This is a genomic window from Streptomyces sp. NPDC059256, from assembly GCF_042753785.1.
GTDB lineage: Bacteria > Actinomycetota > Actinomycetes > Streptomycetales > Streptomycetaceae > Streptomyces.
Map to the genome: position 1 here is coordinate 1 of NZ_JBHYZO010000031.1, position 57,671 is coordinate 57,671.

Annotated in this window: 40 protein-coding genes and 4 pseudogenes (1 of these 44 running past the window's edge); 21 read left to right on the forward strand and 23 right to left on the reverse strand. The window is 67.2% G+C overall.

The genetic code is table 11. The features are described 5' to 3' along the window. The 13 genes from ACFXJL_RS32710 to ACFXJL_RS32770 all read right to left on the reverse strand — a co-directional run. A partial coding sequence (locus tag ACFXJL_RS32710) for a type I polyketide synthase (RefSeq protein ID WP_384698638.1) occupies positions 1 to 8,355 on the reverse strand: 8,355 nt, incomplete at its 3' end. Positions 8,356 to 8,509: 154 nt separating this feature from the next. After that, positions 8,510 to 8,911 (reverse strand): hypothetical protein, encoded by a 402-nt coding sequence (locus ACFXJL_RS32715; RefSeq protein WP_384698641.1) that lies wholly within the window; start codon positions 8,909 to 8,911, stop codon positions 8,510 to 8,512. Positions 8,912 to 9,012: 101 nt separating this feature from the next. After that, on the reverse strand, positions 9,013 to 10,257 hold the full coding sequence (locus ACFXJL_RS32720) for a methyltransferase domain-containing protein (protein ID WP_384698644.1): 1,245 nt from the start codon (positions 10,255 to 10,257) through the stop codon (positions 9,013 to 9,015). A 73-nt stretch (positions 10,258 to 10,330) separates the two neighbouring features. Then, entirely contained in the window at positions 10,331 to 11,452 is a 1,122-nt protein-coding gene (locus tag ACFXJL_RS32725; protein WP_384698647.1) for a DegT/DnrJ/EryC1/StrS family aminotransferase, read from the reverse strand. A gap of 5 nt (positions 11,453 to 11,457) precedes the next feature. Further along, positions 11,458 to 12,777 (reverse strand): acyl-CoA dehydrogenase family protein, encoded by a 1,320-nt coding sequence (locus tag ACFXJL_RS32730; RefSeq protein ID WP_384698650.1) that lies wholly within the window; start codon positions 12,775 to 12,777, stop codon positions 11,458 to 11,460. A gap of 77 nt (positions 12,778 to 12,854) precedes the next feature. Beyond that, entirely contained in the window at positions 12,855 to 13,865 is a 1,011-nt protein-coding gene (rfbB, locus tag ACFXJL_RS32735; protein WP_384698653.1) for a dTDP-glucose 4,6-dehydratase, read from the reverse strand. Then, on the reverse strand, positions 13,852 to 14,748 hold the full coding sequence (gene rfbA, locus ACFXJL_RS32740) for a glucose-1-phosphate thymidylyltransferase RfbA (RefSeq protein ID WP_384698656.1): 897 nt from the start codon (positions 14,746 to 14,748) through the stop codon (positions 13,852 to 13,854). The genes rfbB and rfbA overlap by 14 nt, the downstream gene beginning before the upstream one ends. A 1,483-nt stretch (positions 14,749 to 16,231) precedes the next feature. Further along, positions 16,232 to 17,230, reverse strand: a complete 999-nt coding sequence (locus ACFXJL_RS32745; RefSeq protein ID WP_384698659.1) for a Gfo/Idh/MocA family protein — start codon at positions 17,228 to 17,230, stop codon at positions 16,232 to 16,234. An 87-nt stretch (positions 17,231 to 17,317) separates the two neighbouring features. Then, positions 17,318 to 18,091, reverse strand: a complete 774-nt coding sequence (locus ACFXJL_RS32750; protein WP_384698662.1) for a dTDP-4-dehydrorhamnose 3,5-epimerase family protein — start codon at positions 18,089 to 18,091, stop codon at positions 17,318 to 17,320. Beyond that, on the reverse strand, positions 18,036 to 18,764 hold the full coding sequence (locus ACFXJL_RS32755; RefSeq protein WP_384698665.1) for a BTAD domain-containing putative transcriptional regulator: 729 nt from the start codon (positions 18,762 to 18,764) through the stop codon (positions 18,036 to 18,038). Before ACFXJL_RS32755 ends, ACFXJL_RS32750 begins: the two co-directional genes overlap by 56 nt. 68 nt (positions 18,765 to 18,832) lie before the next feature. Beyond that, positions 18,833 to 18,982 carry a hypothetical protein gene (locus ACFXJL_RS32760; protein WP_384698668.1) on the reverse strand — a complete coding sequence of 50 codons (150 nt, stop codon included), beginning with the start codon at positions 18,980 to 18,982 and terminating at the stop codon, positions 18,833 to 18,835. A 1,852-nt stretch (positions 18,983 to 20,834) separates the two neighbouring features. Beyond that, positions 20,835 to 21,647: a hypothetical protein gene (locus ACFXJL_RS32765; protein WP_384698671.1), complete on the reverse strand. Its 813-nt coding sequence runs from the start codon at positions 21,645 to 21,647 to the stop codon at positions 20,835 to 20,837. Between the two features lie 124 nt (positions 21,648 to 21,771). Further along, positions 21,772 to 22,086, reverse strand: coding sequence for a hypothetical protein (locus ACFXJL_RS32770; RefSeq protein ID WP_384698673.1), 315 nt, complete (start codon positions 22,084 to 22,086; stop codon positions 21,772 to 21,774). Positions 22,087 to 22,544: 458 nt separating this feature from the next. On the opposite strand from ACFXJL_RS32770, the gene ACFXJL_RS32775 reads away from it, so the two are divergent. Both ACFXJL_RS32775 and ACFXJL_RS32780 read left to right on the forward strand, forming a co-directional pair. After that, a complete protein-coding gene (locus tag ACFXJL_RS32775; protein ID WP_384698772.1) occupies positions 22,545 to 22,871 on the forward strand; it encodes a WD40 repeat domain-containing protein in 327 nt (108 codons plus the stop codon). A 321-nt stretch (positions 22,872 to 23,192) separates the two neighbouring features. Further along, positions 23,193 to 23,633 (forward strand): hypothetical protein, encoded by a 441-nt coding sequence (locus tag ACFXJL_RS32780; protein WP_358880704.1) that lies wholly within the window; start codon positions 23,193 to 23,195, stop codon positions 23,631 to 23,633. Positions 23,634 to 24,270: 637 nt separating this feature from the next. Here the strand turns inward: ACFXJL_RS32780 and ACFXJL_RS32785 are convergent. Next, positions 24,271 to 25,038, reverse strand: a pseudogene (locus ACFXJL_RS32785) (AraC family transcriptional regulator); the annotation flags it as partial. A 162-nt stretch (positions 25,039 to 25,200) separates the two neighbouring features. Here ACFXJL_RS32785 and ACFXJL_RS32790 point away from each other — a divergent pair. Together ACFXJL_RS32790 and ACFXJL_RS32795 are read left to right on the forward strand one after the other, a co-directional pair. Then, complete coding sequence (locus tag ACFXJL_RS32790) at positions 25,201 to 26,673, forward strand: DHA2 family efflux MFS transporter permease subunit (protein WP_384698676.1); 1,473 nt, start codon at positions 25,201 to 25,203, stop codon at positions 26,671 to 26,673. A 680-nt stretch (positions 26,674 to 27,353) separates the two neighbouring features. After that, positions 27,354 to 27,833: a nuclear transport factor 2 family protein gene (locus tag ACFXJL_RS32795; RefSeq protein WP_384698679.1), complete on the forward strand. Its 480-nt coding sequence runs from the start codon at positions 27,354 to 27,356 to the stop codon at positions 27,831 to 27,833. Between the two features lie 451 nt (positions 27,834 to 28,284). On the opposite strand, the gene ACFXJL_RS32800 is transcribed toward ACFXJL_RS32795, so the two are convergent. After that, the gene (locus ACFXJL_RS32800) at positions 28,285 to 28,452 is read right to left on the reverse strand and encodes a hypothetical protein (protein WP_384698682.1); all 168 of its coding nucleotides are present in this window, start codon (positions 28,450 to 28,452) and stop codon (positions 28,285 to 28,287) included. A gap of 291 nt (positions 28,453 to 28,743) precedes the next feature. On the opposite strand from ACFXJL_RS32800, the gene ACFXJL_RS32805 reads away from it, so the two are divergent. The 3 genes from ACFXJL_RS32805 to tpg all read left to right on the forward strand — a co-directional run bounded on the left by ACFXJL_RS32805 (position 28,744) and on the right by tpg (position 32,615). After that, positions 28,744 to 28,968: a hypothetical protein gene (locus ACFXJL_RS32805; RefSeq protein ID WP_384698683.1), complete on the forward strand. Its 225-nt coding sequence runs from the start codon at positions 28,744 to 28,746 to the stop codon at positions 28,966 to 28,968. 819 nt (positions 28,969 to 29,787) lie between these two features. Further along, positions 29,788 to 32,049: a telomere-associated protein Tap gene (gene tap, locus ACFXJL_RS32810; protein ID WP_384698686.1), complete on the forward strand. Its 2,262-nt coding sequence runs from the start codon at positions 29,788 to 29,790 to the stop codon at positions 32,047 to 32,049. Between the two features lie 8 nt (positions 32,050 to 32,057). Continuing rightward, positions 32,058 to 32,615 (forward strand): telomere-protecting terminal protein Tpg, encoded by a 558-nt coding sequence (tpg, locus tag ACFXJL_RS32815; RefSeq protein ID WP_384698689.1) that lies wholly within the window; start codon positions 32,058 to 32,060, stop codon positions 32,613 to 32,615. A gap of 165 nt (positions 32,616 to 32,780) precedes the next feature. On the opposite strand, the pseudogene ltrA reads toward tpg, so the two are convergent. After that, positions 32,781 to 34,540, reverse strand: a pseudogene (gene ltrA, locus ACFXJL_RS32820) (group II intron reverse transcriptase/maturase). Between the two features lie 1,057 nt (positions 34,541 to 35,597). On the opposite strand from ltrA, the gene ACFXJL_RS32825 reads away from it, so the two are divergent. Continuing rightward, entirely contained in the window at positions 35,598 to 36,332 is a 735-nt protein-coding gene (locus tag ACFXJL_RS32825; protein WP_384698692.1) for a dienelactone hydrolase family protein, read from the forward strand. Between the two features lie 247 nt (positions 36,333 to 36,579). Here the strand turns inward: ACFXJL_RS32825 and ACFXJL_RS32830 are convergent, their stop codons facing one another. Continuing rightward, complete coding sequence (locus ACFXJL_RS32830; RefSeq protein WP_384698695.1) at positions 36,580 to 36,966, reverse strand: MerR family transcriptional regulator; 387 nt, start codon at positions 36,964 to 36,966, stop codon at positions 36,580 to 36,582. A gap of 59 nt (positions 36,967 to 37,025) precedes the next feature. On the opposite strand from ACFXJL_RS32830, the gene ACFXJL_RS32835 reads away from it, so the two are divergent. Next, entirely contained in the window at positions 37,026 to 37,823 is a 798-nt protein-coding gene (locus tag ACFXJL_RS32835; protein ID WP_384698698.1) for an SDR family oxidoreductase, read from the forward strand. Positions 37,824 to 37,993: 170 nt separating this feature from the next. Here ACFXJL_RS32835 and ACFXJL_RS32840 read toward each other — a convergent pair whose 3' ends face one another. Then, positions 37,994 to 38,416 carry a hypothetical protein gene (locus ACFXJL_RS32840; RefSeq protein ID WP_384698701.1) on the reverse strand — a complete coding sequence of 141 codons (423 nt, stop codon included), beginning with the start codon at positions 38,414 to 38,416 and terminating at the stop codon, positions 37,994 to 37,996. Between the two features lie 1,780 nt (positions 38,417 to 40,196). Between ACFXJL_RS32840 and ACFXJL_RS32845 the strand changes: the two genes are divergently transcribed. Next, entirely contained in the window at positions 40,197 to 40,796 is a 600-nt protein-coding gene (locus ACFXJL_RS32845; protein ID WP_384698704.1) for a hypothetical protein, read from the forward strand. Between the two features lie 46 nt (positions 40,797 to 40,842). On the opposite strand, the pseudogene ACFXJL_RS32850 reads toward ACFXJL_RS32845, so the two are convergent. Next, a pseudogene (locus ACFXJL_RS32850) lies at positions 40,843 to 41,253 on the reverse strand (transposase); the annotation flags it as partial. Between ACFXJL_RS32850 and ACFXJL_RS32855 the strand changes: the two are divergent. The 4 genes from ACFXJL_RS32855 to ACFXJL_RS32870 all read left to right on the forward strand — a co-directional run bounded on the left by ACFXJL_RS32855 (position 41,247) and on the right by ACFXJL_RS32870 (position 45,714). Next, complete coding sequence (locus ACFXJL_RS32855; RefSeq protein WP_384698707.1) at positions 41,247 to 41,576, forward strand: transposase; 330 nt, start codon at positions 41,247 to 41,249, stop codon at positions 41,574 to 41,576. The pseudogene ACFXJL_RS32850 and the gene ACFXJL_RS32855 overlap by 7 nt on opposite strands. Positions 41,577 to 41,934: 358 nt before the next feature. Beyond that, positions 41,935 to 43,071 (forward strand): methyltransferase, encoded by a 1,137-nt coding sequence (locus tag ACFXJL_RS32860; RefSeq protein ID WP_384698709.1) that lies wholly within the window; start codon positions 41,935 to 41,937, stop codon positions 43,069 to 43,071. A 564-nt stretch (positions 43,072 to 43,635) separates the two neighbouring features. Beyond that, a complete protein-coding gene (locus ACFXJL_RS32865; protein WP_384698712.1) occupies positions 43,636 to 43,794 on the forward strand; it encodes a hypothetical protein in 159 nt (52 codons plus the stop codon). 405 nt (positions 43,795 to 44,199) lie between these two features. After that, on the forward strand, positions 44,200 to 45,714 hold the full coding sequence (locus tag ACFXJL_RS32870; protein ID WP_384698716.1) for a S28 family serine protease: 1,515 nt from the start codon (positions 44,200 to 44,202) through the stop codon (positions 45,712 to 45,714). A gap of 265 nt (positions 45,715 to 45,979) precedes the next feature. Here the strand turns inward: ACFXJL_RS32870 and ACFXJL_RS32875 are convergent, their stop codons facing one another. Together ACFXJL_RS32875 and ACFXJL_RS32880 are read right to left on the reverse strand one after the other, a co-directional pair. Continuing rightward, positions 45,980 to 47,182 carry an IS110 family transposase gene (locus ACFXJL_RS32875; protein WP_384698719.1) on the reverse strand — a complete coding sequence of 401 codons (1,203 nt, stop codon included), beginning with the start codon at positions 47,180 to 47,182 and terminating at the stop codon, positions 45,980 to 45,982. A gap of 180 nt (positions 47,183 to 47,362) precedes the next feature. Beyond that, positions 47,363 to 48,297, reverse strand: a pseudogene (locus ACFXJL_RS32880) (ATP-binding protein); the annotation flags it as partial. A gap of 320 nt (positions 48,298 to 48,617) precedes the next feature. On the opposite strand from ACFXJL_RS32880, the gene ACFXJL_RS32885 reads away from it, so the two are divergent. Continuing rightward, positions 48,618 to 48,992 carry a hypothetical protein gene (locus ACFXJL_RS32885; protein WP_384698722.1) on the forward strand — a complete coding sequence of 125 codons (375 nt, stop codon included), beginning with the start codon at positions 48,618 to 48,620 and terminating at the stop codon, positions 48,990 to 48,992. A 20-nt stretch (positions 48,993 to 49,012) separates the two neighbouring features. Here ACFXJL_RS32885 and ACFXJL_RS32890 read toward each other — a convergent pair whose 3' ends face one another. Continuing rightward, positions 49,013 to 49,174, reverse strand: a complete 162-nt coding sequence (locus ACFXJL_RS32890) for a hypothetical protein (RefSeq protein ID WP_384698725.1) — start codon at positions 49,172 to 49,174, stop codon at positions 49,013 to 49,015. A gap of 831 nt (positions 49,175 to 50,005) precedes the next feature. Beyond that, a complete protein-coding gene (locus tag ACFXJL_RS32895) occupies positions 50,006 to 51,298 on the reverse strand; it encodes an alpha/beta hydrolase family protein (protein ID WP_384698728.1) in 1,293 nt (430 codons plus the stop codon). A gap of 359 nt (positions 51,299 to 51,657) precedes the next feature. Between ACFXJL_RS32895 and ACFXJL_RS32900 the strand changes: the two genes are divergently transcribed. The 6 genes from ACFXJL_RS32900 to ACFXJL_RS32925 all read left to right on the forward strand — a co-directional run. Next, positions 51,658 to 52,572, forward strand: a complete 915-nt coding sequence (locus ACFXJL_RS32900) for an ABC transporter ATP-binding protein (RefSeq protein ID WP_358938574.1) — start codon at positions 51,658 to 51,660, stop codon at positions 52,570 to 52,572. After that, positions 52,569 to 53,360, forward strand: coding sequence for an ABC transporter permease (locus ACFXJL_RS32905; protein ID WP_384698731.1), 792 nt, complete (start codon positions 52,569 to 52,571; stop codon positions 53,358 to 53,360). The genes ACFXJL_RS32900 and ACFXJL_RS32905 overlap by 4 nt, the downstream gene beginning before the upstream one ends. Further along, positions 53,360 to 54,580, forward strand: a complete 1,221-nt coding sequence (locus tag ACFXJL_RS32910) for a sensor histidine kinase (RefSeq protein WP_384698734.1) — start codon at positions 53,360 to 53,362, stop codon at positions 54,578 to 54,580. The genes ACFXJL_RS32905 and ACFXJL_RS32910 overlap by 1 nt, the downstream gene beginning before the upstream one ends. Next, complete coding sequence (locus ACFXJL_RS32915) at positions 54,577 to 55,239, forward strand: response regulator (protein WP_384698737.1); 663 nt, start codon at positions 54,577 to 54,579, stop codon at positions 55,237 to 55,239. The genes ACFXJL_RS32910 and ACFXJL_RS32915 overlap by 4 nt, the downstream gene beginning before the upstream one ends. Before the next feature lie 375 nt (positions 55,240 to 55,614). Continuing rightward, positions 55,615 to 56,091, forward strand: a complete 477-nt coding sequence (locus ACFXJL_RS32920; protein WP_384698739.1) for a DUF4262 domain-containing protein — start codon at positions 55,615 to 55,617, stop codon at positions 56,089 to 56,091. A 1,060-nt stretch (positions 56,092 to 57,151) separates the two neighbouring features. After that, positions 57,152 to 57,671, forward strand: the 5' portion of a protein-coding gene (locus tag ACFXJL_RS32925) for a hypothetical protein (protein WP_384698742.1). Its footprint extends 29 nt past the window's final position; the window shows 520 of its 549 coding nt (coding positions 1-520); the start codon lies at positions 57,152 to 57,154; the stop codon falls past the right edge of the window.

Sequence of the window (57,671 nt, forward strand, 5' to 3'; positions counted from 1 at the left end):
GCCTTCGGCGACCAGTCGCCAGAGGTCTTCGGGTGAACGCACGCCTCCGGGATAGCGGCAGGCCATGCCCACGACCACCACCGGATCCCCGTCCCGCACGTTGACCGCAGCGGTCCGCTCCGCGCCTGCCGCGCCACTGATCCTCTCCCCGATGTACCGGGTCAAAGCGGTGGCCGTCGGGTGCTCGAACACGACGGTGGTCGGCAGCCGGATTCCGGTCGCTGCGCCGAGCCTGTTGCGCAGCTCGACCGTCGTCAGTGAGTCCAGGCCCTGCTCCCGGAGCGCCCGGTCCGGTTCGAGCAGTCCAGGCTCGCCAAGGCCCAGCACACCGGCCACTTCGGCGCGGACGAGCTCCAGGAGAACCCTCTCCCGCTCGTCTGGGGACGCCCCGGCCAGCCGTCGGCTCAGCACGGCGGCGCCACTGACCGGGTTTCGCTTGGCCGTCCTGCCCGTGCGGGGCAGCAGTCGCCGGAACACTGCGGGAACAACCCCGTCGCTCTCCGTGCTCTCCGCTCGCAGTGCGGCCAGGTCGAGCTTGACGGGTACCACGGTGGGGCGGCCGGCGGCCAATGCGAAGTCCAACAGAGCGAGTGCCTCGTCGGATTCCATCGCGGCGATGCCGCCGCGCCGTAGCCGCGCCCGATCGGACTCGGTGAGACGGCTGGTCATACCGCTTGTCTCGGCCCACAGGCCCCAACCGAGGGAGACGGCGGGGAGGCCCTCCGCACGACGTCGCTCGGCCAGCGCGTCCAAGAACGCGTTGGCCGCCGCGTAGTTGGCCTGTCCAGGGCCGCCGACCGTGGCGATCACAGAGGAGAACAGGACGAACGCGGTGAGGGGAAGTCCGATGGTGAGGTCGTGTAGGTTCCAGGCGGCGTCCGCCTTCGGACGGAGCACCGCACTCATGCGCTCCGGGGTGAGCGCGGTGACTGTACCGTCGTCAAGCACACCCGCAAGATGCACAACGGCGCACAGCGGGTGTTCGGCCGGGACAGCCGCGATCACCTCGGCCAGTGCCGCCCGGTCGGCCGCGTCGGCGCTGGCGAACACGACCTGCGCACCCAGGGAGCGCAGCTCGGCTGCGAGTTCAGTGGCTCTAGAGGCCCCCTCGCCCCGGCGGCTGACCAGGAGCAGCCGCCGCGCTCCGTGCGCGGTCACCAGCCGCCGGGCGACCAGAGAGCCGAGGCGACCAGTGCCACCGGTGATCAACACGGTGCCGTCGAACGTCGGGACGTCCGTGTCCGGCTCTGCCCGCCCCACCACCACCGGAGCCAGCCGGGGTACGAATATCTCGCCCGCGCGGATGGCCAACTGGGGCTCATCACATGAGGCGATCGCCGCGACCACCCGCTCGGAGACGTCCTCGTCATCGAGGTCGAGCAGGACGAACCGTCCGGGGTGCTCGCTCTGCGCTGTCCGAACCAACCCCCACACCGTTGCGAACTCCGGAGAGGGGACGTCACCGACGGGATCGACCGTCATCGCACCGCGTGTCACGACGACCAGCCGAGCCCCGCCCAGCCGCTCGTCGGAGAGCCACTCCTGAACCAGAGCCAGGGTTCGGCCGGCGATCGAGTGCGCCGCCGTGTCGGGGGCGACACAGTCCCCGGCGACAACCGGAGTCGCGAGCACCAGCCCCGGTGTCGCGGCTCCGTTGGCGACCGCACCACGCAGCGTGGCAAGGTCCGGATGGGTGTCGGCGCTCAGACCGTCGACAGCGACGGTGTCGCCGAGCACGACACAGATTGCTGACTCCGGGACGCGGGGTGGCAGCGGCTCCCATGAGATGCCGTAGAGGTTTCGGACGCTGCGGGCCGCGCCGAGCTCGTCGACGGGCGTCGCGCGCAGCGCAAGGACACCCGACGCCACGAGTGCGAAGTCCGAGTCGTCGGTGAGGACGACCTCCACGGTGTCGCTTCCCGCCGGGGTGAGGCGCACGCGCACCGTCTCCGCACCGTTCGGCGCCGCGAAGGAGCCCGTCGCGGTGGAGAAGCCGGTCCAGGAGAAGGGCAGGAGCAACTCGCCCTCGTCCTCGCGCAGCAGCCCGACGGTCGCCAGCGAATGCAGGGCAGCGTCGAGCAGCGCAGGGTGAACGGCTCCGCGGCTCGTCCCACCGCGCAACTCCGCGGGCAGCGTGACCTCGGCGAACAAGGCGTTGCCGAGCCGCCAGGCGGCCTGGACGTTCCGGAACGCCGGTCCGTACCCGTAGCCGTGGTCCCGAAGGCCCTGATATAGATCGGCCACGTCGACCTCGGTCGCATCGCGCGGAGGCCAAGCCCCGGACCATGGCGGGCTCGGTACGGCCGGCTGCCCCTCCGAGACGAAGCCGGTGGCGTGACGCGTCCACTCGGCGTCGCCGACTCGGGAGAACAGCCTGGTCCGTCTGCTGCGTGACTCGTCGGCGGCGTCTACGACGACTTGGATATCGACATCGTCGTCCTCCGGCAACGGCAGCGGGGCTTCGAAGGTCAGCTCGTCGACCGAGCCGCAGCCCAGTTCCTCGCCGGCCCGAGCGACCATGTCGAGGAGCGCGGTACCCGGCAGTAGCACGACATCTCGGATGCGGTGGTCGGACAGCCATGGATGTGTCGAACGGGACACCTTGCCGGTGAACACGTGGCCGTCGCCGGCGGCGAGCTCCGTCGCTGTGTGCAGGAAGGGATGCCCTATTGCGTTCCCACCGCCAACGCCCCCTTCGAGCCAGTACCGCTGACGCTGGAACGGATAGGTGGGCAGGTCCACGTGCCGGGCCGGCCGACCGTCGAAGACGGAGGGCCAGTCCACGTCGACCCCGTACGAGTGGGCGAGACCGAGAGAGGTCATGAAACGGGTCAAGCCGCCGTCGTCCCGTCGCAGCGTCTCGACCACGGCGGCGTGCTCGACGTCCGCCGCCTCCAGCGTCTGCTCGATTGTCGTGGTCAGCACCGGGTGCGGGCTGATCTCGATGAATGTGTCGAACCCCGAGACGGCCAGGGCCCTGATAGCCGGTTCGAACGCCACTTGGTGGCGCAGATTGCGGTACCAGTACTCCCCGTCGACGCGGAACGGTTCGTCCCGGACGCCTTCCACGGTGGAGCGGAAGTCGAGGCGCGGTGCACGAGGAGCGACCGACGCGAGTCTCTGCGTCAGCTCCACTTCCAAAGCCGCCATGTGCGGGCAGTGGGACGCGTAGTCCACGGGTACCCGGCGGGCCCACAGGCTGTCGCTCGCACACTGCGCCTGCAGTTCGTCCAGCGCATCCACCTCACCGCCTACCACGGTCGAGGAGGGGCCGTTCACCGCGCAGACCCACAGCCTCCCCGCCCAGCGGCCGATCAGTTCCTCGACCACAGCGCGGGGGGCGGACACCGTCACCATCCCGCCGGTGTTCGCCAACGACAGCAGCGCAGTACTGCGCAGCGCCACCACGCGAGCGGCATCCGAGAGCGTCAGGGCGTCGGAGACATAGGCGGCGGCGATCTCCCCCTGCGAGTGGCCCATCACCGCGTCCGGCTCCACACCTACCGAACGCCACAGCGCCGCCAGGCCCGCCACCACGGCGAACGTCAGGCACTGCACCACATCCGACCGATCGAGGGCGGGAGCTCCGGCTGCTCCGTACAGCGCATCGCGTACGGACCATTCCACGTGTGGTTGGAGCGCGTCCGCGCAGGCGATGGCCTCGTCCCGGAACACCCGGGAGGTGCGCATCAGTTCGGCGGCCATACCCGCCCACTGCGATCCTTGCCCCGGGAAGACGAATACGATCTTGCCCCGGTCCCGCGCCGTACCCAGTGTGAGGCCCGGCGCGGACTCGCCGCCCGCGAGTGCGCTCAGACCGGCGCGCAGCGCGGCCCGGTCCGCGCCGGTGACGATCGCGCGACGGGTGAACGCCACACGGGTGGTTGCCAGCGCGCGGCCGATGTCGGCGACCGCGACGCTTGGCCCGTCGTCGACGAGCCGGAGCAGCTGAGCCGCCTGGTCACGCAACCCCCGATCGTTCGGAGCAGACAACAGCCAGGGCACGGTCACCTCGGCGTCCCCCGGGTCCCCCGTCTCGTCCTCGGGCGCCTGCTCGATCACCAGATGGGCGTTGGTGCCGCTGATGCCGAACGACGACACGGCCGCCCGCCGCACAGACGTGCCGGGCCAGGGCCGTGCGTCAGACAACAGTCGGACCGCGCCTGCCGACCAGTCGACGTGCCGGGTGGGGGCGTCCACATGCAGTGTCCGCGGCAGTGTGCGGTGACGCAGTGCCATCACCATTTTGATCAGGCCGCCGACCCCGGCCGCAGCCTGAGCATGGCCGATGTTCGACTTCAGCGAGCCCAGCCACAGTGGCGCGTCCTCTGGACGGTTCTGCCCGTATGCCTCGATGACGGCCTGCGCCTCGATCGGATCGCCGAGGCGGGTGCCGGTTCCGTGCGCCTCGACCACGTCCACGTCGGACGGCTCCAGACCGCCGGCGGACAGTGCCTCCCGGATCACCCGTACCTGGGACGGCCCGTTCGGCGCGGTCAGCCCGTTGCTGGCCCCGTCGGAGTTGATCGCGGACCCGCGGATCACGGCGAGCACTCGGTGGCCGTTGCGGCGCGCGTCCGCGAGTCGTTCGAGTACGACCATCCCGGCGCCCTCCGACCAGCCGGTGCCATCCGCTCCATCCGCGAACGCTTTGCACCTGCCGTCGGGGGAAAGTCCCTGCTGGCGACTGAACTCGACGAAGATTCCAGGTGCGGCCATCACGTTCACACCGCCCGCCACGGCGAGCGGGCACTCCCCGCGTTGCAGTGCCTGCACGGCCAGGTGCAGTGCCACCAGCGATGACGAGCAGGCGGTGTCCACGGTGAGCGTCGGGCCCTGCAGCCCCAGCGTGTAGGCGATTCGACCGGAGGCGACGCTCGCGGTCGTGCCGGTGAGCAGGAAGCCGTCGAGTTCGCCGCCCCCTTCGGTGAGGCGTGGCCCGTACTCCTGCGACATCGCTCCGACGAACACCCCCGTTGGACCTCCGCGCAGCGAAGACGGCGCGATGCCCGCGCGTTCCAACGCCTCCCAGGAGACCTCCAGCAGCAGCCGCTGCTGCGGGTCCATCGCCAGCGCCTCACGCGGGCTGATGCCGAAGAACGCCGGGTCGAACAGGTCGGCGTCCATCAGGAATCCGCCGCGTCGCACGGACGAGGTGCCCGAAGGCCCCGAGTCATGAGCGAAGAGGGCGTTCAGGTTCCACCCCCGATTGTTGGGGAAGTCGGAGACCGCATCCGTTCCGGTCTCCACCAACCGCCACAACTGCTCGGGGGACTGCACCCCGCCGGGGAAGCGGCAAGCCATGCCCACGATGGCGATCGGTTCGTCCGCTCCGTCGACACCCTTCGGCGCCGACGGGGCCTGTGGCACGTCGGGAACCGCGGTGAGCCGGGTGAGCAGGTGTTCGGTGAGGACGGTCGGTGTGGGGTGGTCGAACAGCAGGGAGGCCGGCAGATCGAGGCCGGTGGACACCGCCAGACCATCCCGCAGCTCCACCGCGAGCAGCGATGTGAGGCCGAGTTGCCGGAACGACCGCGTCATGTCCATGCCCGCGACGTCGTCGTGTTCGAGCACGGCGGCGGCATGGCTGCGCACCAGAGCCAGCAGCGTTCGCCTGAGCTCCGGCCTCGGTAGGGCGGCCAGCCGGTCCGCGGCCGACCGCGCCGCGGGTCCCGCTGCCGTCGGGCGATGGGACACGGGATCGTTGCTCTGCTCGGACCCGGATGACAGCCAGTGCCGACCGCGCTGGAAGCGGTACGTCGGCAGGGGCACCCGGCGCGGTTGAAGACCCGCGAAGAGCGGGGCCCAGTCGGCCTCCCCTCCGTGGACGTGCAGCCGGCCCAACGACCGGACGAACGCCGGCCACGCCGACCTGTCGCGCCGCAGCGTCCCGATCGCGACCGCGTTGACCTCGGCGGCGTCGATGACATGCTGGAGCGCCGTGGTCAGGACGGGGTGCGGGCCGGCCTCGATGAAGCGGGTGTGCCCCGAATCGAGCAGTTCGGTGACCGCGGCGTGGAACTGCACGGGGTTGCGGAGATTGTCGTACCAGTACCCGGCGTCGAACGTGGGGCTGGTACCGGGGCGCGCGGTGGAGTGGAAGGGGATGTCAGGCACTCCGGGGGTGACGTCGGCGAGGGCCTCCATGAGTTGTTCGCGCAGCGGCTCAATGTGGGACGAGTGCGAGGCGTAGCCGATCGGCACGAGGCGGGCGTCGACATTCTGCCCCCGGTAGTGGTTGAGGAGGCGGCGGACGGAGTCCGGATCGCCCGATACCACTGTGTGGTGGGGTGAGTTGATCCCGGCAATGCTCAGACCCGGGTAGGCGCTCAGGTCGTCGGTGACACGCTCGTGAGGGAGCGGGACGGCGGCCATGCCGCCGGTGTCGGCGATCGTCCTCGCGACGAGCCCGCGGTGGGTGATGACCCTGGCGGCGTCGTCGAGGGAGAGGGCGCCGGCGATGTGAGCGGCGGCGATCTCGCCCTGGGAGTGCCCGACGACGGCGTCGGGTGTCACCCCGTGGTGCTGCCACAGCCGCGCGAGCGAGACGGTGACGGCGAAGATGGCGGGCTGTACGACGTCGACGCGGTCGAGTTCGGGCGCGTGGGGATAGCCGCGCAGGACGTCGAGGAGGGACCAGCCGGTGTGTGGACGCAGGGCCTCGTCGCAGGCGTGCAGGTGCTGGGCGAAGACCGCGGAGGTCTCCAACAGCTCCAACCCCATGCCGGGCCACTGGGCGCCGTGCCCGGGGAAGACGAACACCGTCCGGCCGGGCTCGCCGACGCGTCCGGTGACCAGTGTGCCGACCGCGGTGTCTTCACCCGCTGCCGCGGCGAGCCCGCGCAGCAACTGCTCGCGGTTGTCGCCGAGAACCACGGCGCGGTGGTCGAAGGTCGAGCGGGTGGTGAGCAGCGACCAGCCGATATCGACCGCGTCGAGGTCGGCGCGCTCTTCCGCAACGGCCCGCAGGGCGGCGGCCTGCGCACGAAGTGCCGCCTCGTCCGCTCCGGAGAGCACCCAGGGCACCACGGACGGTGCGACAGCCGTCCCCGGAATCGGATGGGTGCCCCCCGAGGTCGTAGCGGGTCCGGCGGCTGGTGCGTCGGAGACCACCACATGACAGTTCGTGCCGCCCATGCCGAACGAGTTGACGCCCGCCACCAGCGGCGCGTCCGGCTTTGGCCAGGGACCGTACTCAGTGCGCACCTCGATGTTGAGCGCATTGGGCGAGATCCGAGGGTTGGGCGTCGAGTAGTTCAGGCTCGCCGGGATCGCTCGGTGCTTCACGCAGAGCGCGGTCTTGATGAGGCCGACAATTCCCGCGGCCCCTTCGAGATGCCCGACGTTCGTCTTGGCCGAGCCGACATGCACCGGCCCGTCCGAACGGCTCGCGCCCACCGAGGCCCCGACGGACGCGGCCTCGACGGGGTCGCCCACCTTGGTGCCGGTCCCGTGGAGTTCCACGTACTGGACGTCGCCAGGTGCCAGACGGGCCTTCTCATGGGCCAGCCGGATGACATCCCGTTGAGCCTCGACGCTCGGCACGGTGAGGCCGTCGGTGGCGCCGTCGTTGTTCATTCCGGTTCCGCGGATCACACAGTAGACCGGGTTCCCGTCGGCCAGGGCTCTGGAGAGCGGCTTGAGGAGGACGAGCCCGCCTCCCTCACCACGGACGTATCCGTTCGCACGGGCGTCGAAGGTGTGGCAGCGTCCGTCGGGAGAGAGCCCTCCGAACCGTTCGGTCGCCAGCGCTGCACTGAACGCCAGGTTGAGGTTCACGCCACCCGCCAGTGCCGTGGACGACTCGCCGGACGAGATGCTCTCGCAGGCCAGATGCACTGCCACCAGCGCCGACGACTGTGCGGTGTCCACGGTGAGACTTGGACCGCGCAGCCCGAGAGTGTAGGAGATCCGGTTGGCGATGATGCCTCGGCCGGTCCCGGTCAGGGAGAACCCGGTGCTGGCATCCGCACCGTGCCGGTGCGACAGGGACGCGTAGTCGTCCCCGATGGCCCCGACGAAGACACCTGTCCGGCTGCCCGTCAGGTCTCCGGGGACGATCATCGCGTCCTCCAGGGCTTCCCAGGCCAACTCCAGCATCAGGCGTTGCTGCGGGTCCATGCTGACGGCCTCGCGGGGCGAGATGCCGAAGAACGCTGGGTCGAAGCCCTCCACGTCGTCGAGGAACCCACCGTGCCGGAGCCCGGGTGGGCGCACCATACCGGTCCAGCGGTCGTCGGGCGTCTCGACGACGCCGGACCGGCCGTCTCGCAACAGCCGCCAGAAAGCGTCCGGGTTCGGTGCTTGGGGCAGCCGACAGGACAACCCGACGATGGCGATTGGGTCGTTCGACACTGGGCGCCCGCCCCCCGACTCAGTGAAATCCGTCATGACTTTCCGACAGCCTTCCTCGCACACCGGAACTCTTGAATGGCACGGACAAGGGCACTGAAGGACAGGCGTCCGAAGCCACCGATCGATTGCCTTCGGTCCACTCGATTGGTGCGGTTCAGTCCTCCATGTAGATGGTGGCCTCGGCGATCGTCGTGTTCGCGTCCGGTCGTTCCACGAATCTGAAGGTGCGTGTCCCGGTCTTTCCGGCGTAACGACCGCTGACACCGATCACGGGAAGCCGGTTGACGACGAACTCATTTCCGGCCGGGTCCTCCTGACGGACCGTTCCGGTCCAGCTGATGACGCCGTCCGTGAGCTTCTCGGTCGCCGTCATCAGCTGCATCAAGCTGCCGTCCTCGGGGTTACCGAACACCACCGCCATGCCTTCCGAAGTGGACACCAGATTGCCACTGGAGTCGTACAACTCCTCGGTGAATGTGACATGGTGCCCGACGCCGGGACTGCTCGACCTGTGCACTGTCGTGTGGCAGACTTCCCGGAGATTTTCCAGGTACATGAATCTCCTTTTAAATTGTCGGGATTTTGCTGGAGAGCCGTCAAAAAGCTGTACGTGCCGAAGTACAGTTGAGCGCAGGGATTCATGTGACGGTCTTTGTCTTAGGTCACATGTACTTGCGGGACGTACCGGATCCATCGTCCGCCGGACTGCTGGAACTCCCGCTCCTTGGCCATGATTTCCTCGGCGTGGTTCCAAGCGAAGAGCAGCGCGTAGTCCGGGTAGGGTGCACTGAACTCTGCCGCGCTCCGGACCGGAATGTGCTGCCCTGGGGTCAGCCGGTTCTGCTTGCCGGGCGTCGTGTCGCAGATGAACGAAACCAGCTCGGGTCCGATGTCGCAGAAGTTCGTCACCGTTGCGCTCTTGGCGGTCGCGCCGTAGCCGACCACGCGGCGTCCCTCTGCGCGCAGACGCTTCAAGAGCGCCACAAGATCTTCGCGGACCTTCCGAACGTTCGTCGCGAAGGCCCGGAGCGTCATGAGGTCGGTGAGCTTCTGGTCACGTTCCTCGGTGAGCAGCCGGTTGACGGCCTGGGTCGGAGTGCGCACACCGGGCCGCGCGAGCGTGTAGCGGACCTCGCCGCCGTGGACCGGTAGTCGTTCCACGTTCACCAGTTCAAAACCGAACCGCTCGGCTAGCGCCTGGACGGATCCGGCCGAGAAGAGGTAGAAGTGCTCGTCGTAGATCTGGTCGAACGATGTCTTGCCGACGATGTCACCGAGGTAGGGGTCCTCGAAGACAAACACTCCGTCCGGGGCGAGCAACACGTCGGCACCCCTCAGGACCGAATCCAGATACGGGATGTGGCACATGGTGTTGGCGGTGTAGATGACATCTGCCGGCCCCTCGGCGGCACGCACCTCCCTGGCAGTCGATTCCTCGAAGAAGTCGGTGCGCACCCGTACGCCCTTTGCCCGCGCCACCTCGGCCACGCCCGTCGAGGGCTCGAACCCTAGATGCCGGACACCCGCTTCCCTGATCGTCTCCAGCATGATCCCGTCGTTGCAGCCCATCTCCACGACGAACGGGTCCGCTCCGGTCAGTTCGCTGGCAAGGAGGGAGTGGGCGACACCGGCGAAATGCTCTCGCATGACGGAGGAGCCGGAGGAGTGGTACGGGTAGTCGTCGTGGAACATCAGGTGCCGCGGCACCTCCTCGGCCAGCTGGACCATCGTGCACGTGCTGCACTGCCCGACGGTGAGTCGGAAGAAGAATTCCTCGTCGACGTCGCCCGGCTCGAGGAACCGGTCGGACAGCGGCTGCTGGCCCAGATCGAGGAACTCCTCGACGTCGCCGCCGCAGATCCGGCAGGTACCCCGGGCGGGCACGTCGGTTACACCAGTCATGATCGAACTCCTTCTCGGGCACGGTTGCTGGGCGGAGAACCGCCCTCCTGACCGCCGGACGGGTACCGGGACGTCACAGCCCGACGAGGACCTCGCGCAGTGCTTCGATCACCTTGTCCTGGCGGTCCCGGGACAGCGAGGGGTACATGGGCAGCGAGAAGATCTCACCCGCGAGGCGTTCGGTGACCGGGAGCGATCCCTCGGCACAGCCGAGCTCGGCGAACCCTGTCATGGTGTGGACGGGCCACGGATAGCTGATGTTCAGTGAGATGTCGTACCGCTTGAGCCGTTCGTTGATCTCGTCCCGATGGGAATGCCGCACCACGTACAGGTAGTAGACGTGTTCGTTCCCCTCGGTCACCGACGGAAGGGTCAGCCCGCCGGGGCCAGTGAGGTCCGCCAGCCCCTCCTCGTATCGGCGAGCCACCTTCCGCCGACCCGTCAGGTAGGCGTCCAGGCGGCGCAGCTTGCGGCGCAGGATCTCGGCCTGCACCTCGTCGAGACGAGCGTTGTGCCCCGGGGACCGGACGACGTAGTAGACCTTCTCCATCCCGTAGTAGCGCAGCTGCCGCAGGTCGCGGTCGACCTCAGCGTCGTCCGTGATGACTGCGCCGGCATCGCCGTAGGCCCCGAGCACCTTCGTCGGATAGAACGAGAACGCCGCCGCGTTTCCCATCGTGCCCGCCACCTTGCCGTGCTGCCGTGCACCGTGTGCCTGCGCGCAGTCCTCCAGGATGACCAGACCGTGCTCGTCGGCCAGTCGCTGCAACGGAGCCATGTCGACACACTGCCCGTACAGGTGCACGGGCAGCAGAGCCTTCGTGCGCGGCGTAATGGCGTCCGCCACCTGGGTGGTGTCCATCAGGTAGTCATCCTCGCGTACGTCCACGAAGACCGGCGTCGCCCCGGCGCCGACGATGGCGACCACGGTCGGGGCCGCCGTGTTGGAGACCGTTATCACCTCATCGCCGGGACCGACGCCGAGTGCCTGTAGTCCCAGCTTGACGGCATTGGTGCCGTTGTCGACGCCGACGCAGTGCCGCACTCCATGGTAGGCCGCGTACTCTGCCTCGAAGCCCTGCACGCTCTTGCCGAGAATCAGCTGCCCGGACTCGAAGACCGCCTCGACGGCCCCCAACAGGTCCGCCCTTTCCTGTTCGTACTCCGGTAGGTAATCCCATACACGAGTCGTCATTTCCCTCACCGTGACATTGGCTTACAACGCGATGGATCCGCTGAATTTCCATTGCTCGTGGAGCGGGCCGCCCAGGTGCTCATGTAGTTGTTGTCCCGCTCGATCCCGAGCGCTTGCGCGCTCAGGAAGTCCACGCCGTCCGCGTAGGCGTACGGCTGCATGAACCCGCCCGCCCGGACGTCGCGGTAGAGTCGCGACAGCGGATGGGCTCCGGTGAACGACGCGCCACCGACCAGGGTCAGGCAGTCGTCGACGATGGCCGGAGCCATCTGGTTGACCGTCAGCTTGGCGCGCTGGAAGTGCCGCATCATCTGCCTGCCGCGCTCGTCGAGGTCTCCCGACAGGTCGGCGTTGAAGGCGTCGACCGCGGTCAGAGTGGTGCTGAGCGTGGCATGGAGCACGTAGAGACGGGCGTCCAGCTCCGCCACCAGAGTCAGCGTTGCGGCCTGCGGAGCAGAGGAACGGCGCGCGAGCGCCCCCACCGCGAGGTCATAGGCGGCCTGGGCAATGCCGACGTACAAACCCAGCATCGAGACGGAGCTGACCGTCTGACCGGCGAGGACCGCGTCCTTGCGAGCCCCCACGACATCGCGCACGATGACGTCCTGGGCCGGGATGGGACAGTTGTCGAAGACGATGTCCATCGTGCCCGACGCGCGCATTCCGAGGCCGTCCCAGTTGTCCAGGACGGTGAATCCCGGAGTGTTGCTGCTGACGACGGGAGACACCAGCCTCGGCGGTCCGTCTGTGCCGTCCGTGCGTGCGTTGATGAAGAAGTGCGTGCCGATGGGTGCCATGGACACCAGGGTCTTGCGACCGGACAGCACCCACCCACCCGACCCGTCCGGCGTCAGTGTCGTCACCGTGGAGTGATGGTCCTTGATGCCCGAGCACAGGACCGCGTCGCCCGCGACCATCATCCGCATCAGCCGCTCCGCCAGCGTGCGGGCGTTTGTGTCACCGTGCCGCCACTCGTAGCCGAGGGTGAGTCCCCGGCTGAGCTGGAGATGCAACGCCAGCGCTGTCGAGGCGTCAGCCTGTGCCACGGACCGGAGCGCGACCGCCACGTCGAACAGCCGGTCCACTCCCAGCCCACCCAGCTCGGTCGGTACCGTTGCGCCCATCAGACCTTCCTTGCGGAGCGCGTCGAAAGTCTCGGTGGGAAACACGGCGTTGCGGTCGTTCTCCGCCGCGGTGGCCCGGATGCGCGGCAGATGCTCGGCGAGCCGCTGGAGCAGGGCTCGACCGGCAGGAGTGACCGGTGCGTCGAACCCCGTCGCCGGGACCTGGGGTGTCGTGACTGAGGACTGGACGTGCTCGGTCATGCCATGCTCCGTATTCTCTCCATCGGTGGTCATCGGCCTACCCTCGGTCCTACCTCGGGCTGTCCGGGGTCAGCCGGTCATCCCTGCGGGGGATTGGGTGTCGGTGTGCGGCGAAGCGGTCGCCACCAGGACTGGTTCTCCATGTACCAATGGACCGTGTCGACGAGCCCGTCCGCGAAGTCGATGCGTGGCGTGTAGCCCAGCTCGTTCTTGATCTTCGTCCAGTCCACCGAGTACCGCCGGTCGTGGCCCAGGCGGTCGGCAACGTTCCGCACCGAGGACCAGTCCGCGCCCGTCTCCTTGAGCAGTTGTGCCGTGAGGTCGCGGTTGGTGAGCTCAGTCCCACCGCCGATGTTGTAGACGTCACCGGGCCGACCGCCCTCCACGACCAACTGGATGGCGCGGCAATGGTCATCCACGTGCAGCCAGTCGCGCACGTTGCTCCCTTCCCCGTACAGTGTGAGGTCCTCGCCCTCCAGCAGGTTTGTGATGAACAACGGAATGATCTTTTCGGGGTACTGATATCGCCCGTAGTTGTTCGAGCACCGCGTCACGCACACCGGAAGCCCGTAGGTCCGGTGGTAGGAGCGCGCGACAAGATCGGCGCTCGCTTTGGATGCCGAGTACGGCGAGTTCGGTTCGAGCGGATGGTCCTCGGTCCATGAACCCGCGTCGATGGAGCCATAGACCTCGTCGGTGGACACCTGGACGACCCGCCGCACACCCGCGTCCAGGCTGGCGTTGAGCACGGTGTGCGTGCCCTGCACGTTGGTGTGCATGAAATCGGCTGGGCCGGTGATCGAGCGGTCCACGTGGGACTCCGCCGCGAAGTGCACCACGACATCCACGCCTTGGAGTGCGTCGGCCAACAGGTCCGCGTCACAGACATCTCCGACCACCAGCTCGAACCGCCGGTCATCGGAGACCGGAGCCAGGTTCTCCTCATTGCCGGCGTAGGTCAGCTTGTCCAGAACGACGACCGAGGCGTCGGCGAACTCCGGATACGCGCCCGAGAGGATCTGCCGCACGTAGTGCGAACCGATGAATCCGGCACCGCCGGTGACGACCACACGACTATTGCGCGACATATGTCAGCCTGCCCCATCTGGTGTCACTGGCGATCTCCATGACGTACTGGCCGTATCCCGAGTTCTTGTGTTTCTTCCCGAGGGAGTAGCAACTCCCGGCGTCGATGTAGCCCCGACGAAGGGCTATCTCCTCCAGGCAGGCGATCCGGCCGCCCGAACGCTGCTGCTCCCGTACGAAGTGCGTCGCGTCCAACAGACCGTCGTAGGTACCCGCGTCCAGCCATGTGGTCTCCGCCCCGAAGGAGTGGAGCCGTGCTCGGCCCTGTTGCAGGTAGACCCGGTTCACATCGGTGATCTCAAGCTCCCCGCGCGCCGACGGCGTGATGCTGTGAGCTATCTCGACGACGTCGTTGGAGTAGATGTAGAGACCCGTCGCGATCTCCGAGCTGCGCGGCTTGGATGGCTTCTCCTCGATCCCGATCACTCGTCCGTCGGGAGCCTTCTCCACCACTCCGTACGGACGCGGGTCGGCGACCGAGTGGCCGAACAGCACGCATCCGTCGACGTCCTTCATGCTGCGTGCAAGGACGTCCGGCAACTCGGGGGAGTGGAAGATGTTGTCGCCCAGGACGAGGGAAACCGAATCGGAACCCACGAATTCGGCCCCTACCCGGAATGCGTCGGCGATTCCGGCGGCCTGCGGCTGCTCCGCGTAGGAGATGCGCAGGCCGAGTTCCGCGCCGTCCCCAAGCGCTTTCTGGAAAAGTGGTAGGTCCGTCGGCGTCGAAATGACGAGGAAGTCCCGTACACCGCCCAGCATGAGAGTGGACAGGGGATAATAGATCATGGGTTTGTCGTACACCGGAAGTAATTGCTTGGAGAGGGCGAAGGTCAGCGGATATAGGCGCGTTCCCGTTCCCCCCGCCAGGATTATTCCCTTCACGGGTGACACCTCTGTCGTCATTAGCTGAGTCGCGGAATGTAATCGCTGATCATGCGTGACTTCTTCGGGTGTTTCACTGCCCCTGCGCGAGGGGCCAGACAGGCTCGCCGTGAGGGCTGGGGCCGGTGGTCCCCGGTACGGACCGCCGGCAGGCGCGGAACGGGACGAGCGGACGGCGGGGCCTGACGCCGCGGCGGAAGCACACGACTCCGTCCTGCCGCTGCCCTCCCACGATGGCCCGGGCAGGGAGCGCGTCCCCAGATCGCGGCACGCGGGCCCCTGACACGCTGCGGGCCGGCGGCAGCGCGGGGTACGTGGCTGGCGGTCCGCTGAGGGTTCGTTGCGGGTCGGTATGTAGCTACCGACCCGCCAGAAGCCTGTTCACCGAGCGTCTGGCGTCCCACGGCGTGGACGGGGCTCCCCAGGCGTACCTGCCGCGCGAGCCGACTGCCCTCCTGGAGATGGGCCTGATTCGAGGGACCCGGACGTGGCAGTTGCCTGATGCGCCCGCCCACGCGACCTTGGTCACCAGCCGGAGAGTGATTTCCTGCTCTCGACAGACCATGGCCGACCCGCGGGATTCGGCGCGACTTCGCTCCTGTGTCTCTCACATACGCGAGCACTGCATCAACCCCCTCACCGCCCTCCGATGCCTGTTTGCCGGACGGCTTTGGATGGCGCTCCCGTCAACCGAAAACCCTCAACGGTTCAGATCACCCTATTCTTGCGACACAAAAGGCTTCTTAAATAGCTCTAAGAGCGTTCTGGAAAAAGCCTTGCCCAGACCTTGTGTCGCGTTGAGTCCGGTGTTCCGATGCTGGTCTTCCTCGCCGTCCTTCCGCGAAGAGCAGTCATCCCAGCGACAGATGAGGGTGTTTCGGACCGCCGCAATTGTCGGCCCGCGGGAGAAGGGGCACGCCGTCGAGCATGATGCGGACGGTCGCCACGAGCTTGGCTTCGACCGCACAAGCCGGCTGTGCTCGCTCGATCCTCGATCCTCGATCCTCGATCCTCGATCGATGGATCGGTGCCCTTTGCGCCAGGGTTCCGACCATGCCCGAGACCGAGCTCCCTGCCGGGCTGCCCGACTGACGGGGGTAGTCGTCGCCCGTCATTTCGCGCCGCGGTGCCCACATCCTGGACAACCGCAATGTCCCTGGGCGGAGCCTGGAAGGTGGACACAGTCAAGTCGGCCCGCGCGGTTGTCATGGTGACACGGAGTCGAGTTCGGCACCCTGGCTGCGTTCGCCGTGTGACAGGCGCAGCTGTCGGCTGCTGGAGAACTGTCGTACCCGGAAGGCTCGGCTGATTGCTCCGTACCCGCGCAGTGAGCCGGTCGTACGGGTGGCACGGGTGCCCCCTGGGCGACGCCCGTCACTCCACTCGTCGAAGGGGAGTCGACAGGGCTTCGCTCGGCGTCCTGTCGGCCGAGGGCCCGAAGAAGCTTCGGACCGATCCGGCTCGGAAACCAGCGTCGGAGGGCTCAGGGAAAGTAGATGTTGCGCGAGTTCATTCGAACGGCGTCCACGAGGGACGCCTGACGTACAGAGTTCCGCGACCACTCCTCAGGACGCTCTCCGCTGAGAACTGCCCGGGCGAAGGCGCGGATACTCATGGCGAATTGGTCCTCCGGGGGGAGGACGAACTGCTCGGCGTGATCCTGCCGTTCGACGTGGACCACCGGTTGGTAGGACGCCGGAGGAGTGAAGACGCGGTTCAGCCAGAGGCGGCCGGCGCTTCCCCTGAACTCGTAGCTGTTCGTGTAGGAGTGCTCCATGCCGAACGTGAGCTGTGCGGTCACACCTCGATCGGTGGTCATGAGCGCGTTCCCTCCGACCACGACACCGTGGGACCGTTCGTGTCGGAGTACGGAGCCCGCGACGTCGAGGTCCATGCCGAGAAAGAAGCCGGTCGCACGGATCGGGTACACACCGATGTCTAGCAGCGCTCCGCCGCCCACGTCTGCCTGGTACCGGATGTCGCCCTGCGGCTTGGGCGGGATGGTGAAGCTGGCTGCGAACGAGCGGATCTCTCCGATGACGCCCTCCGCGAGCATGGCCGCGACCCGCTGGTGCTGGGGATGGTGGAGAAACATGAAGTTCTCCATCAGCAGGAGTTGTCGATCCGCGGCCAGTGCGAACAAGCGCTCGGCCTGGTTCCGGTCAGTGGTGAGCGGCTTCTCCGCGAGGACGTGCTTGCCCGCGCACAACGCTCGGTCGATCCACTCGGCGTGGAGAACGGCCGGAAGCGGAACGTACACCGCGTCGACGTCGTCCCGTTCCAGTAGGGCGGCGTAGCCCTCCACCGGCTCTCCACCGAACCGTTCGGTGAACCGCTGCGCCCGGTCCCTTCTCCGACTGGCGATGGCTGTCACCTCGGTGCGTGGTTCGGCCTCCAACGCGGGCAGCCCGCGCCGCCACGCAATGTCGGCACATCCGATCACTCCGACCCGAACCGGGTTGACACTTCCCGTATGCCCCATCAGAACTCCCTGGACAAGAAGATTGTGGTGACTTGCCGACGGAGCGACGTGGTGTTCCAGGCCACGACGCACAGGGTCACGCGCCACCTAGCCAGGAGGAGGTGTGGCGGCTGCTAACGCCTGCTCGTAGGTGGGAAGTAGCCCGCGCTCCACCGCCTCGGCGAGAGTGGGTGCTGCCGCGTCCTTGTCCGATGTGATCGGCGGTCCGTCCAGTTCCCAGGGGATGCCGATTGCCGGGTCCAGGGCCTGGACGTCGATCATCGTGCCATGGACGTACTCTGCGCCGCAGAGGTAGTTCATGCACGTGTCATCGGTCAGGGCGAGAAAGGCGTGACCGATGCCGTCGGCGAGGTATACACCGATCCCGGACCGAGCCTCCTGCAAGGTCACGTCGTACTGGCCGAATGTGGGCGATCCGACCCGGAGGTCGACCGCCACGTCCATCGCCGCACCCCTCACGCACGTGACGAGTTTTGTCTGACCCGGCGGGATCGTGGTGCCATGAATCCCGCGAAGCGTGTTCTTCTTGGAGACCGAGTAGTTCACCTGTTGAATCAGGAAATGGTGGCCGGCCTGTTTGAGAAGTTCACTGAACTGCCATGCCTCATAAAAGTGGCCACGCCGGTCCCGTAGGTGATTCGTCTTGATTCGATACGCCCCGGGGATGGACGTCTCAGATACTTCAATACCGGGCACGTGGTTTCCTTCTTTACAGAGGGATGGGGGCAGGGGGAATTCCGTCGGAATCAACCGTGCGCCGAACCGAACGGAAGGCAGCGGGGTCGGGAGGTGAAGGTGCCGGCGGTCAACTGACGGCGCGCTGTGTCTTGCCGCCCGCTGCGCGTATGAACCGGAGTTCATCCAGCCGGTCGTTGAGAATGAACTCTTGCGTTTCCTGTAGGAAACGGCACGGTTCCAGGCCCAGCTCCTCGCGCATCGTCCTGCGTGCGGTCTGATAGACCATCAGGGCATCGGCCCGGCGTCCGGAACGACTGAGCGCCTCCATGAGCAGCGCGTAGAAGTCTTCTCGCAGGGGGTACTCGACGATGAGCGAGTAGAGGATGCGGATGGCCTCCCGGGCTTGGTCCGACGCTAGAAGTGAACGGGCAAGGAGCTCTTGGCACTCGACACGGAGCTCTTCGGTCTCGTTGGCGAACTCTTGGATGATCGGTCCCTCGAAGGACGATGCGTGTACCGGTTCGCGCCAGAGTGCCAGCGCCTGAGACAGGCTCTCGGCCGCAGCGGCGTGATCGCCCACGTCCATCTGTAGTCGGCCTTTTTCCGACAGGGCCATGAACACGTCGAGGTCGAGTTCGTCCCGCCCCAGGTTCAGGACGTATCCAGGGGAGCGAGTGGTGATGCACTCCCTGGTCAGGGACAACTTGTTGAGGAGCTTTCGCAATTGCGACACATAGACGTGCAGCGATGCACCCGCACGCACGGGTGGGGCGGCGCCCCACAGCTCCTGCGTCAGCTGGTCGAGCGACACGACCTGGCCATTGCGGACCAGCAGTGTTCTCAGTAGCACTTCCATCTTGTATGTTCCGACCGAGGACGTCCTGTCAGCGACCGAGACGTGAACAGGGCCCAGAAGCTCGTACCTCAATCCGTGACCTCCAGAATCAGGGTGCTACCGAAGCTCCGCGCAGCGACGACAAGGTTGTCGGTGGGCTTGTCGATGTGACAGGCGACCCCCGCGGTGTCCGCTTCCGGTTCGGCATCGCTGACCTGGTGGCAGTGTGGTGGTGCCATGTGCATCGGCCTGTGTCGCGTTCGTGTTGGGCGGCGCGAGTGCTTGCGGCCGGTCCGGAGGTCGTGGCGATCGGATGGACACGTCTTGCGATGCCGCTGCGGGGGGCGGCGCGCATGATCCTCACTTCGGTTCCCCCGTTAGGAATGAAAATCCGTGGCGGCGTGTGCGGGCCTGTGAGGCGCAGGTGCGAAACGTGTGAACGTATTCGCGTGAGGGCTCCTGATCCAGGGGCTCCTCATGATCCTGACAAGCGCTGCTAGCGAGTCTTCCGGTCGGTGGACAGATTTCGCAAGAGTGTGTTCCAGCCAGTGAAACCATGCGATAACTTCGGTCAGATTTACGGGAGTTCGCACGTGTGCCTCTCTCCGATGTGCATATCGACAGCGACGGGAACCGGCCTTCCGAACCTCTCCTGCTTTTGTTCGGATGGCCTGTGAAAGGACCCGCGGTCTTCACGTCCTTCGCCGCTGTGCACGGCGCCGACCGCACGCCCCCGAATGCCAAGTGATGCAGGCGGCGATCCGTGGGCGCCGCATCCCGTCTAGCCGTTGCCGCCTTCGCCACCCCACCCTCACGGGCATCCGTCCCGCGTCAGCGGACGGTGACCGCCGCCGCCCGTGGCACACACTCCACGAAACCCCGAGGCCGTTTTACCGGCCCGGATGGCGGGTGGTCCGCCCCTGGGCGCGAGGCGGCCTTCCCTCAGGCGATGCGCAACGAGGAGGTGTGGCAGACCGAGGGATGCACCGAGGTCGAACGCCGCCCTCATCTGTCCTGCGCTCCCGTGTGCCCGGCTGCCGGGCGGCCCACGAGCCCGCGCGGTGGGCGATGAGTTCGGGGCCACGGTGTGACGGCGTTGTCATTCTGTCGGTCGCACCGGGTCCGGTCCGGGTGGGGCTTTGAGCCTCCGTGAGGACTCTGCTCCCGCTCCAAGACCGGCAGTGGGACAGTGGCAGAGGTGGTCGAGAGTTGGCCAACGTGAGCGCGGAGTACCGCCTTCAAATCGGCTGGCAATATGGACTGTTGAGCATTGGTGGGCGCTCCAGACGGCTGGAGCGCCGTGAACGCCGCGCGACCCTCGGACTCTCTCGGCGCGGGTACCTGGGGAGATGGGTCGACAACGGGTGCAAGGCTCGTGGGTATCGCGATGGCTGCGGCGATCCCACCTCGATTTCCGTATCACTCGACCCCGTATGCGTGCGGAGAGCCGACTCGTCACCAGGTATCACGTGATCCCTGGCAACCTCCCGCTCGGTACGGGTGAAGGGCCCGGACTCGGTCGAGAAGCCAAGAGTCAGAGTGCGACGCCAGGTGCCCTGCCGAGCCCCTACACGGCCTTGTCCCAGACGCCTCCTACGACTGGTTCCACCTCTCGCCGTTCACCCTCGGCCCTGGCTTCGGCAGGAACGCCGCACAGGGCGTGGCCCGGCGCACCGGGCTGGCCGTCCCGGGCACGCAGCGGCTCGCTCCCTCTGCCCGCTCAACGGAACTCCGCTTCGAAGAACTCGGGGAGAACGTCCAACTGAGGTTCCGATACTCCTGACTGTGGCTCGGCCCGGTGCCGTTTCCCAAGTTTCGGGAGCGAAGGGAAACGGCTTGGTGGGAGAGGACTTGCCGTCCGTCGCTATCACTGTGCGATGGGCCGTGCCATGCAGAGAAAGGGCCCTACGGATGATCGTCCCCGCGACGGAGCGTGCCAGCAGCGAGGTGCCACCCCGCGGCCCCACTTCGCCGAGAGCAACCAGGGCGCCCCTGGCCATTCACGCCCGCGACGCGGAGTGCACACCATCTTTCTCGCCCATGCGGAGGACCGCGTCGCCCGTATCCACCGCCGTCTGGGCTCGCGCGCCGTCACCCCTTGGCCGGGCCTGCGACCAGGGGGCTCAGTTTCATCACCGTGATCTCGATCTGCCCGTGGCCGTCCTCCCATCCCGCGACCTGCTCACAGCCCTCGTCCTCCAGGACGGTCGTCGTCTCATCCTGGTAGAGCGGCATCAGGCCCTCCGTGCCGTCCGTGCAGAAGTAGGCAAGGTGCGTGCGCAGCGCGGGGTGCTCGATCGTGGCCAGGTCCTGCTCCCACTCCTCATCCGGCTCCGTGGCGAAGGTGAGGGTGAGGGGAACCAGTTCCTCAGGAGTGCTGCCGGTGTCCAGGGCGACACGTAGAGCGTCGAGAAGGGTGCCGTCGCAGACCAGGCGGGGGAAGTAGATCGTCCAGGTGTCCTTGAGAGCGGAGGTGGTGAGATCGACGCCGAACCGGTCCAGCAGCGGTGCTATATCGGCGCCTCTGACCAGACTCTCCGCGAAGCAGACCGCCTTCAGGGCTGCCGCGAAGTCCTTGGGGAGCGGTGATTGTGGGCTGTCGCACCACTCGAAGTCGAAGATCGAGGCGCTGGCGTCGAACAGCGGCTGCCGATCGGGCTCGCTGCTCAGGCCGAAGGGGCAGGGGATCGGCCTGGCACCGCTCAGGGCCTGGGGGTGCACCCAGTCGGGCTCCCGCAGGAACCCGCTCTCGTTCAGCACATTGCCCCTGAAACCGACTGTGTAGACCGCGTCGGGGTCGAACTCGTCCAGGGGGCGGCCGACCAGGACGCCGAAGGCGTGGGCCAGTTCGCGGTCCCAGTCGGACAGGGAGGCTACGGGGCCTTTACGGGATTCTGCTGTCATGGCGGCACCGTAGTGCCACTCACTGACAATCTGAGGCCCACCCACCACCGGGTGCCGCACAACCCGGCCTCATGCTGTGCGTCAGAACCCGTGCGCTGACTGTGGCGGGCGTCGCTGCAACCGGTCATAGACCGGTGACCTCCCGAGCCCTTTTCAGTACGGAGCCGAGCGTGTCCACCGCGGTGCCATGCCGCCTCTCGCGCGCCGCCCGGTCCGCTGGTACCAGCCGCGCGGCAGCCTGTACGGCATAGGCGTCCGGGTCGCCGAACGCAGTCCTCGGGTCTTCTCCTGCATCCGCGCAGTGGGCCGTGACTTCCTTCACCGCCTGGAGCACCACTGCCCGGTCCACGCCCGGCTGCATGGCCAGCCGTACCTGGAATCGAGCCAGCCACTTCTCTCGGTCCTCCGCCGCGTCCGTTGTCCGGTCCTTCTTCGCCACATGCCCTCCCGGGTCGTCGGAAGCCGTCCGTTACTGGGGGCGTACGCCTACAGTTTCCAGCCGCCCCTGCCCGGAAGTCTTGGTGCAGACCTTCCGCCCCATTGAGAGCTATCACGCTTCGGCTCACCAACGCCAACGGCAGTCCACCGAGGAGCCCGGCGGCTTGATCGTTCTCAAGTCCACGGTGGTGGACCTGGTCCAGAATCCACCTGATACGAGCCCACCGAGCCCCCAGAGGTTCGGAACAGGCACCAACTGTGTCACCCCGGGCAGTCCCATGAGCGGCATGGCCGCTGCTCTACTCACTCCCGAGCGGCATCATCTCCAGCCTGCGCGGGACACCGCAGCTCCGTGTACTCGGTGGGCTTCGCTCCCAGCGGCCGGGCAACAGCCAGCGGCAGCTGCGATCGACCATCCGGCTCTCGTCCACTACCAAGTCGCCTCACCCACTGGCCGTCCTGCGCGGACGCGCCGCCACGGTCAACGCGGTGTCCTTCAGTCCGGGAAGCATCCGCGCGAGCGGCGGGCTCGACGGCACGGTGCGCCCTGTGGCCAACGACCGAGCCTCCACGCCCCCCCGCCTGCTCCGTAACTTGTACGGCGACGGACCCAACGAGGAGGTGTCCTTCAACCCCGACGGGCGCCTCCTCGCCACCCGTGGTCGCCACCGTACCTCCGCGCTGTGGAACGTCAGCGAGCCCCGCAATCTCCGCCGCTTGGCAGTTGTTGCAGGACACGCGAGCGACGTGGAGTCCGTCAGCTTCCATCCCGACGGCGCCCCCTGACAACCGCTTGCCACGCTCAACGGCCACACCGGCTACGAGCTTCCGCCGTCGACGTCGCGTGTCTGGGCCGCCCTGGCCCTCGGGCGGCCACCCGGCGCCACTCGAAGACCCGGGACACGCAGTCGGCCGCTTTGACGCCGGGGTTTAGCATGAACGACGGCCGCCTCCTCCCGGGACTTTGGGCATCCGCGATTGGCCTCGGCTGGTACCGCTCAGCCTTCGCGAGGGCGGACCCACTCCGGCCGCACTCATCCCAGCCGCCGGTGGGACGATGCCGGACCCTGGTGCGCGGGTGGCGGCCGGGCAGGCTAGTTTGCCTGGATGAGCCTTCTTGATGATGTAGCCGAGCGTGACGGCTGGCAGTGCTGGGTGTGTGACGAACCGGTCGACCCCGACGAGTCGGTGAACGACCCGCGGGGGCCCAGTGTCGACAGCCGGACCGCCGACCGGAAGGCCAAAGTCGCCGAGCGGCTCGCGCACCGCGGATGTAACACCCGCAAGGGTGCGGTCAAGGTGGTCATCGCCTGGCCGGAGCGCCTGTACGTGGTCGACCCCGCACCGCTGATCGCCGTTGCCGACAGGCTGGAACGCAAGGGAGGCCGCGAGATCGTGGGCCGTTGTCCGACCAGGAAGGACGCCCAAGAAGCGGCGGACTGGCTGGTGGACCGGTTCTCCCGACTCGTACCAGGGCTTCCGGTGACCGCCGGCATCGAGGCGGGCGGCGGCCAATTCCTCGTCGTCCTGGCCACCGGCCGCCGTTGACCGGGACCGCTCGCGCACACCGAGGTACCCACACATGACACTTCCATTGCCGGCCCCTCGTGCCTTTCTTCTGGCGCGGTAGTGAGCATTTGGACCTGCACCACACCGCCGGCCGCCGACCCGGTGCTGGTGGTGCGGTGGCCGTTGGGCCCGTCCCGTCCACCCCGGCGAGGGCGGACGGGACGGACCGAGGGTCAGTCGACGATGGTTGTCGGGGCTCAGGGTCGGGTCCAGGGGCCGCAGGCGGTGTCGGCTCCGTTCCTGCCGGTGTAGACCCGGTAGCTGAGGCCGGGTGCGGCGGCGGCCATGTTCTGTTCACTGCGGCCGGTGGCGACGCCGTTCGTGTCGCTGATGGCGCGGGCGGAGGACTCGATCGCTTGGACCGGGGACGGCGCGACCCGGAGCTAGGACCCGGGCCTGTCTCCGTGTACTTCGCTATCCATGCGCAAGCCGAACGTAGACAGCGATGGCGAGCCAGACGACGGCGACGGCCTCGACGAACATTCCGCTGCCGTCACGTCGACGAGAGCGGGGTTCGGTGCGCCGTTGTCATGGCAGATGGAGCCCGGCCCCCCATTCCCTCGGGTCCGAAGCCGCCCATAGTCATTGATGGGGCGGCGCTGCTGGCTGATGCCTCGAACGAGGTGTCGCCACTGAGGTAGCGTCCAGGGGAAGTGCCGACGGTTCGTCGGAACGCCGCGAGGAAGGCGCTCGATGTTGCGTATCCCACGGTGTGTGCGACCCGGGAAACGGGCTGACCCTCGGCCAGCAGGGGAAGCGCAGCACGCAGCCGCACATGGGTACGCCAGCGGTCGAAGTGCATGCCGGTGTCGTGGACGAACAGCCGGGTCAGGGTGCGTCTGCTGACCCCGATCGCCCGGGCGTGCGCCTCAATGCTCCGTGGGTCAGCGGGGTTGAGGAGCAGCGCGGCGGCCACGGTGCGCACCCGGTCGTCGGTGGGGTGCGGGACAATGATGGGGGCGGTCGGCAAGGGGCGCAGCAGATCCAGGACGACCGTCTCGGCAGATAGTCGTAGGTCATCGCGGAGGTCGTCGCGGCTGAGATATGCGATGAGGTGAGCCAGCAGCCCGTCGACGCCGACCGGAGTCGGGTCCGCCCAGTCCAGATCGCATCTGTCCGGTTCGAAGTAGAGGCTGCACAGCACCGCTTCACGGGTCGCGCCGGTCCGGTGGACCACCCCTGCGGGCAGCCACAGCGCACGCGAGGGTGGCAGGACCCAGTAGGCGTCGTCGACGGCGACGCCGAGCACACCGCGCCGCGCCCAGGCCAATTGGTGCTGTGGGTGGCTGTGCGGGATGAACCACTGCCCGTACGCCAACGGAAAGTTTCCGACGACGATCGCGCCCACTCCGGGCGGGACGGCTCCGACAACGGCCTTGGTCATAACCCCTAGCCTATGTCCCCAACGCGATACAGCATGGCCTGGTGGCGCATCGCGGTCGTCGTGGCCGGTGCATAGCGTCGTTCGCATGTCGATGAGTCATCCACCGCGCCATGGGCGCTACCGCAGTTCACCGTGGCCGTTCACGAGTACGGGGCGTCCGTCATGACGCTGGCACCAACCACTCTCACTGCTCGAGCCGTTGGGCGCCGTGGACCGGCCCTGGTGGTGCTGTGCTTCGTGCAGTTCATGCTGGTCCTGGATGACAACGTGGTGAGCGTGGCGCTCCCCAGCATGCGGGAGGATCTCGGCTTCTCCACCGCGGGTCTGGCCTGGGTCGTCAACGCCTACTTCCTCGCCTTCGGCGGGCTGTTGTTGCTGTTCGGCCGCATGGCCGACCTGCTGGGCCGCAGGCGCGTCTTTCTGACCGGTGTGGTGCTGTTCGGCGGGGCGAGCCTGGTCTGCGGGCTCGCGCAAGAACCCTGGCACCTCGTGACCGGACGGTTCGTCCAGGGCGCGGGCGCGGCCATGGCCAGCCCGGCCGCACTGGCACTGATCACACTGCTGTTCCCCGGGGACAAGGAACGCGCCAAGGCGTTTGGCATCTGGGGTGGCATCGCGGGCCTGGGCGGGACGATGGGCCTGGTGATCTCCGGCGCGCTGACCGGCCTGGCGTCCTGGCGCTGGATCTTCCTGATCAACCTCCCTGTTGCCCTCGCGGCCGTTGTGCTGCTCCCGCGCTTGGTCCCCGAAAGTCGGGCCGGACACGCGGTGCGCCTCGACGTACCCGGCGCGGTACTCGGAACCGGAGCCCTGGTGTCTCTGGTCTATGGACTGCTCCGGGCCGGCGAGTCGGGTTGGAGTGACACGACCGCCATCGGGCCCTTGGTTCTGTTCGTGCTCCTGGCCGTCGCCTTCATCGTGGCCGAGACACGAGCCGCCGAGCCGCTGGTGTCGTTGTCGTTCCTGTCCTATCGCATCCGCGCCGTAGCCAACGGGGCGACTCTGCTCTTCTCTGCCGCCATGTACGCGATGGCCTTCCTGCTGATGGTGCACCTACAGACCGTGCTGGGCTACCGCCCGCTCGCTGCCGGCGTCGCCTACCTGCCCTTCGGCGCAGGCATCCTTGTTGGCATGTGGCTTTCCTCCCGAGCGGTGGCCAGGCTCGGCGTGCGCCCTGCCCTCGTCACGGCGTTCCTGATCAGCGCGGCAGGACTGCTGCTGCTGTCCGGCGTGGCACCAAGCGACGGCTACGCCTCCGGAGTGCTGCCCGGCATGCTCGTCACGAGCCTCGGATGCGGACTGAGCCTGCCCGCACTGACCGTCGCCGCGCTCACAGGCACCACCGAGGAGGACGCCGGAGTCGGTTCGGCCGTCCTGAGCTCCGTTCAACAAGTCGGCGGCGCCGTGGGCGTGGCTGTGCTTGTCGCTCTGGCTTCGCGCCGCAGCGATGCCCTGGCGGCACAGGACGACCCCCTGCACGCCGCGACGGAAGGCTTCTCACTCGCGCTAGCCGTCGCCGCCGCCCTCCTCACGCTCGGCGCTGTCCTCATAGGCACCCTGCTAGGGAAGAGGCACCGCCCGGAAGAGCCGCTCGACGCCGCAGAAGCTCCAGCTAACCATGCAAACCGCAGGTAACCACCACCTTCGCCGGTCCCTATCAGTACGTGCCTGCCACACCAGGCAACTGCGGGGCGTCCCAACGATGTACGAGGCCCGAGGACAAGGGGGCGTCAGCGAGGTGCTGTCGAGGTGGTGGCTTCGCCACAGGTGGTTGCTTCTGAGCCTCCGACCCGTAGTGGGTCGTCCTCCAGGAAGCGACCCCCTTGCCCCCGGACCCTCTCGGTATGAACCACAACGGCACCGATACTGACAGGCCCTCGACCACCGGGAAGGGACGTGCTGTGCATGCAAAATGCGTGGTAGTGCAGGAGTGAGGGTCCGTCCGCGACTTCACCCAGGAAATCCGGTGTCGCGGTCTAGGCTGGGTCTGCCGTTGACTGTGTTCCAGTCCTCGCTCGCTCGACCTCCTTGGCGCGGGCCCTGATCCCGGCGATGCCCCGCGGACGATGGACGCGCACGGAGATGACGAGTATGGACAGCAGACCAAGAAGGGTCAGGATCCGGTGGCTCAACGGCTGCACTGAGCTGCACGTTTGCGCAACTGTGCTCTCTCAGTCTCGGTTTTCCCCGGCTCACCAACGCCTAGGGTCTGACGCCAGGACGCCAGGAGGGCGGATGTGAACCGGGAAAACCGTGGCTATCGACCCGGGATTTGGGTTGACCTGAAGTGCGCTTGAGGTAGCAGGCTTGCGCGCATGGATGATGAAGCGTTGCAACGCCAGCTGCGTGACCTGATCGACCGCGCCGCGATCAGCGACTTGATGGACCGCTATCTGCTCTCCTTGGACGAGGGGGTCTTCGACGAGGAGTGGGCCCGCGCCTTTCATACCGAGAACGTCACCGCAGCGATGCCAATAGGCACCGTCCACGGCCGCGATGCCTTGCTGGCGCGCGTCCGGCGCGGGATGGCACTGTTCGACCGGACTCTACATCTGGGGAGCAACGCCGTCATCGAAATCAACGGCGACCAAGCCACCGCCCGCGGCGCCCAACTGAGCACCCATGTGCTGGCGGATGGCTCGGGCAGTGTCTTCATCTCCGCGGGTCAAACCGACACTGAACTGGTCAGAACCGCTGACGGCTGGCGGGTCTCGTCCTCGTCGCTGCGCGTGACATGGACCCAGGGCACTCCACCGCAGCTGCCCGACGAACTCTCCCCAACAACCGCGTCCTAGATCCGAGCCGGGTCGGAGAACGAGCCCCGGCACGGGAGTAGTCTGCGAGGGTTGATGCTCACCGTGCTGTCGATATTGAGTTGGGTGTGGTTGGGGAGTTGAGTCAGGTGTTGCTCGGGTATGCTCTCGGCCTTGCCGCAAAGGGCTCGCATCCGGCGACTGGCGTTGGAGGGTGAGCCAGATTCTGGTCCGGATACTACTGACGTACTGCCGTGACGCGTCGCCTTTCCTCGACGGATTTGGAGCCGGTCGGGTGGCGGTCTGCCGCTAAGGAGCCCGTTCAGCTCAGGCCAGGAATCCTGCCACCAGCTTCGCCACCTCCTCCTCCGGCAGCACTGCGTGCGTTGCGTCGAGGTCCACGACCCGCACCCGTTCCACCCTCGGGCGGCGGTGAGGCGGCCAAGTCCTCGTCCAACCCCTTCCCGTACTCCATAAACAGCTCCTCGAGCCACTACATACCGGGCACCGGAGGAAGCGCCCGTCGCGCCCGGACCACCAGCAGTGGGCACGGCACCCGGCGCAGCAGCGCAAAGACCTCCAGGTCACCTAGCGCTTCCAGCATCTCCAGCGCCGCCGCGTAGAGGGCGGTCGGCGATCCCTCCGCCCAGGGAGAGGCCAACGATGGCTGCGCCGGTATCGCGTGCTCGTCGAGGGTCTTTTCGATGTCTCGTATACACCGTCGAGGTTCCAGGGGGAGAGCTCGGGGGAGCGGCCGTGGCCGGGAGATCGGCGGCGAGCACCCGGTGCCCGGCGGAGAGCCGGCTTGCGGCTTCCTCTCAGTCGGCGAGCGAATGCCCCGCATGGTGGAGCAATAGAACGGGGGCGCCGTTACCCCCGTGGTCGTGGACATGAAGGGAAGTCATGCATTTACCGTAGGGGGCCGGGCTCTGCGATTTTTCTCCTTGCCTTTTTGGCCCGGACCCACCTCAACGCGGCCATGGACCGACTCAACCAACCCGGTGTCAATGTTTGCGAAGTCCACCCGGACGCCCATGCCCAGGGCATCGCCATCGACCAGGCCGTGGCCACGCTTTCCCAACCTCAGCTGGGCAACGCCTCCACGGCCACCAGCCAGACCACGGTCATCCCCCTGGCCACGACCGCCCTCACCGCCCAGCTTCACACCCGCGGCTGACTGGCCCAGCGGTACTGCACTTGCTGAGAATTCTGCGTACTGGCTCGTGAGAAAGACATGTTCAGCGACGCGGGAATCCCCAACAGGACGGCGCCCTTGGAGAGCACGGAAGAGGTACGCCTCCAGGTGCTCGGCGTTGTTCCGCATCAAGGTGGCCACGCTTCGTCGTCGCTGACGCTGAGTTTCTCACGCAGGGCGTGGACCGCTGCGCGGCCCGGGCGCCGACCCGGGGGTGGGACCGCCGGCGCGGCTCACTCTCGCCACGGTCGTGTTGTTGGTGGTCAGTGGCCTGCCCCAGAGCTCCCCGAAGCAGCAGGCGGCTGCCATAGTGCCAGCTGACGGAGGCGGGTCGCCTTCGAGAAGGGGAAGGCTGAACCGCAGTATCCGACCGGGCCGTGGTTCACCGGCCAGCGGTTCGAGAAGGCGCTGAAGGTGATGTTCAACTCCGTCGCCTTCCACTCTTCTGGCCAGGACCAGACCACGGCTGGCACCTACGTTGTCGGTCGGTGTAGCCAGGGCCGTCCGGCATCCCGGCCTGGCGGTCGCTGTGGAGTTGCTTGTCGCCTTCCCAGATCGCTGCGGGTTCGACCGACCACGGCAGCGTGCTTGCACAGCTACTCGAAAACGGTCCAGGTCCGGTGAAGCCGGGGCTTGGACGTCGCGGAGGTCGTGGTGAAGTCGGATTCGGCCATGACCCAAATAAAATGCCTGTTCGTTAACTCTCATTGATTGAATACAGCTTGGAAATGTACGCGGTAAGTACGCCATAAGTGCGGACTATGTTTCATTCATGATAGAGTCTCGAATAGGAGGTGTTTCATGTCCGAGTTGTTCGACGCGGTCGATGCCCTGATCGCTGGGCAGTCCCTGCTTCCTCCGCCGAGTGAGCGGGAGCGGTTGCGCAAGGCGCATGGCCTGACCCAGGAGCAGGTGGCCACGGCGTTGAAGGTGCGGCGGCCGACGATCGTGTCGTGGGAGTCTGGGAAGACGGAGCCGCGGCCGCCGCAGCGGGAGGCGTACGCGCGTCTGCTGGAGAAGCTGGCCGAGCTCTACCCCGCCACTCCGGCCGTCGCTCCCGTATCGACGCCGGCGCCCGAGACGTTCACCAACGCGCCGGCCCTCACGGAAGCCCCGACTCTGTCGACAGACCAGGCGCCTGAGGCTGCGGTCAGGACTGCACACGAGAACACCCAACCCCCCATCCCTGCCCCCGCTTCGTCTCCCGTGGCCCCTGCCGCTACTCCGGTCCCCGCATCACGTCCGACACGCACCGCCAGCCCGGCGTCGACCTCGCGCCGTCCCAGCGCGAAGAAGGCAGCCCCCGCCAGGACCACTGCCCTGGCCGTCGTTGATCCGCGGTTCGAGAACGGCCCGCTCGCGGTCGTCGATGTCGACGCCGACGGAAAGGTGTTGGCGTACTGCGTCGGCGGCCTGGTCCTCGAAGTCCCCTCGAAGTCGCTGCCGTCCCTGGTGGACTGGACCCTGCGCGAGGCGAAGCTCGGGGCGCCGAAGTTGTCCGGACCGGGGAAGCCGGCCGATCCGCTGCTCGTCCTCACCGACGCCGCCTTGGAGCGCTACGGCCTCCCGGTCACCCTCACCGAGGACGAACGACTCGCCGGCAGGTTGCCGGAGGGCCACAAGGTCGTCAAACAGCTGACCCGCGCGGAGTGGAAGCTCACGAAGCGTGGGTTCGGCCCGTGGGCACGGATCTACCGCCCGGCGGTCGGGTCGGAGCGAGCTTGCGTGCAGCTGTGCATCCCGTCCTGGCACGCCCTCGACACTCGGCACTGGGACACCGCCGGGCAGCTCCCGCCAGCCGAACTTGCCCGCGTGCTGGGTGTGTACGCCTCAAGGGTGATGACGCCGCGCGGCTCCACGGCCGTGACGGGCCTGGAGTTGATGACCGCGCTGCACCCGGCGACACGGGCTTCCGCACCGGACACGGACGGCAAGCGCACCTCGGAGCACAACCCCGGCTCGCTGGGCAAGGACCCGGTGGACTGCGCCCCGTGCGAGGCCCCCGACGGGCACCCGCTGCTCAAGGATCTGCCCCGGTTCCATGTGCGCGGCCCGGGAGAGAAGTTGTTCGAGGAGGCGTACGACTGGGCGCGGCCGATGACCGATGCCGAATGCATGCGCCGCGACCTGGTGGGCCTGGACGTGAACATGGCGTTCGCGGCCGGTGCGAACGGTCTGTCGGTCGGCCTTGGGGCCCCCACGCATGTGAAGGCCCCAGTGTTCGACCCGAAGCTCCCCGGCTCGTGGCTGGTGGACCTGTCGCATGTCGATCTGTCGCGGGTGAAGGCCGGGAAGCAGTGGGTGGAGCTGGACGGCGAGCTGCTGCCTTCCCCGTTCACGCCGAAGGGTGAGCGTCCGGCCGGCCCGGCCTGGTACGCGACCCCGACGGTGGCGTACGCGGCGGAGCTCGGCTACGACGTGACGCCGACCGAGGCGTACGTCCGTTACGAGAACGGCCGCTATCTCGACGGCTGGTACCAGAGGCTGCGCGATGCCTACCTGTCCACGATGGCCGACCTCGGTGTCCACACCGACCTCGCCCCCGAGGACTTCCTGACGGCGATGGACGGCTACAAGGGCCGTGACCCGGAGCTCGCGATTGTCGTCTCGGCGATCAAGGCGACGGTGAAGGGCGGCCTGGGCAAGCTCCGCGAACGGCCCCGCGGTGAGGGCTGGCGGCCGGGGGAGCCGTGGCGTGCCCTGTCCCGCCCGACGTGGCGGCCGGACATTCGCGCGGCGGTCATCTCCCGCACCCGCATCAACCTCCACCGCAAGATCGTCCGTCACGCGGCGTTCACCGGGCAGTACCCGGTCGCGATCCTGTCCGACTGCGTCGTCTACGCCGCCGACGGCGAAAGCCCACTCGACTTCCTGCCCTACCGGGAAGGAAAGCCGCTGCCCGGTGGGTTCAAGCTCGGCATCAACCCGGGCCTGGTCAAGCACGAGGGCACCCAGAGCGTCCTGTGGGGCGAAGAAGTCCGCGAGCGGTTCAACGCACCGGAGCTCAACCTCGCCCGATACATCAAGGACGGCACCGTCACCGACGTCGACAACGGAGAATAGGGCAGACGATGAGTCTGATCGGGGACGGCCTCAACAAGGCGGTGCAGAAGGCGTTCACCCGCCCAGCACCCAAATCCGCGGGCCCGCAGATGCGGTACCTGGTCAAGCAGTACAAGGGCACGAAAGCGGTCGCCGACCTCCTCGGCATCTCCCAACGCACCGTCGAACGATACGTGAAGGACCAGATCAAAACACCCCGCAAGGATCTGGCCGCGCGCATGGAACGCGAGGTCAAGAAGCGGTGGCAGCCCCAGATCCGGGCCAAAGCGAAGGAGAAGGCGGCGTCCACGGGCGGCATCGTCATCGACACCCGCGCCCGCATGGGCTACACCGCACCCATCGGAACCACCGACCAAGACCGCATCCGCCACCTCACCATCGCCCTCCCACCCCGCTACGCCGCCCGCCTCTTCGACGCGCAGGAGCAGGGTGCCAGCGACGCCAGGCTCCAGGAGATCGCGGCCGAAGCACTCAAAGAGGTCTACTTCCAAGATGGTGGCCGCCGCGCCGGCTCCCTGGAAGAGGTCCGGTTCACGGACATCGAGCACCTCGAATTCGACCTCTAGCAGGGCCGTACCCCGAACAGTCTGCGAGCCCCGGACCTCAGTGGTCCGGGGCTGTGGTCGGGTAGCCGGAGACCATTGCTGATCCCCGGCCCCCTCAGAACCGGACGTGCGACTTTCACCGCATCCGGCTCAAGCAAGCCCCATGGGCTTCGCAGGTCGGCAGAGTTATGTGGCCCGTTTGCCGTCGCCAGCGTGGTGCTGGCGGTGGCATTCGGAGTGCACGAGGCGAAGGTTGTTCCGCTCGTCCCCGCCGCCGTCTCGCCGGTAGGTGAAGTGATGCTTGTGGAGCATCTTCTTCGAGGCCGCGAACCAGTTGATCCACTCGCGTGGGCTGTCCGGCTCGTACTCGGCTCCGACGATCAGCGCCTGCTTGCAGAGAGGACAGAGCCCCTGCTGCCTAACCGCCAGGAGAAGACTCGTCTTGTCCATCGGCGGTGGCGCTTTCCTGCGGCGGCGGTTCCGCCAGTACTCGGCCAGGTCGGGGTCGTCCGGAGACGCTCCGCCCTTGACGAGCTGGTGGCGGACGATGCCGGTCCAGGCGAACTTAATGAGGAACGCGCCGCTGCCGCGGTCGCCGAACACCCATCGGTCACGCCGGGACGGTGGAACCTGCCGAAGTACCGGGCCGCGACCCAGTGACTCGACTTGTTGCGGTGACGACGCCTGGCCCATTTGAAGGTCAGCCGCCACACATAGTGATCCAACGACGAGAACGTCGTCGAGGACGCCACCGCCCGGTAGTAGGCCGCCCAACCGCGAACGATCGGGATCAGCCTGCGCAACACGGCCTCGGCATTGGACCCGTGCAGGGCCTTCACCTCGGTCCGCAGTCGCGCCCGGAGCCTCGCGCAGGCCGCTGTGCTCGGCTTGATGATCAGTTTGCCGCCCGTGCGGCGGACGGTGAAACCGAGGAAGTCGAACCCCTTATCGAGGTGGACGACCGTGGTCTTCTCCTCGTTGAAGCGAAGACCCCTCGGCTCCAGCCAGTCCTCCAGCCGGGCCCTGACCTGGTGCACCTGGGCTTCGTCGTGACAGAGCACGACGAAGTCGTCGGCATACCTCACCAGCACCGGAGTGCCCGGCATGGCGCCGGGCTCGCGCCCGGTCCGAACCGTGTATTGGCACCCTGCGGCCTGTTCCAGTCCGTGCAGAGCAACATTCAGCAACAGCGGGCTGATCACACCGCCTTGAGGAGTTCCCTCCTCAGTCGGTGCGAACCGGCCGCGGTCGATCACGCCCGCCTTCAGCCAGCCCGCGATCAGGTCCCTGGCGGGGAACTGGCCGAGCCTGGTAATGAGGTGGGTGTGGTCAATGCGGTCGAATGCCGCCGACAGGTCCGCGTCCAAGACCCACAGACGCTTCGGGTTCTTACCCTTCACCGTCCAGAAGATCGCGGATATCGCGTCCTGGCAGCTGCGGCCAGGCCGGAAGCCATAAGACCTCGGCTCGAACCGCGCTTCCCACTCGGGTTCCAGCGCGTTCTTCACGCGGGCCTGGAGAACCCGGTCACGGATGACCGGGATGCCGAGCGGTCGCTGTTTCCCGTTGCTCTTCGGGATGAACACTCGCTTGACCGGCCTGGCCTTCCACGGATTCGACGACCGATGGATCTCGGCCGCCAAGGTGCCTCTCGCCTTCGGCGTGAGGGCCCGTTCTCCGTCGATGCCAGCGGTCATGCGACCACTGCTCTGTTGCGTCACCCGCTTCACGCTGACCAGCGTGTTGCTGCGGCTTCGCAGCATGAGCTTCTGCAAGTTGCGGACCTTCTTGAGGTCCCCGTCCTGCGTTGCCTTGAAGATCCTCTGCCTCAGCCGCCGTACGTTTTCCTCGCAGGTGGCCCAGTCGATGCCGTGCCAGTCGAGTAAGTCGTCCTCGGGTCCGTTCACCGCAGGCGAGGACGTCACGACAGGTGCCGTGATCTCCATGTTTGCCTCCGGTGTCTAACTTGTCCCTCGGTTCGAGCGTCCTTGCAGTGGTGACTTCAAAGGCTCACCTGATCCACCGTGGGCGCCCTTTCGGGCCGGGCCACCAGGGCCCGTATCCGGCGAGTATACGAGAGCGGGTGAAGGTCCCGACCTCCCGGTTTCCTCTGGCCTTTCGGCCTGCCGGCCTTCGCTTCTTGGATCTTCCTTCTCCCGCCGGGGACTTCAGCCTTCCTTGCGGTCGGCCTACCAAGCCGAGGCTTGGACCCCGTCGGGGTTTCCACGTTCCGCACCAGTAAGACGCGACTGGGGTGGGCGCCCCCTCTACTCCGAGACCAGCGGTGTCCTCCCTCCGGGAACAGTTACCCGAAGGTCGCTTGGTGCCTTCCAGCACCGGGTCCTATGACCGTCGCTTACATGCCATCGCACGGTCCTAACGTCACGGAGCATCATCGAGGGTTCACTTGCGTTCGCCCGTCCAGCCTTCCCCTCACCTGTGGCTCCCGGATGGCCCGGGTGCTCTTGGGCTTGAACGCTCGGCTTCACACCCCGCCGTTACCAGCGACGCATGCGAGCGCGGGGACGGGCCCTGGACACTGGCCCGAAGTTCAGCCGATCGATACCCCCTTCACGTGGCTGTCCTTACTTACTTGGTGCGACCTCGTGTCGCACACTGAGTACGTCAGTTGGCGAGTGAGCGCCTGAGTTGGCGACTTGAGCGGACGGTGTCGACGGTTCGAGCGACCTGGGTGTGTCCCGTCGCATTGAAGCTGTCGGATTCTCACGGTGTCGCATGCGGCGCGAGTCGGTTCTCATCCGATCGAGGTATCCGCTCGGGTTGGAGTGCTGGCATCGGCTCGTAGCCGGTGGGCTACGCTGTGCGGCTATGAATGCCGGGACGGCCTCGCGCCACACACGGATCGGTGACCCGGGGCTCTTCTGAGCGCCGTACGGGCCGGTTTGGGCCCGCTGTTTGATCGAGGCTCTTGCGCTGCTGCGCGGGCTCCGCCTCCGTCGTGTTGATCACAGGCTCTGCACATCAACCACGACAGGAGCATTCATGCCCACCAAGACGCTGCGGATTCCCACCGCGGACGGCCAGGCCGACGCCTTCGCTGCCTTCCCCGACCACAGCGAGCGGCACCCAGGGGTGCTGATGTACGCGGACGGCTTCGGCATCCGGCCCGTGCTGCGGGAGATGGCCCGCGAACTCGCCGGGCACGGCTACTACGTGCTCGTCCCCAACTCCTTCTACCGGCACGGACCCGCACCGCTGGTCGAGCTTCCCGATTACATCGGAGACGAGGTCCGGCCTGCGGTCTTCGCACAGCTGATGCCCCTGATCGAGGCACACACCGCCGAATGTGTCCTGAGCGACGCCGGCGCCTACCTCAGGTTCCTCACCACTCAGCTTGAGGTTGGCGCCGGACCGGTTGCGGTGACCGGCTACTGCATAGGCGGCCTCTACGCGATGCACACCGCAGCGGCCCACCCCAACCAGGTGGCAGCCGTCGCCGCGTTCCACGGACCCGTGGGTGTTCATGGGACCAATCTCTTCTCCAAGCTCACCGCTCAGGTCCACCTCGGCCACGCGGAAGGTGACGTGACACCTGAGGCTCTCGGCGTGCTCAACCAGGCTCTGGATGGGGCAGGTGTCGGCTACACCTCCGAGATCTACCCCGGCACCATCCACGGCTTCACCATGTCCGACACCGACGCTTTCAGCGCCTCCGGGCTGAAGCGCCACTGGGATCGGCTGCTCCCTCTTCTAGACCGCACCCTGGCCAACAGCTGAGGCTCCAGCCCGGAAATCAGGCCTGAATCGGCCGCGACCAGCGGACGGCATGGCGGGCCACACCGATGTCTCCATGGCCGTGGCCCGCCTCTACCGCGAATGAGACTTCCCTTAAAAGCCACGTCACTTGAGAACCCCGAGCCACCGCGGTCGCAAACGGCCTGGCATCCCAGCTCGTCAACGGCCCACCATCTGACAGCCGCAGTGCGACAGGACAGGGTGGTGCAGAAGGCGTCGAGCAGAGGCTTCATTGGCTGGTGGAAGGGTCGTTGCGGCCGACCCCGGCGGTGATCGCTTCGCCTGCGTGGATGATTGAGCTGAGCAAGGCGCGGGCGTCTTGGAGCTGTTCGATGGAGCGGCTCAGGCGCTCGCGTTCGTCCTTGAGGTCCTGAGTCATTTCCTCGCAGGTCGGCGCCAGGATGGCTCCCTCTTCGGCCATGCAGGGCAGCACCTCCCGGATCAGGTCGGTGTTCAGCCCGGCCGTGAGCAGGATGCGGACCCGGCGCACGGCGGCCACATCGGACTCGCGGTAGCCGCTGGCCCGTCGCTGTGGACGCAACAGCCCTTGCTGCTCGTAGTACCGCAGGCTCCTGGTGCTGGCGCCGGTCCGCTTCGACAGCTCACCGATGAACATGTGACTCCCGGCACAGAGATTTGACTCTGACATTGACGTCAAGGTTTAGCTTAGCCGCCATGGCAACGAATCACAGCACCCAGGCACGTTCAACCATCGATCCGAAGCCCCTGGCAGGTAAAAGGGCTGTCGTCACCGGCGGCACTATCGGCATGGGCCGGGCCATCGTCCAAGCCCTGACCGACCGCGGCGCCGACGTCATGTACACCGGACGCAGCGACCAGCGACTCGCCGAGGCCCAAGCAGCGCTCGACACCCCGCTGGCCCACCCGGTGCGCTCAGACGCCACTGACATCAACGCCATCGCCGCCCTGCGCGATCAGGTCGCCGACCGCCTCGGCAGTATCGACTACCTGTTCATCAACCAGGGCATCGCCGAGTTCCAGACACTCGAAGAGGTCACAGAAGAATCGTGGGACCGCATCTTCGACGTAAACGCCAAGGGCGCCTTCTTCACCGTCCAACGGCTGGCGCCGCTGATATCTGAGGGCGGCTCGATCGTGTTCACCACTGTCTCCAACGACCGCATCTTCCCCGGTCTCAGCGCCTACTCCGCGGCAAAGGAGGCCGTCGCCGCCTTCGCAAAGGTGCTCGCCGCCGAACTGCTCCCCCGGAAAATACGCGTCAACGCGATCGCCCCCGGCTTCATCCTCACCCCCACCATGGGCGTCGCCGAACTGACCGACGAGCAACGCGCCGAGTTCATCGCCCAGGGCAACGCCTCCACGCCGATGGGCCGAGGAGGCACCGTGGAAGAGGTCGCCGCCGCCGCGCTGTACCTCGCCGCCGAGGCCACCTTCACCACGGGCATGGAACTGCCCGTGGACGGCGGGTTCGGCCAGGGCCTCAGCGAATGACCGCCTTAGCCCGGCGTCCAGACCGAGCCAGCGAAGCCAGTCGTCCACCTGCCCCCGACGCCCGGGCCCGGTCTCGCCCCGACTTGGGTCAGTCCGCCGCCGTACGACGGGAGCGCGGATGACGCCGGGCAGTTGGCGGGAGGTGGCGGCCGGGGTGAAGAACGGCCCGGTCATGCCGAGTTGCCCTGTTGTGTCGTCCGCGTCTCGGTTCCGGGGGCAACGAGGCCATCGAAGTTGGCCATGGTGGTGGGGTCGTCGCACAGACCGGTGAGGTCGGTGTCGACGGGGGTGAGAGTGCCGTTACTTCGGACGGTCCAGGCCACCAGCGGGTCGATGATGGACGAGCAGTCCGAGTTCTTGAACCGAGCACTCCACCCGCCCCCAGGGATGGCGGCGACGACGGGGTGCACGCCTTCCGAGAGCCCGGTGAAGGCGCGGCCGTTGTTCGCCGGGACAAGTCGACCGCTGCGCTCATCAACGACGAGCGCTTGCCCCTCGTCGTCCCAGGCAATGACGGGCTTGCTCCTGTAGACCGTGCGACCGCCCTCTTCCTGCTTGTAATGCGCTTCGTAGGGGTGTTGTGCTGGGATCACTACGTCTCCTGGGCAGGTTGGTACTGGTCCTCGGGTGACCGTACGGCCGCGGCGGTCTGTCCGTCCCGGGGTTTGATCAGTACCTGTTTCTGAACCCAGTAGCCGCAGGTCAAGGGCCATCAATCCGGAATGGGTGCTATGTCGAATCGTTCGGGGAACGGTCACCGTGACTGTTCCCCGAACGGAAACCGGTGAGGCTCAAGCACGGGAAGTGGCACATGCGGCATACGTGCTGTGGCACTACTCATCAGCAGGGCCCTTCCGAGGTCTGCGGGCCGGCGGCTTTATAGGCACTCACCCGTGGAAGCACTCGACGCGGGCTGGTGGCGGTATTCGGTCAATCTCCAGCGGACCGTCTTGTCTCTTCTCAGGCCACCGGCAACCTTCGTATAGACGCCATCTCGGATGCATCGTCTACGGAGGAGACAGTCGTGCGAAGAACTCCAGCTCTCCGTCGCTCGGCCCTTGTGCTGGTCAGCGCCAGTGCATTGCTCGGTGGTATGGCTCTGGCTCAGCCAGCCCAGGCAGCCCCCACCGAGGTGTGCCAGACGCTGAACGCGACCGTGAACAACTCCGCAGGGCAGACCGGAGGATATGTTCAGGGAACCTTCTGTATCAGTGCCGGCGGCGCTGCACGGCTCCACAGCGGCTACTACAACTACGTCGAGGACTATCAGGCAGACGGGGTGGCTGCTCGTGCCTACGTGAGGCACGGCGGAATCACCAATGGTCCGCTCGGCACGGACAGCACATCCACCCCTGGGGGAACAACTCTGGACTCGTGGGATCACACCAACTCAGGCTTCACCTTACGTCTGTATGTGTGCCTTGGCACCACCTCCCCAGGGGCATCGGGAGCGCGGTGCGCGTCCGATGTGATGTATGGATGACCTGGACCACCGTCAGTACCTATGCTTGAACCTCGGATTTGGGTAGCTTTGCCTTCTAGGCTGATGGGATGTCCGAGGGCATCGGGGAAGTCTCGCAACGGTTCTGTGAGAGCTGCGGCAGTCGGCTGCCCTCGGAGGCTCCGGCTCGTGCAAGGTTCTGTTCGGCGTCCTGTCGCGGCAGGCAGTGGCGGTAGGACCAGCGGTTGCGAAAGCGTGTAGCCGCAGAGTTGAGTGGTGCCGACAGGGTCGAATGTCCCGAGTGCGGGGCGACGTGGGTGGCCGGGACGGATCGCCGTTCGAAGGCGGTCTACTGCTCGCGGCGGTGCGTCTCCGGCTGGACCGGTGAGGCGCTGGTGCGCCGCTCCACCGTGCAGACCATGGGCACATGGCTCCGAGCCTGGGGCGGGACGGCGGTCACACTTCACCCCGAGGACGGCCCCGACGAGACCGTGTCAGTGGAACGGGGCCTTGGTCCTGGACGGCCTGGCGCGCTCGACGCTGGGAAGATGCAGCATCGACACCATCCCCCTTTGCTTCATTGAGGACCCGGTCGTGATCCTCACGGGCGACGGCGCCCACGGGCGGATCCCGCACCGGGTTATGGGGAACTGGCCCCGGAGCACGCTGACTGCCCCCGTGCTCTGGCGGACACGATCGTCGCCGCCGCCGAGCCGGATAGGACCGGCTACCGAGATGACGCCACCGTGAGTACCTGTTTCTGATCCCTGCTCGGTGGACGTGCCCCTGGACCACTCGGGCTTCGTCTCCCCGAAGTGCAGCTCCGTGGGCAGCAATCAGATTGAGGCGGAGTCACGTGTCCGGACAGCGCTCACTCCGCGTGGCTGTGACAGCTCGGAGGGCCGTCACAGCCCACTGGATACCCTCCCGGTATGAAAATCATGGTGGGAGGAATCGTTGCCGGGATGGGCTTTGGGGCGGTTACCTCGCTCGTCAACGCGCTTTCGTCGCCGTACATGGAGCTCGGGATGTCATTCACGGGCACTATCTGGGCCAAGGCTGCCAAGGTGCTCAGCCTGCTAGTGGACGCGGGCTGGTCCTGGGCCGCGCTTGCGGTGGCGATGGGCTGGCTGGCCGGGACATGGGTCCGAGGTGCGCTGGTCGGGGCTCTGGCGCTGGTCGCTGCCACGGTGGCGTACTACGTGACCGATGCCCTCGTCTCGGGAGCTGGCACGGATATGGTCACCTGGTTGATGGTGGGCCTCCCGTTCGGACTGGTCCTTGGTGTGGTAGGTGCAGCCATCAGGCAGCCTGGATTGGTCGGCTTGCTTGCGGCGTTGACGGTTCCGGTGGGTGCGGCCATGCAGATGGTCGTGATGCCGCCTCGGCGGCACCTCACCTTGACCCCGGCAATTATTCTCGCCGAGGTCATCGTGTGGACGGCCGCTGTGCTCGGTGTCGGCTGGGCTGTCTACCGTTTCTGGGTTGAGAGGCGAGCGGCGCTATTTATGCAGCGCGTTCAGTCCGGCTGAGAAGTAGTGCACCCGGAGGTCACGAGCAGCTTGCTGCGGAGCTTTTCCGGGTGAGGCGCCTGGTCATAAGGGTGATGGCCGCCCAAGTGATCAAGGTTTCGGAGTGTTGGACGAGGCGTTCGTAAACGCGGGCGTGCCGGCGGGCGTGCATCATCCAGGCCCATGTTCGTTCGACTAGCCAGCGGTGGGGCAGCACGATGAACCCGGAGGCGTCCTTGGGGCGGCTCACGGTCTTGATCGTGAGGCTGAGGTACTTCTCTGCCCAGGTCACGAGCTTTCCGACATAGGCGGAGTCTGCCCAGACGATGGTGATCTCTGGATGCATCAGGCGGAGGCGGAAGAGGAGTTCCTTGGCGGCGTCGCGGTCGGTGAGCGAGGCCGGGGTGACCATGACCAGCAGGGGCAGGCCGCGGGCGTCGACCACCAGGCGCCGTTTGCGGCCATTGATCTTTGGCCCTTATCCCGGCACATGCCAAGAGTACCAACGGCCGCAAACGACATATCACCGTGGACGCGCTCGGCCTGCCCGTGATGATCACGGCGACGTCCGCCGACATTCAAGACCGCGACGCCGCCCGCGACGTCTTCTGGCGCCTGCGCCTCACCCAGCCACAGATCACCCAGGTCTGGGCCGACCGCGGCTACGCCGGCGAACTCGTGGACTGGGCCCGCGACCGACTCTGGCTCACCCTGCGCATCGTCTTCCGGCCCAAGGCACCAAGGGCTTCGTCGTCCTGCCCTGCCGCTGGAAAGTCGAGCGCACGATCGGCTGGTGCATGAACGCCCGCCGCAACGCACGCGACGACGAACGTCTCCCGCAGCACTCCGAAGCGCACCTGAACTGGGCACTCACCGCGAACCAGCCAGTGGACGAAGAAGCCAGACCGTTGACCTGGCCTGACTGGTGCTTTTGGCAGCCGAACAGCACCTGTGCGAGCCTTCTGCCACTCCTTCGAAAGGGCTGACCCCGATGCTCGGCATGGTTGTCTGGGACGTCCGCTCTCGCGCTTCGACGCGAGAGCGGTAACGGCCACCTGTCTCAACGCACACGCCCGTCCCATAGACAGGCGTGTGTTCGGCCTGCTCCTCGTCGAAGTGCTCTTCGTGCCCCTGCACGTTCGACCACGAGGAGTACGTGGTGTCCACCATCCACTGGACCGAAAACCACACCCACCAGTCCGCCCGTTGGCATTCCGAGAATGCCGCCCCCCTTCCCCGGCGAACCGTCGTCGCCGACGACCGGCTGAAGGCCAACGACGCCTACCGACAGGCGTGCGAAGGAACGGCCCTGCTCTGGCGAGGCGACTTCCACAACGCCCAGCAGCTCCTGCAGGCGATGGGCCGCCGTATCGACCGCAAACCGCCCAGGTTCACCACGTCCCCCAGCGAGAACTTCCACCTGCACCGACGCAGTAGTAGTCACCGCGCCCGAGTCCTCGCAAAGCTCCTGGTGCTGTTGGACGACGACTACACCTTGACGTTGCGCCGGGCGCCCGACGTCCGCCAGGCGTGTCTGGAAGCTTATGGCTCCTCGAAGGGGCCCGTGGCGGTCTCTCTACGGGAACTGTTGGGAGTGATCGGCGCTCACCAGTGGCGCCTGAAAGGGATCGAAGTGCCAGCGCTCGGGACTCGCATCCACCCCCACTACGGCGTGTTCGCACCTGTCAGAGGTGAGTACGTTGACCTGGTCGCCCACACGCCACTGCCGCCGGCGACCCGGCACACTCCCGCCAGCAGCACGGCATTCGACCTCGGCACGGGAACGGGCGTCCTCGCTGCGGTCCTGCCCCACCGCGGAATCCAGCACGTCGTGGCCACCGACATCAGCCCACGTGCCCTGGCCTGCGCCAAGGAGAACGTCCACCGGCTAACGTTGACCGACCGTATCCAGGTGTCGGGCCCCGGCATGTTCCCCGAAGGCCGCGCCGACCTCATCGTCTGCAACCCGCCCTGGCTCCCCGCTCGTCCGACCGGCCCCATCGAACAAGGCGTCTACGACCCGGACAGCACCATGTTCCACAGCCTCCTCGCCGGACTGCCCGCCCTCCTCCGACCAGGTGGGGAGGGCTGGCTCATCCTGTCCGACCTGGCAGAGCACTTGGGCCTTCGGACACGTCAGCAGCTGCTCGACGCTATCCAGGCCGCACAACTTCGCGTTGTGGACAAGGGCGATACCAAACCCCGACACCCACGCTCCAAGGACGCTGCCGACCCACTCCACACAGCGCGAAGGGCAGAGACCACGTCCCTCTGGCGTCTGATCCCGGCACCATGACCGGCACCCGGACCACGCAACGGCATCCAGCCTCCCGGTTCACCAGGTGAGCACATCCCGTGGGTGACTTCGCCGCGCTCACGGGATGACCAGCCGGCGGATCAAAAACGCCTACTCAAGGTTCGGTGCGACAGGACACGTCCGTGCTGTCCTGTGCCATCGGACCGGGACCGATTGCCACTGGACTTGGACCACTGGGTGGGTTTGTGACAGCGGAGATGGACCGCCGCTGGCCGGGCACGCCGGAGATGCCTTCGCCGAAGCGGGGGCTCGGCGCTCTATCGCTCCGAGTTCGACTGCCGAATCGTCCTCGTCGGTGGGGGCTTGTGTCGCCCGCGATCCTTCGCGACGGTGGCGCATCGACTTTGACGTCGCTTGCTGACACGGAAAGGCGTTGATCGCCCTCTGCCGGCACGCCGTCTCGATCGAACGACTCCTGGAACGCGCCCTCAATCACCTGCCCGTCCTGATCGCGGACGTCATCACCGAGGTAAGTACCTGATGCGCTGAGGCTGACGAGACTCGAAACAGGAGTACGCCGCACTGGGGCCGCACCATGCGTCCGTGGCCAGACAGGGTGAGAAGATCACAGATCACGACCGGACCGACGAGATGCAGGCAGTGCTGAGTGCGCTGGTGCCGGCTGTTGAGAAGCTCATGCAGGCGACCGAGATCTCAGCGCGGAAGCAACCGAGAGGACTCAAGCACGAGTTCGCCTATTGATCGAGGCAGCACGTGCCGCCTACCTCATGGGCAAGAACTGCGCGGACGACATCGTTGATCGTGCTATCCCGGCCCCGGTCCAGTAAGCACAACACTGCTAGACATGCCCGCGCCGTCGCCGTCGCCCGACGTCCGGCGCTACGCCGCCGCCCTGCCCCAGTTCCAGCAGGGCGAGTCATGGTAGGAGATCGGCGTCGACGACTCGGACCAGCGCCGCGAACGCTACCCAGAGCCCGCCAGCCGCTGAGGTTGCGCGCGGCGCCTACCAGGGTTCGATCGGCCTCGATCTGCCTCCTGCGCGGGAGCCGGTTGGTTTCCTCTCCCTCCCGTGGGGGAGGTGCCTGCCCCACGGGAGGGATCTGCGGCTCGGGTGGCCGCGGTTCGCTGGGAGGTATGAAAGACACGATGACGCGCCTACTCGCACCGGCTCTGCTGACCGCGCTTGCGGTGTCCGGGCTGTCCGCCCCGGCCTCCTGGGCCCGGATTGAGCCCCGGGGCGAGAGTGCGGCTCCCAGCCGGTCCGTGGCTCCCGGAGACGACGTCCGAGCCCGGATCGCGGCCATTCCCGGAATGCGGGTACTCGCTGAACGGCCCGCGGCCCCGGGGCGGATCGTCCTCGATCTCGCCTATCGGCAGCCCGTCGACCACCGGCACCCCCGCGAGGGCTCCTTCGATCAGCGGCTGACTCTGGTGCACAGGTCGACCTGGCGTCCCATGGTGCTCTACTCCGGCGGCTACGACCTCGGGCTGTCACCGGAGCGCCGGTCCGAGCCGGCCGTATTGTTGGACGCCAACCAGATCACCACCGAGCACCGGTACTTCGGGACCTCCCGGCCCCAGCAGCCGGACTGGTCCAAGCTCACCATCCGGCAGGCGGCCGACGATCATCACCGCATCGTCACCGCTCTCAAGAAGGTGTACCGCGCCCCCTGGATCTCCACCGGCGGCAGCAAGGGCGGAATGACAGCCGTCTACCATCGCCGTTTCCACCCGGACGATGTGGCGGGCACGGTCGCCTACTCCGCCCCCAACAACACGGACGACCGGGACGACACCGCCTACGACGCCCAACTCGACCAGGTCGGCACCCCGCAGTGCCGCGCCGCGCTCAAGTCCGTCCAGCGTACGGCGCTGATCCGACGCGCGGCGATGACCGAGCGGTACGACCGCTGGGCCCAGAGCGAGGGAAGAACCTTCCGCACCATCGGCAACGCGGACCGCGCCTTCGAACTCGCCGTGCTGCGCCTGCCAGCGATGTTCTGGATGCACCAGCCAGCAGCTAGCTGTACCTCCGTGCCCACGACCGCGACCGACGACCAAGCGCTCTACACGTGGATCGACCGGGTGACCGCGCTCCCGGTCTACACCGACCAGTCCCTCGACCCCCTCACCCCGTACTTCCACCAACTGGGCACCGAGCTCGGCTATCCGCAGTACACCACTCCGCACTTGACCGGGCTGCTGCGCCATCCGGGTGTGCAGGAGGTCCGCTCCTATGTGCCGCGGGAGATCCCGCTGCGATTCCGGCCCGGCGCGATGGCGGACATCGACCGCTGGGTACGTCACCAGGGCAGCTCGCTCATGTTCATCAACGGCGAGACCGACGTGGCGGTCGCGGAACCTTTCCGGCTGGGCAGGGGCACCCGCGACTCCCTCCTTCTCGACGTGCCCGGCGGCAACCACCACACCTCCATCGCCGCTCTGAAGCCGCAGGACGCCGCGCGGGCCCGCGCCACTCTGCTCCGCTGGGCCGGACGGACCACGGCTGCGTCCAGAACCGCGCTCGCCTCGTCCGCGCCCTCTATGTGCGGCTGGACCGCCTCACCGAACCCGCCTCGGCTGTACCGTAGTTCAGGCAGAGGGGGAGCGGCCTCAGGATCCCAGGGCCTACGCGAACGCCAGTGCGGTGCCAAGGCTTAAGCAGGGGTAACGTTCGGAGGGGGTGGTGTGCGTCGGGGCGGTTTGTTTGGGGTGTTGCTGGTTTGCCGAGAGGGGAATTAGCGGCTCGGGCGGGCAGGTTGGGGCTCTTGAGCTGGGGTTGTGTGTTCTGTTGAGTGGGGCTGGGTCTGTTGTAGGTAGTTCTAGCGTGTAAAGGCCCGGCGGGTGTTTGTGCTGGTCAGGGCTGTTCTGTCTGCTCGGTGGGCGTGGGCTATCGGCTTCGGGGGGGGTGCCCCTATGGGTTTCGTCAACCTGTGGGGGTGGGTTGGGGTTCGTGGAAGGTGCCGTCGCGGAGCATTGCGAACAGCACGTCGGCTCGGCGTCTGGCGAGGCAGAGGAGGGCCTGGGTGTGGTGCTTTCCCTGGGCGATCTTCTTGTCGTAGTAGGTCCTGGACGCGGGGTCGGCCAGGGCGGCGAATGCGGACAGGAAGAAGGCCCGTTTGAGCTGCTTGTTTCCGCGGCGGGAGGGTTGTTCGCCGCGGATCGACGAGCCGGAACTGCGGGTTGCCGGGGCGAGGCCGGCGTAGGCGGCGAGGTGGGCGGCGGAGGGGAAGTTGCTGCCGTCGCCGACGTCGATCAGGATGCGGGCTCCGGTCCTGACGCCGATGCCGGGCATCGAGGTCAGGACCTGGGAAAGAGGGTGTGCCTCCAGCAGTTCCTCAATCCGGCCGGCCAGGACTTTCCGCTGGTCGAGCACCGCCTGGAGCGAGGTGGCGAGGCTGGGGACGATCAGCGCGGCGGCGTCCGTGCCAGGGACGACGACGGTCTGCTCGTCGAGGGCGGTGAAGATGTCATCGACCAGACGCTCGGCCATCCTGGGGGCCTTCGGGCGTATGAGGGTGACCAGCCGTCGGCGTCCGGCCTTGCGGATCCGGGCCGGGGACCCGAACCGTTCCAGCAGGGTGAGGACGGCCGGGTGCTGGATCCGCGGGCCGATCACCCGTTCCAGGTGCGGGTGGATCTGGGTGAGCAGGCCCCGGAGCCGGTTCCCGACCCGGGTGACCTCGCCCGCGAGGTCGTCGTCGAATCCCACGATCATCTCCAGCTCGGCGATCGTCTCGTCTTCGAGGTCGATCGCCCGCAGGGTGTGGGGCATCGCGCGGGCGGCGTCAGCGATGATGAACGCGTCGCGGGCGTCGGTTTTGGCCTCGCCCGGGTAGAGGTCGGCGATCCGCCGCATCGTCAGGCCGGGCAGATAGGCCACCCGGCAGCCCATGTCCCGCGCGACTGCGAGGGGCAGGGCCCCGATCGACGCGGGCTGGTCGACCACGACGAGCACGGTCCCGTGCTTGGCCTGGAGTTTCACGAAGACCTCGCGCAGTTTCGGTTCGCTGTTGGGCAGGCGCTTGTCGAACGCCTTCTTCCCGGCCGGAGTGACGGCGGTGGCGTGGTGTTCGCCCTTGCCGACGTCCAGACCGAGGTAGACGTCGATGTCGCCGGTGTCGATCACGTGCGTCCTTCAGTCGTGCCCGCCCGGCCGTCCGTCGGCACCGATCGCCACATCCACATTACGAAGAGCCTCCCTGTCTCCCGGAGGAGTCGGTGGTCATGCCCCTGATCAGCGGTCTGTCAGTGCCTCCGGGACCGGTGACACCACCCCCCGGGCCATACCTTCAACAGGGGGGAGCAGTCATGCCGGGCCCGGAGGCCGGGAGCCCCATTGCGGGACCACCAAAAAGGTAATGGGGGGGGAGCGGTGGTGGGTTTCAGCGAGGTGGTCGAGGCGGATGGTGTCGAGGGTGGTTTTGGTGATGCGTTCGGTGCTGTCGTGGATGGCGGTGATGGCGGCTTGGCGGATCAGTCGGGTGAGGGATCCGATACGGCCTGCGGTGCGCTGGTGGAGGTAGGGGGCGTGGCGGGGAGGGTGCCGGGTTTGTGGAGGGCGAGGTCGAGATTGTTTTCGATGTCGGTGATGACGTCGCGGAATGGGTGGCGGGTGCCGTGACGGGCGGGGAGGGGGCCGCAGTGGACGAGAGTGGCGCGTCCGGCGAGTTGGGCGCCCCGCGTCCCGGTGAACAGGGGTGTGTCGGTGACGTTGATGCCGGCGTAGACGACTGTCGCGGGAAGGCGTTCGCTGAGGTCTTTGATGGGGTCGGCGGTTTGGGCGCCGGTGGTGGTGCGGGGGTTGAGGCGGTGGATCTCGTCGATCATCACCAGTTGGACGCCGGCTTGGGTGTAGGTGTGGCAGACGGCTTCGGTGATCTGGGTCTGGGGCATGCGCGCGGCCACGGGGATGCCGAGGTAGCGGGCGAACTCGGTGGTGAGGGTCTTCGCGGTCGCGCCGGGCGGGACCAGAACATACGCGATGGTTACCACAACGTTCGCTGATCCGGGCAGCGGCGGGTTTTTGCGGGTGTGGGCGAGGTGGCAGGTACGCCCGACGTTCAGGAGAGCGGTGGGTTTCCCTGCTGCGGCGGGTCCCGTGACGATGAGGGAGAGCCGGGCGGTGGTCTGCTGGTGGCGTCCGAGGATCATCAGGGTGCGGACCTGGGTGGCCAGGGTGTGGATGGCGGGGGTGCGGATGGTGACGAAGCTGGAGTGGTAGGCCAGGCGTTCCTCCGCGCTGCTTCGTCGCACGCCGACGTCCGTATCGAACCCGAACCGCGCATCGAGCGTTTGGGCGTCGAGGTGGAGCGGGCCCGGGCCCTGGAACGAGGACCACTCTGCTTGGCGTCACCGCTGACTGTCCTGGCGCGCGCGGGCGGGCCGGTTGAGTAGCGGGCCGGGTTTTGGCTGAGTGTGAGTGCTCAGGGCGGGGCGCCGAACTCCTCTTACCGTCGGGGTGGTAGTCGAGCGGACCGGACGGCGGGGAGAGGCTGGACTACTCGGTCCGCCTCCCGGCCTGTGAACCGGAACCGGTCCAGGGCTTCAACGAGCTCTACCAGTTGGGCCGTGACGACACGGGCGAGTACGGCTGGGGAACTTTCCTGGGCGAGTATCGGCGCAGTCGCGATGGGTGGCTCGCTAAGAACGTGCCCCTGGCCGGCCTGCTGCTTATCGCCCGCAATGGCGGCAGCGACATCCTCTTCCTGGACCTGAACCCGGCCGCTCATGGCCAGCTCCACGCGTTCGTCCATGACATCGCCTGGCAGGGGTATCTGGGCAACTATGTCTTCACGAAGGTCGCCGACAACTTCGACTCCTACCTCGACAGCCTGTTCATCGACCCCGACATTGCAAGCGACAGCAGCGGGGCCCGGACGGTGGACGCCGCGCCGGACGTGCCCAGGCGACAGGGGAACTCGGAAGTCGTCCCCTAAGGCCGGCGGACGCGGCCGCCTTACGCGGGGTTCTTCACGGAGAGCAGCAGGCCAAGGGGCCGAATCGCCCCGTGGGATGGGACTTCAATGACTACCTCTCCCTTGCCCTCCGCGACGAAGTCGGCGACCTGGACGCAGAGCCGGGCCGCCTGGAGGCGTGGCACGTCCTGCGCGCCGTCCACTGCATCCTTCCGGGGCGACCAGTTCACCCCATTCATCCAGTGCGCACAGGACGCCTGGGAAAACACCGTCGAACTCATCCGAGTAGTGGCCCCACGGCCGTAGGCGGCCCAGGTCAGCACCCACGCCTTCACGCCGCAAGGACGCGGACACGGGGTCCGCCGGCTGGGCCGTCCTCGCCATCGCGCTGCACAAGCAACTCGCCGCGACCCGTTGACCGGGCTCCTACGCCGCGACGCCTACACCACCCGCGACCGCCGGATCTGCGCCCGCCACGTCGACACAGCCGTGGTCTGGGTCGACGCCGACCACGTCAAGGCGTGAACGACATGACGGGCCACGTGGCAGGTGACACCGTCCTTGCCGCGATCGGCGCATGACTCACCGCTTGGGCGGGCCCGCGCCCCCACCGACAGGCTCGGAGACCACGAGCTCGCCGCCGTCGTACAGCTGCCTCCGCCGGATGATCAAAAGCCGGAGCAAATGAGCCACTTCGTCCACATGACTATCCGGCAGCGGTCACCTGGCCAGACAGGATCGCCCTACCAGGTGTGGAAACGGGTCGCCTCCCCGCTCACCGATCAGGCACAGTCCCCGGCATGGTCACACCGGCTCTCATCCCGGGACTGGAGCTCTCCCGGCGCTTCTACGTCCAAGCCGTGCGGCCCCTGTTGGACGAGCATGCTCCCGGAGTCATGCATCCTGCTGCCCGTCTCGGCAGCGGCTCAGAGACACGCACGACTGTCTACGACACGGGGACGAGGGCCGAAGTCTTCAATGGGAGATTTTCTTGGTCGCAGTTTGTCCGTGTAGTCCTTACTGGGTCTCTTGTGTCAACGCAGGATCTCCACCTCGGGGTACCGGCCGCCGGGGTTGTCGAAGAGGGTGGTGGGCCGGTTCTTCAGGTGGACGTCAAAGAAGGCCGTGATGGTGGCGCGTTGGGCCGCCAGGGATCGGTGGGGGTCGATGGTGCCGATGAGCTCGGAGGCTGCTGGGATCTTCATATGCGGAGTGAGCTGCGGAAAGATGACCTGCAGGTCGGAGTAGGAGCCGTGTTTGGCCTTCCGTAGGTGGAGTGCGTGCTTCCAGCCGGTCGAGGCTGCCCAGAAGGACTTCCAGCTGGCGTTGTTCTCAAAGGTGTTCACATCGGAGGTCATCAGCAGGAACGGTTTGGCGACACCGGTGCGGACGACCGGGCCGTGGAACCCGCCGTCGAGGTTTGCCGCCGCACTGATGCGCGGGTCGTCGTGGGCGAGCTGGGCGGCCACCGAGCCGCCCAGTGACTGGCCGTACATGCCTGTGCGGGAGAGGTCCATCGCCGTGGGCAGCCCGGCCGGAAGGGGCTTTTTCTCGGCGTCGGGGTTGCGCCCGTGCGCCAGAGCGTCGATCTGTGTCAGGACGAACCCTGCGTCCGCGACGCGTGCGCGGGAGTGCTTGTCCAGGAGCTTCTCGATGACCTTGGGGGTGAGCTTCTCGGGCAGAGGTGTGTTTCGTACGACCCGGCCGCCGGGGAACTCGACCTGATCCACCTCGTAGGTGGGATCGATGGTGACCACGACGTAGCCCTGGCTGGCCAGTTCCTCGACCAGCGTGGTGCCGAGCGCACGGTCGCCGCCGTCTCCGGAGGAGAACAGCACCACCGGCAGCTTCCCGGCCGGCCGGGCGACCGGCGCACCGATCCTCGCGTGGGTCTTGATTCCCCGCCAGTCCACCGCTCCGGACCTGACGGTCAGGAGGGGTGCGGAGCGCTTGTCCCAGTCGGCCGCAGCCGCGGAACCCAGCCACGGGGCGACCGGGAACTTCCCTCCCCGCTCCGCCGGGTACCACACGCTGACCATCAACTCCCGAAAGGGCTTCGACGGCACCAGGGGGTCGTGTCGCGTCCGGTCGACCAGGTGCAGGTTCACCGTGCCGATCGGCCAGTGCCCGGTGGGTGCGGGCAGCGACACCGGACGGCCCGTCGCCGACGGGCTGGGAGTTGCGGTCGGCTTCGCGGCGGGCCGCGTGGGGGAGTTGGTAGCGGAGCAGGCGGTGCCCACTGTGGCGAGGACGGCGGCGGCCGCCGCAGCCCTCAGGAATTCCCTCCGGGCGGGCCGTGAACGGGGGGCGGTCGGGTCGGTCGGCATGGATCGGCTCCTCAAGTCGTCGTCCGGATGCGGCTGAAGAAGCCTTTCTGTTGCGGCCCGGCCCGGGACACCTGCCGGAGGACGTTCTCGGCCTGCATCGGCGGAGCGACATCCCGCGATCTTCCTCCGCGAGGAGGACACGGCCGTCGCACCACGGTCGTACGGGGCCGCAGGCCAGCCGCCCTCCCACCTGGGCGCATGTGCTGTGGTGAGCGGAGCTGCATACAACCTCAGGAGGAGGCCGCTCCTCCTTACGGTGCAGGGCCCGCGCTGAGGTTCATACGGCGGTCTCACTTTCCCGCCCGGGCCAGAACGTAGCTTCGGGCAGCGTTACACCACCGTGTGTCAGGAGAAAGACGATGATCGAAGCCAAGTCCTTGACCAAGCGCTACGGGGAGAAGACCGCCGTGGCCGGTCTTAGCTTCACCGTCCGGCCGGGAGTGGTCACCGGCTTCCTCGGTCCGAACGGGGCTGGGAAGTCCACCACGATGCGGATGATTCTCGGGCTCGATGCGCCTACCTCCGGGCAGGTCACCGTGGGTGGGAAGCGGTACGTGGACCATCGCGCACCGTTGCACCAGGTCGGGGCGATGCTGGAGGCCCGTTCCGTACACACCGGCCGATCGGCTTTCCACCACCTCCTGGCACTGGCGGCGACCACGGGCATCCCGCGCCGCCGGGTCGAGGAGGTCATCGACCTCGTCGGCCTGCGGCAGGTGGCCGGGAAGCGGGTCGGCGGATTCTCCCTCGGCATGTGTCAACGACTCGGCATCGCAGGCGCGTTGCTCGGCGATCCGCACACAATCATCCTCGACGAGCCGGTCAACGGCCTCGATCCCGAGGGTATCCGCTGGATACGCAACCTCCTGAAATCGCTGGCCGCCGAAGGGCGCACCGTCCTTGTCTCCTCACACCTGATGGGCGAGATGGCGCTGACCGCGCAACACCTCATCGTGATCGGACGGGGCCGGCTCATCGCCGACACCTCGGTCGAGGAGTTCACCGGGCGGGCCTCCCGGAAGACGGTGTCGGTGCGGACCGACGAGGCATGGCGTCTCGGGCCGCTGCTGGCCGGTCCGGGCGTGAGTGTCACATCCGGCGCGGACGGCGGGCTTGAGGTCACCGGCATGAGCTGTGAGGGGATCGGCCGCATCGCAGCCGAGCACCGCATCGCCCTCAGCGAGCTGACGTCGCACCACGCCTCGTTGGAGGAGGCATTCATGGAGCTGACCGATGACGCTGTGGAGTATCGAACCACCAGGAGCAAGGCATGAGCGTGGAAACCACCCCTCGTCCCCAGGTCGCACCCGGCCGGATCACCCAGGGCCGTGTCCTGCACTCCGAGTGGATCAAGATGCGCAGCGTCCGCTCGACCCGCCTCACCCTGGCCTTCGCGGTGGCGGCGCTGATCGGCCTCGGCCCGCTGATCGCGTTGTTCGCCCCCGCGCAGGGTCTGGATCCGGTGGCGATCAGCACGACCGGCTACCTTTTCGCGCAGCTCGCGGTCGGTGCCCTGGGCGTCCTGGTGGTGAGCGGGGAGTACAGCACTGGCATGATCCGAGTCTCGCTCACGGCGGTGCCGCGGCGCCTGCCGGTCCTGTGGGCCAAGACCGCGGTGTACGCGGTCGTGACCTGGGTGTCGATGACCGCGGCGGCCGTGGCCGCTTTCCTGTTCAGCCAGGCGATCCTGGCGTCCCGGGGGCTGGCGACCGCGTCGCTAGGTGACCCCGGGGTGGCGCGGACGGTACTGGGCAGCGCCGCCTACCTCACCGTCCTGGCGGTGCTGAGCGTGGCGATCGGGGCGCTGACCCGTGCGACGGCGGGCGGCGTCGCCGCCATCCTGGGGATCCTGCTGGTGCTGCCGGTACTCACCCGGGTCCTGCCCTCAACCACGGCGGACACGGTGGCCCGCTACCTGCCGGGCAACGCCGGCCAAGCGATCTTCACGCTCGACCAATCGTCCGCTACGTTGTCGCCATGGGCGGGCTTGACAGTCTTGTCCCTGTATGCCGGAGTGGCCCTGGCGGGTGCCGCATCGATGCTGCGACGACGGGACGTTTGATGAGCGCGGCGCCACCGACCGCCAAGGAGCGGGATGCTGGCGGGGACCAGTGCGCCCCCGTGTGCTCGACGGCGAGAAAACTGTGGCGATTGGCGTCCGGGCTGCCGCCCGCGATCTGGGACGGGCTTCTGGCGGCACTCCTGTTCATGGCAGTTCTGGGGCCCAGCCGCCAGGAAGGCCCCCGGGGGCTGCTCATCCAGGCGGCCCTATTGCTGCCGCTGGTGTGGCGGCGCCGGGCGCCTTTCACGGTCTTCTGCGTCATCACCGCCGTGGCGTTCGCGCAGTGGCTGATCGGCGTCCAGTTGCCTGCCGACGTTGCGCTGCTCGTCGGCCTCTACACGGTCGCCGCGCACGCGGACTGGCGTCGTCTACTGCCGGCCGGCGTCGTCATGGCGGTGGCCGTCCTGATGGCGGCGGCTCGCTGGGCGCCTCCCGGCCGGGTCCTCGCCTCGGTGGCTGCCATGAGCGCCATGGCCGTCGCCGCCGCCGTCCTAGGTAACAACATGCGCACCAAACGTGCGTACGTGGCATCCCTGAAAGAACGGGCGGTGAACCTACAGCACGCGAACGCTCAGGAGGCGCGGCTGGCAGCGGCAGAGGAGCGGGCCCGTATCGCCCGCGAGATGCACGACATCGTCACCCACAATCTGTCCGTCATCGTCGCGCTCGCCGACGCTGCGGTCTACACGCGGCGCGGTGGGTCTGACGAGACGGTCATAAGCAGGATTTCGGAGACCGGTCGGCAGGCATTGACCGACATGCGACGCTCCCTCGGCGTCCTCCAGGCCGACGAGCCCGATGCACAACGCCACCCCGTCCCCGGAATCGCCCAGTTGGAAGCCCTCGCCCAGCACATGCGCGCCGCCGCGCTGCCTACCCGTCTGACCCTGGAGGGCGACCCCACCGCGGTGCCCACCGCTGCCCAGCTGACCGTCTACCGCCTGGTGCAAGAAGCCTTGACCAACACTCTCAAGCATTCATCCCGCGGCACCCAAGCACAGGTCCGCGTGGTCTGCGCCGCACGGACTGTCACCGTCGACGTCACCGACGACGGCATCACCACGCAACCTCTGGTCTCCCCGTCTGGTCACGGAATCGCCGGCATGCGTGCCCGCGCGGCCGCCTACGGTGGCTCCCTTACCGCCGGTCCACTGCCCAGCGGGGGCTGGCGGGTCTTCGCCCACCTCAACCTCGACCCGGCCGAGGACGGTGCGGCATGACGATCCGCGTCCTGCTCGTCGACGACGAGTCACTGCTGCGGCTGGCGTTCCGCATGGTCCTCGACGCCGAGCCCGACATGGACCCGGTCGGCGAGGCGGCGGACGGCTCCCAAGCCCTCCAACTGGCGCGCCAGCTGCGCCCCGACGTCGTCCTGATGGACATCCGCATGCCCGGCACCGATGGCATCGCGACGACCCGCCGGATTGCGCAGGAACTCCCGCACACGCGGGTGCTCATCCTGACCACCTTCGACCTCGACGAGTACGCCTTCGCCACACTTCGCGCTGGAGCATCCGGCTTCCTCCTGAAGAACTCTCGCCCCGAGGACTTGCTCGCCGGGATCCGCAGCGTGGCCGCAGGCGACGCCGTTGTCGCCCCGCGTATCACCCGCCGCCTGCTGCAGACCTTCGCTCACCAACTCCCGCACAGCACAAGCCCGGACGATGACGAGCGCGTGGGCCGCCTGACCGTACGCGAGCGCGAAGTACTCGTCCACGTTGCGCAGGGCCGGTCCAACGCCGAGATCGCCGTGGCTTTGCATCTGGCCGAGACCACCGTCAAGACGCACCTGAGTCGCATCTTGATGAAGCTGGAACTGCGCGACCGCGCCCAGGCCATCGTCTTCGCCTACGAAACCCGCCTCATTCAACCCCCGTAAGACACCGCCCGGACCAAACTGCCGAGGGAACGAGCATCAGCAGGTGAATCGCTCCTGAACAGGCATTTCGCCGAGATCCATACGCCGTGCGCGGGGCCCGACCGGAAAGCGGTGACTTTGTACGTGCACTCGACACCGGATGTCATAACGGTTGCCCCCGGTTGCGGCAGAACTTGTGTCGACGAGTTCCGGGTTCTGGCGCAGATCTTGGGGAGTCGTCGCGGAGCGTTACCTCGGTTTTCGATTGCGTGGGGTTCCCACCCCGGTCTCTCGACGTGAACGCTCACCTCGTACCCTCCGCGCATGACTGATGGTTCGTTCCGGTGCCGCTGTGTCCTCTGCCATGACTACGGTGATCGGGACGAAGCGGACCGCATGGATCTGATGGTCATCGAGCACGTGCGGCAGCAAGGATGGCACGTCGTGATGGTTCCCGAAGACGAGATCGGTCCTGGATTCGCCTACACGATCGGCCTCGCGCACATGCACGGTGGACCTGAGCTCGCCATGTTCGGGCTCGATGTCCACACCATGCACCGCATGCTCAACACCCTCGGAGAGAGGTCCGCCGCGGGCGAAGCACTGGCGGACGGTCAGAGCCATTCTGATGTTGTCGTCGGGCATCGGGTCGCGCTCAGAGAGGTAGATCGCGGCTGGTACCGGACCTTCTTCGGGCAGGCCATCGGGTTCTACCGGCGGCCGCCTCTCCCCGTGCTGCAAGTTGCGTGGCCTGATGCCGAGGACCGTTTCCATGGGGATGCGCAGGCTGACCAGCATCATCGCGAGTCGCAGCCTCAGTTGTGGTTGCCCCCGAGTGACCATCCGGTCGGGATCTGGACAGCCGAACTCTGACCTCAAAGGGCCGGGAAGCCAGCGATCCGGCCCCCCGGTGATGCGCTACTGAGGCAAGATCATCTTGCGTAGTTCCGGCACCACTCGCTCGCAGTGGCACGGTGCGGTTCGAATGCTCGATGGCCCGCGGAAAGGGTGACCTTCGAATGGTGCACGACGGCTCGGGTGCTGGACCTCGTCGACATTCCGACCCGGTCATGAGGCCCATGCTGTGTCGGACCCTGCCTACAAGTGGTGTTGCTCATCTCGTACTGAGCCAAGGCGGGGCCAGCCCCCGCCGTCACCGGGCCTGCGGCCCAACCCGAGCCTCGCGGGGGTCCCCCGGACCTTGCCCTGCAATGTCAGGCGTGGCCAGAACACTCAAGGTTCGCTCAGTCCGTGGTCCTGTGGCGGGCCGATAGCCTCGCCGGCGATCAGGCGACTACCCGCCGCATCATTGTCTGCAACCACAGGCAGGCGCGGTATGCACTGGGCGCCATCACTCAGGTGTCGCATCGGGGGATTCTGGGTGAACCGAACGCCGGGCCAAGTGTGGCAGGTCTCTCGGACCTGGGCGTTCATCAGAACTCAAGCTGATACACCCGTCCATGTGCACTGTTCCCAATGGAGACGGCGTGCTGGCCTGGCTTCGCTCTGCTCACTGGATGGGTGAAGCGTCGCTTTGTGGGGATGCTGAGTGGTGCGAAGCCTCGCAGGCGCAATGGCTGGCGGGACTTCTTCCGCAGAGCGGTGATCGAACCGGCCTGCCTGCTGCTGTGTCGGAGAACGAGGCTGTCCACCAGCAGCCCCCGTACCCTGCCCAGCAAGTTCATTCAGCGTTCGGCGTCTCCGTCTTCGCCCACGGAATCGCCCTCCGGCGCAGGAGGTGGGGCTTCACCCTCCCCGTCCGGTGGTAGCAGCTACTCGCTGCCAGCCCTATCGGCTTCGTCTGGGTCTCGGTGGAGACGGCGTTGTAGTAGCTCCTCATCCTCGCCAGCGGACAGGAGAACCTTCATCTCCCACGCGATGTACCGGGGACTTGAGTCGCCCACTTTGACCGCGATCCCGTACAACAACCACTGTGCGTTGGCCGTGTACCAGATGTCACCGCGACATCGTCAAACAGACAACGGCCGCCAGCCTCAACATCCCCAAGATCGGCGGGACGACGACCACCCGCCACCGCTCCAAAGAGGCCACCCCCACCCACAGCCTCAGCGTCGCCTGCACGCCCACCAACGACCTCCAGAAGTACGACCCGAACGGCAACCCGGTCGAGCTGAACGGCAAACCGGTCCTCGCCCCCGGCAAGGCCGACGCCTACCGCTTCATGACCTTCTACCTGGCCCAGGACAGCGCCCACTTCGACGACTTCTACAACAAGAGTGGCGACCCGCGGTTGCCTGCCTTCGCCGCCGTTACGGCTTCGACCCCGCCCGGTTCAGTAGGAGGTGGAGGCACTGGAGCCGGACGAACTGAAGCACCTGATCCTCGCCGCCGTCGCCCCCTATCGACCGCACCGTCCTCGCCCACCAGATCGCCCGCGAGAAAGCACAACGCCGCGCCCTGGCCGCCTTCCTCGACGGCTGGGGCACGGCGGG

What these genes read in the sequence shown, in the direction of transcription:
- ACFXJL_RS32715 (WP_384698641.1), bottom strand. Translation starts at nt 8,911, where the DNA reads ATGTACCTGGAAAATCTCCGGGAAGTCTGCCACACGACAGTGCACAGG.
- ACFXJL_RS32720 (WP_384698644.1), bottom strand. Translation starts at nt 10,257, where the DNA reads ATGACTGGTGTAACCGACGTGCCCGCCCGGGGTACCTGCCGGATCTGC.
- ACFXJL_RS32725 (WP_384698647.1), bottom strand. Translation starts at nt 11,452, where the DNA reads ATGACGACTCGTGTATGGGATTACCTACCGGAGTACGAACAGGAAAGG.
- ACFXJL_RS32730 (WP_384698650.1), bottom strand. Translation starts at nt 12,777, where the DNA reads ATGACCGAGCACGTCCAGTCCTCAGTCACGACACCCCAGGTCCCGGCG.
- rfbB (WP_384698653.1), bottom strand. Translation starts at nt 13,865, where the DNA reads ATGTCGCGCAATAGTCGTGTGGTCGTCACCGGCGGTGCCGGATTCATC.
- ACFXJL_RS32745 (WP_384698659.1), bottom strand. Translation starts at nt 17,230, where the DNA reads ATGGGGCATACGGGAAGTGTCAACCCGGTTCGGGTCGGAGTGATCGGA.
- ACFXJL_RS32750 (WP_384698662.1), bottom strand. Translation starts at nt 18,091, where the DNA reads ATGAACTCCGGTTCATACGCGCAGCGGGCGGCAAGACACAGCGCGCCG.
- ACFXJL_RS32755 (WP_384698665.1), bottom strand. Translation starts at nt 18,764, where the DNA reads ATGGAAGTGCTACTGAGAACACTGCTGGTCCGCAATGGCCAGGTCGTG.
- ACFXJL_RS32760 (WP_384698668.1), bottom strand. Translation starts at nt 18,982, where the DNA reads ATGGCACCACCACACTGCCACCAGGTCAGCGATGCCGAACCGGAAGCG.
- ACFXJL_RS32765 (WP_384698671.1), bottom strand. Translation starts at nt 21,647, where the DNA reads ATGACAGCAGAATCCCGTAAAGGCCCCGTAGCCTCCCTGTCCGACTGG.
- ACFXJL_RS32780 (WP_358880704.1), top strand. Translation starts at nt 23,193, where the DNA reads ATGAGCCTTCTTGATGATGTAGCCGAGCGTGACGGCTGGCAGTGCTGG.
- ACFXJL_RS32790 (WP_384698676.1), top strand. Translation starts at nt 25,201, where the DNA reads ATGACGCTGGCACCAACCACTCTCACTGCTCGAGCCGTTGGGCGCCGT.
- ACFXJL_RS32795 (WP_384698679.1), top strand. Translation starts at nt 27,354, where the DNA reads ATGGATGATGAAGCGTTGCAACGCCAGCTGCGTGACCTGATCGACCGC.
- tap (WP_384698686.1), top strand. Translation starts at nt 29,788, where the DNA reads ATGTCCGAGTTGTTCGACGCGGTCGATGCCCTGATCGCTGGGCAGTCC.
- tpg (WP_384698689.1), top strand. Translation starts at nt 32,058, where the DNA reads ATGAGTCTGATCGGGGACGGCCTCAACAAGGCGGTGCAGAAGGCGTTC.
- ACFXJL_RS32825 (WP_384698692.1), top strand. Translation starts at nt 35,598, where the DNA reads ATGCCCACCAAGACGCTGCGGATTCCCACCGCGGACGGCCAGGCCGAC.
- ACFXJL_RS32830 (WP_384698695.1), bottom strand. Translation starts at nt 36,966, where the DNA reads ATGTTCATCGGTGAGCTGTCGAAGCGGACCGGCGCCAGCACCAGGAGC.
- ACFXJL_RS32835 (WP_384698698.1), top strand. Translation starts at nt 37,026, where the DNA reads ATGGCAACGAATCACAGCACCCAGGCACGTTCAACCATCGATCCGAAG.
- ACFXJL_RS32845 (WP_384698704.1), top strand. Translation starts at nt 40,197, where the DNA reads ATGAAAATCATGGTGGGAGGAATCGTTGCCGGGATGGGCTTTGGGGCG.
- ACFXJL_RS32870 (WP_384698716.1), top strand. Translation starts at nt 44,200, where the DNA reads ATGACGCGCCTACTCGCACCGGCTCTGCTGACCGCGCTTGCGGTGTCC.
- ACFXJL_RS32895 (WP_384698728.1), bottom strand. Translation starts at nt 51,298, where the DNA reads ATGCCGACCGACCCGACCGCCCCCCGTTCACGGCCCGCCCGGAGGGAA.
- ACFXJL_RS32900 (WP_358938574.1), top strand. Translation starts at nt 51,658, where the DNA reads ATGATCGAAGCCAAGTCCTTGACCAAGCGCTACGGGGAGAAGACCGCC.
- ACFXJL_RS32905 (WP_384698731.1), top strand. Translation starts at nt 52,569, where the DNA reads ATGAGCGTGGAAACCACCCCTCGTCCCCAGGTCGCACCCGGCCGGATC.
- ACFXJL_RS32910 (WP_384698734.1), top strand. Translation starts at nt 53,360, where the DNA reads ATGAGCGCGGCGCCACCGACCGCCAAGGAGCGGGATGCTGGCGGGGAC.
- ACFXJL_RS32915 (WP_384698737.1), top strand. Translation starts at nt 54,577, where the DNA reads ATGACGATCCGCGTCCTGCTCGTCGACGACGAGTCACTGCTGCGGCTG.
- ACFXJL_RS32920 (WP_384698739.1), top strand. Translation starts at nt 55,615, where the DNA reads ATGGATCTGATGGTCATCGAGCACGTGCGGCAGCAAGGATGGCACGTC.